At 68.8% G+C, this 57,245-nt stretch carries 52 protein-coding genes, 1 tRNA gene, 1 other RNA gene and 2 pseudogenes (2 of these 56 cut by a window edge); 30 read left to right on the forward strand and 26 right to left on the reverse strand.

The annotated features are described in order from the left end of the window. Positions 1–1,206, forward strand: the 3' portion of a protein-coding gene (locus tag BTZ20_RS24435) for a GDSL-type esterase/lipase family protein (RefSeq protein WP_083742833.1). 123 nt of this gene lie to the left of the window's left edge; the window shows 1,206 of its 1,329 coding nt (coding positions 124–1,329); its start codon lies off the left edge, out of view; the stop codon is at positions 1,204–1,206. 23 nt (positions 1,207–1,229) lie between these two features. Continuing rightward, positions 1,230–2,111, forward strand: a complete 882-nt coding sequence (locus BTZ20_RS24440; protein ID WP_189636543.1) for an alpha/beta hydrolase — start codon at positions 1,230–1,232, stop codon at positions 2,109–2,111. Between the two features lie 25 nt (positions 2,112–2,136). Here BTZ20_RS24440 and BTZ20_RS24445 read toward each other — a convergent pair whose 3' ends face one another. From BTZ20_RS24445 to BTZ20_RS24480, 8 genes are all read right to left on the reverse strand, one after another. Continuing rightward, positions 2,137–2,919: an IclR family transcriptional regulator gene (locus tag BTZ20_RS24445; RefSeq protein WP_223263501.1), complete on the reverse strand. Its 783-nt coding sequence runs from the start codon at positions 2,917–2,919 to the stop codon at positions 2,137–2,139. Positions 2,920–2,943: 24 nt separating this feature from the next. After that, on the reverse strand, positions 2,944–3,708 hold the full coding sequence (locus BTZ20_RS24450) for an SDR family NAD(P)-dependent oxidoreductase (protein WP_223263502.1): 765 nt from the start codon (positions 3,706–3,708) through the stop codon (positions 2,944–2,946). A 295-nt stretch (positions 3,709–4,003) separates the two neighbouring features. Next, the gene (locus BTZ20_RS24455; RefSeq protein WP_077043137.1) at positions 4,004–6,145 is read right to left on the reverse strand and encodes a 3-hydroxyacyl-CoA dehydrogenase NAD-binding domain-containing protein; all 2,142 of its coding nucleotides are present in this window, start codon (positions 6,143–6,145) and stop codon (positions 4,004–4,006) included. Between the two features lie 31 nt (positions 6,146–6,176). Next, complete coding sequence (locus tag BTZ20_RS24460; protein WP_077043968.1) at positions 6,177–7,391, reverse strand: acetyl-CoA C-acetyltransferase; 1,215 nt, start codon at positions 7,389–7,391, stop codon at positions 6,177–6,179. Between the two features lie 256 nt (positions 7,392–7,647). Continuing rightward, on the reverse strand, positions 7,648–8,286 hold the full coding sequence (locus tag BTZ20_RS24465; protein WP_077043138.1) for a response regulator transcription factor: 639 nt from the start codon (positions 8,284–8,286) through the stop codon (positions 7,648–7,650). Further along, positions 8,283–10,256, reverse strand: coding sequence for a histidine kinase (locus BTZ20_RS24470; protein WP_077043139.1), 1,974 nt, complete (start codon positions 10,254–10,256; stop codon positions 8,283–8,285). The genes BTZ20_RS24465 and BTZ20_RS24470 overlap by 4 nt, the downstream gene beginning before the upstream one ends. Positions 10,257–10,347: 91 nt before the next feature. Further along, entirely contained in the window at positions 10,348–11,043 is a 696-nt protein-coding gene (locus BTZ20_RS24475) for a hypothetical protein (RefSeq protein WP_077043969.1), read from the reverse strand. A gap of 124 nt (positions 11,044–11,167) precedes the next feature. Continuing rightward, a complete protein-coding gene (locus BTZ20_RS24480) occupies positions 11,168–11,737 on the reverse strand; it encodes a CGNR zinc finger domain-containing protein (protein ID WP_223263503.1) in 570 nt (189 codons plus the stop codon). 99 nt (positions 11,738–11,836) lie between these two features. Between BTZ20_RS24480 and BTZ20_RS24485 the strand changes: the two genes are divergently transcribed. The 3 genes from BTZ20_RS24485 (at position 11,837) to BTZ20_RS24495 (ending at position 14,887) form a co-directional block, all read left to right on the forward strand. After that, positions 11,837–12,682: an SDR family NAD(P)-dependent oxidoreductase gene (locus BTZ20_RS24485; RefSeq protein ID WP_077043140.1), complete on the forward strand. Its 846-nt coding sequence runs from the start codon at positions 11,837–11,839 to the stop codon at positions 12,680–12,682. A 200-nt stretch (positions 12,683–12,882) separates the two neighbouring features. After that, positions 12,883–13,821 carry an acyl-ACP desaturase gene (locus BTZ20_RS24490; RefSeq protein WP_077043141.1) on the forward strand — a complete coding sequence of 313 codons (939 nt, stop codon included), beginning with the start codon at positions 12,883–12,885 and terminating at the stop codon, positions 13,819–13,821. 100 nt (positions 13,822–13,921) lie between these two features. Then, positions 13,922–14,887, forward strand: a complete 966-nt coding sequence (locus BTZ20_RS24495) for an alpha/beta hydrolase (RefSeq protein WP_077043142.1) — start codon at positions 13,922–13,924, stop codon at positions 14,885–14,887. Positions 14,888–15,054: 167 nt separating this feature from the next. Here the strand turns inward: BTZ20_RS24495 and mihF are convergent, their stop codons facing one another. The 4 genes from mihF to BTZ20_RS24515 all read right to left on the reverse strand — a co-directional run bounded on the left by mihF (position 15,055) and on the right by BTZ20_RS24515 (position 18,858). Then, the gene (gene mihF, locus BTZ20_RS24500; RefSeq protein WP_077043971.1) at positions 15,055–15,366 is read right to left on the reverse strand and encodes an integration host factor, actinobacterial type; all 312 of its coding nucleotides are present in this window, start codon (positions 15,364–15,366) and stop codon (positions 15,055–15,057) included. 98 nt (positions 15,367–15,464) lie between these two features. Further along, the gene (locus tag BTZ20_RS24505) at positions 15,465–15,950 is read right to left on the reverse strand and encodes an SRPBCC domain-containing protein (protein WP_077043143.1); all 486 of its coding nucleotides are present in this window, start codon (positions 15,948–15,950) and stop codon (positions 15,465–15,467) included. Between the two features lie 3 nt (positions 15,951–15,953). After that, positions 15,954–16,295 carry an ArsR/SmtB family transcription factor gene (locus tag BTZ20_RS24510; protein ID WP_077043144.1) on the reverse strand — a complete coding sequence of 114 codons (342 nt, stop codon included), beginning with the start codon at positions 16,293–16,295 and terminating at the stop codon, positions 15,954–15,956. Between the two features lie 202 nt (positions 16,296–16,497). Continuing rightward, positions 16,498–18,858: a DNA polymerase III subunits gamma/tau gene (locus BTZ20_RS24515; RefSeq protein WP_077043145.1), complete on the reverse strand. Its 2,361-nt coding sequence runs from the start codon at positions 18,856–18,858 to the stop codon at positions 16,498–16,500. A 207-nt stretch (positions 18,859–19,065) separates the two neighbouring features. Here BTZ20_RS24515 and BTZ20_RS24520 point away from each other — a divergent pair, with 207 nt between their 5' ends. Together BTZ20_RS24520 and BTZ20_RS24525 are read left to right on the forward strand one after the other, a co-directional pair. Then, positions 19,066–20,403 (forward strand): ammonium transporter, encoded by a 1,338-nt coding sequence (locus BTZ20_RS24520; protein WP_077043146.1) that lies wholly within the window; start codon positions 19,066–19,068, stop codon positions 20,401–20,403. A 117-nt stretch (positions 20,404–20,520) separates the two neighbouring features. Next, positions 20,521–22,248: an alpha/beta hydrolase gene (locus BTZ20_RS24525; RefSeq protein ID WP_189636699.1), complete on the forward strand. Its 1,728-nt coding sequence runs from the start codon at positions 20,521–20,523 to the stop codon at positions 22,246–22,248. A gap of 72 nt (positions 22,249–22,320) precedes the next feature. On the opposite strand, the gene BTZ20_RS24530 is transcribed toward BTZ20_RS24525, so the two are convergent. Then, positions 22,321–22,806, reverse strand: a complete 486-nt coding sequence (locus BTZ20_RS24530) for a hypothetical protein (protein WP_083742834.1) — start codon at positions 22,804–22,806, stop codon at positions 22,321–22,323. 177 nt (positions 22,807–22,983) lie between these two features. Then, complete coding sequence (locus tag BTZ20_RS24535; protein WP_223263505.1) at positions 22,984–23,628, reverse strand: TetR/AcrR family transcriptional regulator; 645 nt, start codon at positions 23,626–23,628, stop codon at positions 22,984–22,986. 219 nt (positions 23,629–23,847) lie between these two features. On the opposite strand from BTZ20_RS24535, the pseudogene BTZ20_RS24540 reads away from it, so the two are divergent. The 6 genes and pseudogenes from BTZ20_RS24540 to BTZ20_RS24565 all read left to right on the forward strand — a co-directional run bounded on the left by BTZ20_RS24540 (position 23,848) and on the right by BTZ20_RS24565 (position 31,733). Then, positions 23,848–25,214 (forward strand): annotated as a pseudogene (locus BTZ20_RS24540) (flavin-containing monooxygenase). A 14-nt stretch (positions 25,215–25,228) separates the two neighbouring features. Continuing rightward, complete coding sequence (locus BTZ20_RS24545; RefSeq protein WP_077043974.1) at positions 25,229–26,392, forward strand: serine hydrolase domain-containing protein; 1,164 nt, start codon at positions 25,229–25,231, stop codon at positions 26,390–26,392. Further along, a complete protein-coding gene (locus BTZ20_RS24550) occupies positions 26,389–27,429 on the forward strand; it encodes an NAD(P)-dependent alcohol dehydrogenase (protein WP_077043148.1) in 1,041 nt (346 codons plus the stop codon). Before BTZ20_RS24545 ends, BTZ20_RS24550 begins: the two co-directional genes overlap by 4 nt. 31 nt (positions 27,430–27,460) lie before the next feature. Then, complete coding sequence (locus BTZ20_RS24555; RefSeq protein WP_077043149.1) at positions 27,461–29,122, forward strand: class I adenylate-forming enzyme family protein; 1,662 nt, start codon at positions 27,461–27,463, stop codon at positions 29,120–29,122. A 49-nt stretch (positions 29,123–29,171) separates the two neighbouring features. Next, a complete protein-coding gene (locus tag BTZ20_RS24560) occupies positions 29,172–30,920 on the forward strand; it encodes an N-acyl-D-amino-acid deacylase family protein (RefSeq protein ID WP_077043150.1) in 1,749 nt (582 codons plus the stop codon). Positions 30,921–30,950: 30 nt separating this feature from the next. Then, on the forward strand, positions 30,951–31,733 hold the full coding sequence (locus BTZ20_RS24565; RefSeq protein ID WP_077043151.1) for an SDR family NAD(P)-dependent oxidoreductase: 783 nt from the start codon (positions 30,951–30,953) through the stop codon (positions 31,731–31,733). A 43-nt stretch (positions 31,734–31,776) separates the two neighbouring features. Here the strand turns inward: BTZ20_RS24565 and BTZ20_RS24570 are convergent, their stop codons facing one another. Next, complete coding sequence (locus BTZ20_RS24570; RefSeq protein ID WP_077043975.1) at positions 31,777–32,349, reverse strand: DUF732 domain-containing protein; 573 nt, start codon at positions 32,347–32,349, stop codon at positions 31,777–31,779. 205 nt (positions 32,350–32,554) lie between these two features. Between BTZ20_RS24570 and BTZ20_RS24575 the strand changes: the two genes are divergently transcribed. After that, on the forward strand, positions 32,555–33,400 hold the full coding sequence (locus tag BTZ20_RS24575) for a hypothetical protein (protein ID WP_077043152.1): 846 nt from the start codon (positions 32,555–32,557) through the stop codon (positions 33,398–33,400). A 50-nt stretch (positions 33,401–33,450) separates the two neighbouring features. Here the strand turns inward: BTZ20_RS24575 and BTZ20_RS24580 are convergent, their stop codons facing one another. Beyond that, a complete protein-coding gene (locus tag BTZ20_RS24580; protein WP_027501682.1) occupies positions 33,451–34,035 on the reverse strand; it encodes an HhH-GPD-type base excision DNA repair protein in 585 nt (194 codons plus the stop codon). Between the two features lie 110 nt (positions 34,036–34,145). On the opposite strand from BTZ20_RS24580, the gene BTZ20_RS24585 reads away from it, so the two are divergent. Continuing rightward, positions 34,146–34,793: a DUF5701 family protein gene (locus tag BTZ20_RS24585; RefSeq protein WP_083742835.1), complete on the forward strand. Its 648-nt coding sequence runs from the start codon at positions 34,146–34,148 to the stop codon at positions 34,791–34,793. 18 nt (positions 34,794–34,811) lie between these two features. Here the strand turns inward: BTZ20_RS24585 and fes are convergent, their stop codons facing one another. Continuing rightward, a complete protein-coding gene (fes, locus tag BTZ20_RS24590) occupies positions 34,812–35,945 on the reverse strand; it encodes an enterochelin esterase (RefSeq protein WP_223263506.1) in 1,134 nt (377 codons plus the stop codon). Between the two features lie 107 nt (positions 35,946–36,052). Between fes and fepB the strand changes: the two genes are divergently transcribed. Next, on the forward strand, positions 36,053–37,081 hold the full coding sequence (gene fepB, locus BTZ20_RS24595) for a Fe2+-enterobactin ABC transporter substrate-binding protein (RefSeq protein WP_077043153.1): 1,029 nt from the start codon (positions 36,053–36,055) through the stop codon (positions 37,079–37,081). Between the two features lie 42 nt (positions 37,082–37,123). On the opposite strand, the gene BTZ20_RS24600 is transcribed toward fepB, so the two are convergent. Further along, positions 37,124–38,413 carry an aminotransferase class I/II-fold pyridoxal phosphate-dependent enzyme gene (locus BTZ20_RS24600; protein ID WP_077043154.1) on the reverse strand — a complete coding sequence of 430 codons (1,290 nt, stop codon included), beginning with the start codon at positions 38,411–38,413 and terminating at the stop codon, positions 37,124–37,126. Between the two features lie 45 nt (positions 38,414–38,458). After that, an RNA gene (gene ffs, locus BTZ20_RS24605) (signal recognition particle sRNA small type) lies at positions 38,459–38,553 on the reverse strand. 106 nt (positions 38,554–38,659) lie between these two features. On the opposite strand from ffs, the gene BTZ20_RS24610 reads away from it, so the two are divergent. From BTZ20_RS24610 to BTZ20_RS24635, 8 genes and pseudogenes are all read left to right on the forward strand, one after another. Beyond that, positions 38,660–38,747: transfer RNA gene (locus tag BTZ20_RS24610), tRNA-Ser, on the forward strand. 105 nt (positions 38,748–38,852) lie between these two features. Continuing rightward, complete coding sequence (locus tag BTZ20_RS24615) at positions 38,853–39,410, forward strand: TIGR03086 family metal-binding protein (protein WP_077043155.1); 558 nt, start codon at positions 38,853–38,855, stop codon at positions 39,408–39,410. A gap of 199 nt (positions 39,411–39,609) precedes the next feature. Next, positions 39,610–39,732 (forward strand): hypothetical protein, encoded by a 123-nt coding sequence (locus BTZ20_RS29320; RefSeq protein WP_262982516.1) that lies wholly within the window; start codon positions 39,610–39,612, stop codon positions 39,730–39,732. Between the two features lie 367 nt (positions 39,733–40,099). Continuing rightward, positions 40,100–40,234: a hypothetical protein gene (locus BTZ20_RS29325; protein ID WP_262982517.1), complete on the forward strand. Its 135-nt coding sequence runs from the start codon at positions 40,100–40,102 to the stop codon at positions 40,232–40,234. Positions 40,235–40,338: 104 nt separating this feature from the next. Continuing rightward, positions 40,339–41,265, forward strand: coding sequence for a tRNA glutamyl-Q(34) synthetase GluQRS (gene gluQRS, locus BTZ20_RS24620; protein WP_077043156.1), 927 nt, complete (start codon positions 40,339–40,341; stop codon positions 41,263–41,265). A 298-nt stretch (positions 41,266–41,563) separates the two neighbouring features. Then, a complete protein-coding gene (locus tag BTZ20_RS24625; RefSeq protein WP_262982619.1) occupies positions 41,564–41,923 on the forward strand; it encodes an RDD family protein in 360 nt (119 codons plus the stop codon). 88 nt (positions 41,924–42,011) lie between these two features. Next, positions 42,012–43,067 carry a hypothetical protein gene (locus tag BTZ20_RS24630; RefSeq protein WP_077043157.1) on the forward strand — a complete coding sequence of 352 codons (1,056 nt, stop codon included), beginning with the start codon at positions 42,012–42,014 and terminating at the stop codon, positions 43,065–43,067. Between the two features lie 100 nt (positions 43,068–43,167). Then, positions 43,168–43,901 (forward strand): annotated as a pseudogene (locus BTZ20_RS24635) (queuosine precursor transporter). A 130-nt stretch (positions 43,902–44,031) separates the two neighbouring features. Here BTZ20_RS24635 and tgt read toward each other — a convergent pair. The 4 genes from tgt to BTZ20_RS24655 form a co-directional block, all read right to left on the reverse strand. Beyond that, a complete protein-coding gene (tgt, locus tag BTZ20_RS24640; RefSeq protein ID WP_077043158.1) occupies positions 44,032–45,276 on the reverse strand; it encodes a tRNA guanosine(34) transglycosylase Tgt in 1,245 nt (414 codons plus the stop codon). 9 nt (positions 45,277–45,285) lie between these two features. Continuing rightward, the gene (locus BTZ20_RS24645) at positions 45,286–47,202 is read right to left on the reverse strand and encodes an ABC transporter ATP-binding protein (protein WP_077043978.1); all 1,917 of its coding nucleotides are present in this window, start codon (positions 47,200–47,202) and stop codon (positions 45,286–45,288) included. 5 nt (positions 47,203–47,207) lie between these two features. Continuing rightward, entirely contained in the window at positions 47,208–48,941 is a 1,734-nt protein-coding gene (locus BTZ20_RS24650) for an ABC transporter ATP-binding protein (protein ID WP_077043159.1), read from the reverse strand. 61 nt (positions 48,942–49,002) lie between these two features. After that, the gene (locus tag BTZ20_RS24655) at positions 49,003–49,458 is read right to left on the reverse strand and encodes an RrF2 family transcriptional regulator (RefSeq protein ID WP_077043160.1); all 456 of its coding nucleotides are present in this window, start codon (positions 49,456–49,458) and stop codon (positions 49,003–49,005) included. 110 nt (positions 49,459–49,568) lie between these two features. Between BTZ20_RS24655 and BTZ20_RS30015 the strand changes: the two genes are divergently transcribed. Together BTZ20_RS30015 and BTZ20_RS24660 are read left to right on the forward strand one after the other, a co-directional pair. Then, the gene (locus BTZ20_RS30015; protein ID WP_354578830.1) at positions 49,569–49,643 is read left to right on the forward strand and encodes a putative leader peptide; all 75 of its coding nucleotides are present in this window, start codon (positions 49,569–49,571) and stop codon (positions 49,641–49,643) included. Positions 49,644–49,737: 94 nt separating this feature from the next. Beyond that, on the forward strand, positions 49,738–50,856 hold the full coding sequence (locus BTZ20_RS24660; RefSeq protein ID WP_077043161.1) for an LLM class flavin-dependent oxidoreductase: 1,119 nt from the start codon (positions 49,738–49,740) through the stop codon (positions 50,854–50,856). A 30-nt stretch (positions 50,857–50,886) separates the two neighbouring features. Here the strand turns inward: BTZ20_RS24660 and BTZ20_RS29330 are convergent, their stop codons facing one another. Next, the gene (locus BTZ20_RS29330) at positions 50,887–51,438 is read right to left on the reverse strand and encodes a TetR/AcrR family transcriptional regulator (protein WP_077043162.1); all 552 of its coding nucleotides are present in this window, start codon (positions 51,436–51,438) and stop codon (positions 50,887–50,889) included. A gap of 162 nt (positions 51,439–51,600) precedes the next feature. Here BTZ20_RS29330 and BTZ20_RS24670 point away from each other — a divergent pair, with 162 nt between their 5' ends. Next, the gene (locus BTZ20_RS24670; protein WP_077043979.1) at positions 51,601–53,763 is read left to right on the forward strand and encodes an MMPL family transporter; all 2,163 of its coding nucleotides are present in this window, start codon (positions 51,601–51,603) and stop codon (positions 53,761–53,763) included. Positions 53,764–53,843: 80 nt separating this feature from the next. On the opposite strand, the gene BTZ20_RS24675 is transcribed toward BTZ20_RS24670, so the two are convergent. Next, the gene (locus tag BTZ20_RS24675; RefSeq protein ID WP_145982406.1) at positions 53,844–54,308 is read right to left on the reverse strand and encodes a hypothetical protein; all 465 of its coding nucleotides are present in this window, start codon (positions 54,306–54,308) and stop codon (positions 53,844–53,846) included. 91 nt (positions 54,309–54,399) lie between these two features. Here BTZ20_RS24675 and BTZ20_RS24680 point away from each other — a divergent pair, with 91 nt between their 5' ends. Both BTZ20_RS24680 and BTZ20_RS24685 read left to right on the forward strand, forming a co-directional pair. After that, on the forward strand, positions 54,400–55,299 hold the full coding sequence (locus BTZ20_RS24680; protein WP_077043164.1) for a sterol desaturase family protein: 900 nt from the start codon (positions 54,400–54,402) through the stop codon (positions 55,297–55,299). A gap of 82 nt (positions 55,300–55,381) precedes the next feature. Next, positions 55,382–56,344, forward strand: a complete 963-nt coding sequence (locus BTZ20_RS24685; protein WP_223263508.1) for an esterase/lipase family protein — start codon at positions 55,382–55,384, stop codon at positions 56,342–56,344. A gap of 5 nt (positions 56,345–56,349) precedes the next feature. Here the strand turns inward: BTZ20_RS24685 and BTZ20_RS24690 are convergent, their stop codons facing one another. Further along, on the reverse strand, positions 56,350–57,135 hold the full coding sequence (locus BTZ20_RS24690; RefSeq protein ID WP_077043165.1) for an AraC family transcriptional regulator: 786 nt from the start codon (positions 57,133–57,135) through the stop codon (positions 56,350–56,352). 33 nt (positions 57,136–57,168) lie between these two features. On the opposite strand from BTZ20_RS24690, the gene BTZ20_RS24695 reads away from it, so the two are divergent. Next, positions 57,169–57,245, forward strand: partial view of a hypothetical protein gene (locus BTZ20_RS24695; protein WP_077043166.1) — the start only. It continues 316 nt past the right edge of the window; the window shows 77 of its 393 coding nt (coding positions 1–77); the start codon lies at positions 57,169–57,171; its stop codon lies beyond the right edge, outside the window.

Genomic DNA, 57,245 nt, shown 5'->3' on the forward strand with positions numbered 1-57,245 from the left:
GTGAGCACCTGGTCCGCGAGCCCGACCGATGCTGACGAGGCCACCGGTTCCGCGATTCCGGGCGGCGGGCAGACATACCGTGTCGTGGTGACGCCACACCGCGGCGGGGACAGCGCGCGGATCCGGCTCAGCAACCGGTTCGGAAGCGAACCCGTCACCTTCACTCGGGTGACCGTCGGACGCCAGACCCGGGGTGCGGCAATCGATCCGGATTCCGTCCACCCTGTCACCTTCGACGGCGGCAACGCATCGACGACGGCCGCGCCGGGGACGGACATCCTGACCGACCCCGTGCCGATCACCGTCGAGGGTTTCGAGCCGCTGTCGATCAGCATCCACACCGACGGCCGGGTAGGTCGGGTCACCGGGCACGCCAGCGGGAACGCGACGAGCTACTACACGCCGTCGGGGGTCGGGGACCACACCTCGGATGCCGCGGGCGACGCGTTCAGCCACACCACCACGCGCGTGCCGTTCGTGTCCCAGGTGGACATGCTGGCCCCGGCCGGCGTCGCGACGGTCGTCGCCTTCGGGGACTCCGCCACCGACGGGCACGTGGGCGCCGACTTCCTGGGCAACCCGCGGGTTGACAGGGTCGTCGACCAGAACGTGCGCTACCCGGACTTCCTTCAGCGCAGGCTCGACGACGCCGGTGGCGAGGTCGTCGTCACGAATGCCGGGATCGGCGGCAATCGTCTGCTCTCCGACGGGATGGTCCCCGCGCTCGGGCGGGCAGGCGAGTCGCGGATCGAGGCCGACGTCCTCGCCCAGTCCGGTGTCACCGATGTGATCGTCTGGATCGGGATGAACGACCTCGGAATGCCGATCGGCGCATCGTACGAACAACTCGTCGCGGGGTACACCAGGGTCGTCGACCGACTCCATGACGCGGGCCTGCGGGCGCACCTCGGCACCATGATGCCCGCGTCGAACTCGCTCGCAGCCGGACTGGCCAGCTTCCCGCCGGCCGATCCCGTCCGGATCCGGGTCAACTCCTGGATCCGGACTCAGCGACTATCCGACAGCGTGATCGACTTCGACGCCGCCGTTCGAGACCCGAACAATCCCAGCATCATCGACCCCGAGTATGTCAGCGCGGACAACCTCCACCCGACTCCCGAGGGATATCGGCTGATCGCCGACACCGTAGACATCGCCGAGTTCGTCGGGAACGAATGCACCGCCGGGAACGGATCCGGGCGATGACCGCGGGATGTGAAAGGAACTGCATGAACAGGGGTTTCGAGTACGGACGTGTCACGGCGGCCTGTGCGGTCCTGACGACCGCGATCAGCCTGTTCACCGCCGCCGTTGTGAATGCCGGGATACCGGCACCCGCGGCCACGGGCGAATCGACTCCCTCATCAGTGACCACCGCGGACCTCGAGTACCCGACAGGCCATGGCCCCGGCGCGATGACCGTCTACTCCCCAGCCGGCAGGGCATCGTCGTCCGCGGCGCAGGCGATCGTCATGGTTCACGGCGGCGCCTGGGCACAGGGTTCACGTGCACTGCTCGACGAGGAGGCCCGCAAGGCCGCCGCCGAGGGTTTCGTCGTGTTCAACATCGACTACGAACTGGCAGCGCCTCGAAACCCACGCCAGCACCAGGACGTGACTGCCGCGATCGACTACATCCACGCACATGCGGACGACTTCGGCATCGCCGCCGATCGGATCGGTGGGCTCGGGACATCGGCGGGCGCACACCTGCTCATGCAGGCCGTGACCGCGGGGCACGCCCCGCTGAAGGCGGTGGTCGGGTGGTCCGGTCCCTACGACCTGACCGTCCAGAGCACCCCGAAGGACTCCGCACTCTCGATCGCCGCGGCCGCGGTCCATCTCGGCTGCGTGCCGACCATCGGTCCGTGCGCCGAGCTGGCCGCTGACGCATCCCCGATCCGGCACGTCTCGGCGGGGAATCCACCGGTGCTCCTGTTCAATTCGGCCGACGAGTTCATGCCCGTCGAGCAGATGACCGCATTCGCCGATCGCCTGCGTTCCGTCGGCACCCCCGCAGAAACCCGTGTGATTCCCGGATCGAAGCACGCGGTGGCGTATTCCGACGCCGCTCTCGCCCCGACTCTTGCCTTCCTCCAGCAGCGCCTCTGACGTGACCCCCGAGACGGAGCCCTGCCTATCCGACGGGCTCTCCGGAGGGAGCGGCCTGCCGGACACTCCTGGCGATCTCGGCGGCGGCGCTCTGCACAGCCGCACTCATCCTGCGGTCCGTGGTGATGCGGCTGAGCGGTCCGCAGATCGAGAGGGCCGCTGGTGTCGGGTGCCCGTGCGCGATCGGCGAGGCGACACACCCGAGGCCGGGCAACGCCTCACCCCGGTCGTAGGCGACCCCATCGACGGCCACCCGATCGAGCTCGTCCTCCAGCTCGCGCCTGCCGCCGGACCGCTGCACATCCCGGTGGTTCAGCCGACCGAACACCGGCTGGTCGAGCGCCTCCCGCGGGAGCGAACTCAGCAGCGCCTTGCCCACCGCCGACCGGTGCGCCGGGTACCGGCCACCGATCCGCGACGGGATCTTGGCGCCGAACGCGCCGGAGATCTTCTCCCAATAGACGCCGTCGGCCCCGTCGAGGAAGGCCAGGTGCACCACGGCCCCCGTGGATCGGTGCAGTTCCTGCATGATCGGCAGGGCGGTCCGGTGGAACCAGTGGTTGCGCACCGCCCTCGATCCCAGCTCGAACAAGCGGACGCCGATCTCGTACCGGGTCCCGACCCGGGTGAGCCACCGCCGCTGCACCATCTTCTCGAGCAGCCGGTGTGCTGACGACGTCGGGATCCCCGTCAGTCGAGACGTCTCGCTGAGCGTGAGGTGCCCACAGTCGTCGAGCGCCTGCAGCACCAGCTCGATCCTGTCGAACATCGCCATGGACTGCGTCTGCTCACGGTCGTTCACCGCCACGACGTCCCTTCTCGTCCGGGTCGGCTAGACGCCGAAACCACCGGACACCGAGATCTGTTGCCCGGTGATGTAATTGGCCTCGTTCGACGCCAGGAACACGCACGCCGCCCCGATGTCGGCCGGCTTGCCCCAGCGCTTGAGCGGCACCAGTTTGTGGACCTCACGTTCCCACTCCTCGTCGAAGACGCCCTGCGCCTTGAGCTCGAGGAACATACCGGCCTCGATGACACCGACCAGCACCGAGTTGGCCCGGATGTTGTGCGCGCCTTCCTCCTTCGCGATGCCGCGGATCAACGATTCGTTCGCCGCCTTCGGGATCACCGACAGACCGTCGAGCGCCGGGAACCAGTGGTCGCCCGCGGAGCCGAGGTGGACGAACGAACCGCCGCCGTGCTCGCGAAAGTGCGGCAGCACGGCGTGCGCGGCGGTGAACAGTCCGAGGGTCTCGATCTCGATCGACCGCCGGTATTGCGCGGGGGTCGTCTCGGCGACGGTGATCTGGTCGACGACGGGGCCCGCTCCCCACACCACGGTGTGGATCCGCGAGTGTTCGCCGACCACCTCCCCGAGCACCCTGGAGACGTCCTCGTCCGCGCGGACGTCGACCTGGTGCGCGCTCGCCTTCACCCCGAGCGCCCGCAGCTCGGTCACCGTGTCCTCGGCCACCTCGCGCTTGGAGTTGTAGCAGACCGCGACGGCGCTGCCTGCGCGGGCGAACTCCCGGGCGACGCCGCGCCCGATGCCGCCGCTACCGCCGAAGACCAGGGCGGCGCCCTCCGGAAAGCTCAAAGTCAGCATGTTCGTGCCCCGTTCGTATCCGATCCGAATCCCGCGCCACCCTCGGATGCCGCGCGCTGTGTGTGACCGGTTGCCATCGGTGTGCTCCAGGCCACACCGGCTGAACGTAATCTCCGCATCCGCCGCCGAACATACGGTTTCCCTCGTCGCGGGAAACCACAGGTCACGCGGCCTATCCGGCACTGCCGAATCCCCCGCTACCGGGCGGCGTCCCTACCCCGGAAACGACTGAAGGTGCCCCCCACCCTGTCTGACCGGGTGAGGGGCACCTTCAGATGTTCGGTGCCTAGGCCTTCAGCGAGGCGGGCGGGGTGAAGCGCTCGCCGTACTTGGCGGCGAGCTCCTCCGCACGCTTGACGAAGCCGGCCTTGCCGCCCTCGTAGCCGAGGACGTACTGGTGCACGCCACCGGTCCACGCCGGGAAGCCGATGCCCATGATCGAGCCGATGTTGGCGTCGGCGCTGGTCATCAGGACGCCCTCGTCGAAGCACTTCTGCGTCTCGATGGCCTCGATGAACAGCATCCGCTCGATGAGGTCCTGGATCGGGGCCTGGTTCGAGCCCGAGTTGAACTGCTCACGCAGGCCCGACCACAGGCCGGTGCGCTTGCCATCGGCGTAGTCGTAGAAGCCCGCACCGCCGAGGCGGCCCTTGCGGTCGTTGCCCTCGACGAGGAAGTTGATGACGTCGCCTGCCGGGTCGGCGGGCAGTTCCTTGCCCTCGGCCAGCGCCGCGGCCTTGGACTCCGCGCGGATCTTCTGCATCAGCGTCAGGTTCAGCTCGTCCGAGAGCTGCAGCGGCGCCGCCGGGTAACCGGCCTGCATGCCCGCCTGCTCGATGGTGGCCGGCTCGATGCCCTCGGCAACCATGCCGATGGCCTCGTTGATGAAGGTGCCGATGACGCGCGAGGTGAAGAAGCCACGCGAGTCGTTGACCACGATCGGGGTCTTGCGGATGGCCTGGACGAAGTCGAACACCCGGGCAAGCGCCTCGTCGGAGGTCTTCTCACCGCGGATGATCTCCACCAGCGGCATCTTGTCGACGGGCGAGAAGAAGTGGATGCCGATGAAGTCTTCCTGGCGCTTGACGCCGGTCGCGAGACCGGTGATGGGCAGCGTCGAGGTGTTCGACCCGAGCAGCGCGTTCGGCTCGACGATGTCCTCGATCTCCTGGAACACCTTGTGCTTGAGGTCCTGCGACTCGAACACGGCCTCGACGACGAAGTCGACGCCCGCGAAGTCCGCCGCGTCCGCGGACGGGGTGATACGCGCCAGCAGGGCGTCCGACTTCTCCTGCGTGGTCTTGCCGCGCGAGAGGGCCTTGGCCTCGATCTTCTCGGAGTACGCCTTGCCCTTGGTCGCCGCCTCGATGGTGACGTCCTTGAGCACAACCTCGAAGCCGGCCTTCGCCGAGACGTAGGCGATGCCCGCGCCCATCATGCCGGCGCCGAGCACACCGATCTTCTTGATCTCGGTCTTCGCGACGCCCTCGGGACGCGAGCCGCCACCGTTGATCGACTGCAGGTCGAAGAAGAACGCCTGGATCATGTTCTTCGCGACCTGGCCGGTGACCAGCGAGGTGAAGTAGCGCGACTCGATGGTCAGCGCGTTGTCGATGTCGACCTGCGAGCCCTCGACGGCCGCGGCCATGATCGCGCGCGGGGCCGGCATGGGCGCACCCTTGAGGGTCTTGCGCAGGTTCGCCGGGAACGCGGGCAGGTTCGCCGCGAACGCCGGGGTGGCGGGGGTGCCGCCGGGGATCTTGTAGCCCTTGACATCCCACGGCTGCACGCCGGACTCGGGGTTGGCCTTGATCCATGCCTTGGCGGCGGGGACGAGCTCCTCGACCGAGGAGACGACCTCGTCGACCAGGCCGACCTCCTTGGCCTGCACCGGTCCACGCTGCTGGCCCTGCAGCAGCATCTGGGTCAGCGCGGTCATCAGGCCGAACATGCGGACGGTGCGGACGACGCCGCCGCCGCCGGGGAGCAGGCCGAGGGTGACCTCGGGCAGGCCGATCTTGACGCCCTTGACGTCCGCGGCGATGCGGTGGTGGGTGGCCAGCGCGATCTCGAGACCGCCACCGAGCGCGGCACCGTTGATGCAGGTGACGACCGGCTTGCCGAGGGTCTCGAGGCGACGCAGGTCAGCCTTCAGCGTGACGCTGTGGTTGAAGATCTCCTCAGCGTTCTCGGGGCCGACCTTGATCATGTTCTTCAGGTCGCCGCCTGCGAAGAAGGTCTTCTTGCCGGAGGTCAGCACGACGCCGGTGATGGCGTCCTTCTCGGCGTACAGCCGGTCGACGGTGGCCTTCATCGAGGCGATGTAGGCCGCGTTCATGGTGTTCGCGCCCTGGTTGGGGTCGTCGATGGTGAGCACGACGATTCCGTCGGCGTCCTGCTCCCAGTTGATGATGTTCTGCTCGCTCACTGCTTCAGTTCTCCTGGTAGTCCGGGCCGCGTCAGACGCGCTCGATGATGGTGGCCACGCCCATGCCGCCGCCGATGCACAGCGTGATGAGCGCGTAGCGGGCGTTGCGCCGCTCGAGCTCGTCGACCATGGTTCCGGTGATCATGGCGCCGGTGGCGCCGAGCGGGTGGCCCATCGCGATGGCGCCGCCGTTGACGTTGAGCTTCTCGTCCGGGACGTTCATGTCCTTCTGGAACTTGAGCACCACGGACGCGAACGCCTCGTTGATCTCGACGAGGTCCATGTCCTCGATCGTCAGACCCGCGGCGGCCAGCGCCTTCTTGGCGGCGGGCGTCGGACCGGTCAGCATGATGGTCGAGTCGGCGCCGGAGGTGGCGGTGGCCACGACGCGGGCGCGCGGGGTCAGGCCCATGTCCTTGCCGGCCTGCTCGGAGCCGACGAGCACCAGCGCGGCGCCGTCGACGATGCCGGAGCTGTTGCCGCCGTGGTGGACGTGGTTGATCTTCTCGACGAAGTGGTACTTCTGCAGCGAGACGGCGTCGAAGCCGCCCATCTCGCCGACCGTCGCGAACGCGGGGGCGAGGGTGCCGAGCGACTCCGCGGTGGTGCCGGGGCGCATGTGCTCGTCGTTGTCGAGGATGGTGATGCCGTTGAGGTCCTTGACCGGCACGACGGACTTGGCGAAGTAGCCGCCCGCCCACGCCTTGGCGGCCAGGTCCTGCGAGCGCACCGCGTAGGCGTCGACGATGTCGCGGGTGAAGCCCTCGATGGTGGCGATCAGGTCGGCACCCACGCCCTGCGGCACGAAGTAGTTGTCGTAGTTGGTGGCCGGGTCCAGCGCCCACGGGCCGCCGTCGGAGCCCATCGGAACGCGGGACATCGACTCGACACCGCCGGCGATGACCAGCTCGTCCCAGCCGGAGCGGACCTTCTGCGCGGCGATGTTGACGGCCTCGAGGCCGGAGGCACAGAAACGGTTGAGCTGCACGCCGCCGACGGTGTCGGGCAGGCCGGCGTCGTTGACCGCGATGCGCGCGATGTCCATGCCCTGGTCGCCGACCGGGGTGACGACACCGAGGACCAGGTCCGAGATGCGGTTCTCGTCGAGGTCGGGGAAGCGCACGCGCAGCTCGTCGATCAGGCCGGTGACCAGCGAGATCGGCTTGACCGAGTGAAGCGAACCGGTCTTCTTTCCTCGGCCACGTGGGGTTCGGATGGCTTCATAAATGAATGCCTCTGTGGTCACTGTGAGGTGTTCCTTCCTGTGCACGGCTCCGCCGCGTGCGTGGTGTTCGCAATGGCAGTACAAACGTCATCGCCGGGCGCCGACTCGAGCAGCGCCTGACCCGAGGCATAGACCTCGACGCAAGCCATACTAGAACTCGTTTCAAAATTGGGTCTAGGACCGAACCGAGCGGGCTCTGTGACCGTTGCGATCGTCGCGGCGGGCCGGGGCGGGCTCGGTTCTAGCGGCGTGGCTCGGTCCAGCCCGTCGGCCAGGCTCAACCCAGCCCGGCCTGCCGCGCCCGCACGATGGCCGCGGACCGGTCCGGCACCCCGAGCTTGGCCAGGATGTTCGAGATGTGGTTGCGGACCGTCTTCGGGCTCAGCACCAGGCGACGGGAGATCGCCGCGGTGTCGAGCCCTCCCGCCACCAGGTCGAGCACCTCACGCTCCCGGTCGGTCAGCTCGGGGAACACCGCCGGGGCCAGGCTCCGGGACGCCGCCATGAAGCCGAGCGCGCGCTCGGCCACCGCCGCACCCAGCAGCAGCTCGCCGTTGGCGACCGCCCGAATCGCCCGTTCCACCTCGTCCGGGACCGCACCCTTGACCAGGTAGCCCCTGGCCCCAGCGCGCATCGAGGCCACGATCGACTCGTCGTCCTCGTGCATCGTCACCATCAGCACACGCAACGCCGGGAACCGCGCGAGCAGGTCCCGCGTCGTCTCGACACCGGACCGGTCGCCGAGCTCGAGGTCCATCAGCACCACATCGACGTCGGCCGTCACCAGCGCGATGGCCTCCGCAGACGAACTGGCCTCGACGACCACCTCGATCCCGTCGAGCGTGGAGAGCAGTGCCACCATCCCCAGCCGGAAGACGGGGTGGTCGTCGACGACGGCGACGCGGATGGCGGTCATGATGCGGTCAACGGTAGCCGCGCGGTGACCCTGGTGCCGTGTGGTTGCAGCGAGTCGATGACAAGCGTGCCGCCCAGCTCGCCCGCCCGCTCCCGCATCGAGCGGGTCCCGACGCCCGCGTCCCGGCTCGGGTCGAAGCCGGTGCCGCCGTCCCGGATCGTGACGGTGAGCTGACGGCTACCGGACTCCGTTGCGGCACAGACCGCCTCGACGTGGCATCCGTCGGCCCCGCTGTGCCTGCGCGCGTTCGAGACGGCCTCCACCACGATCCCGTACGCGGCCGCGCCCGCGTACGGGTCCACCCGCGCGGGCAGCTGCGCGCGCACCTCCAGCGCGAACCCGCCGCGGGCGTGCTGGGCGGCCAGCTCCTCCAGCGCGGCGGCCAGGCCCAGCTCGTCCAGGATCGGGGGGAAGAGGTTGCGGGACAACGATCGGACGCCGTCGACCTGGTGGTCGAGCTGGACCTGCAGCGACTCGAGCAGTCGCACCGCCGCGTCCGAATCGGTGCGCAGCAGGTTCCGCACCCCCTGCAGCCCGAGCCGGATACCGGCGAGTGAGGGGCCGAGACCGTCGTGCAGCTCCCGCCGGATCACCCGCCGCTCCTCCAGGCGCACCGTGGACAACCGCTCGCGCGCAGCGTCCAGATCCTGCGTCGCCTGCACCAGCGCAAGGCCGGTGGCAACCACGGAGGCCAACTCCCCCAAGGACTTCCGGCTCCGCGCACCGAGGATCTCCCCCGGCCGCGCGGTCACCGTCAACCGGCCGACCGGGGCACCGCGGTGGATGAGCGGGACCGTCGTCGGGTCGCCCGTCGGGTCGCCGCGGCGCGCGGCGGGGTCGGCGTCCCCCGCACGCCAGACCGTCACCGATTCCAGGCGCAGGGCCACCGCCACGCCGCCCGCGAGTTCGGAGACCAGGTCCTCGGGCGTCTCCGCCTCCGCGAACCGGGCACCGAGCCGGCGCACCGCCCTGGCGGGATCACCGCCCTCCCCGTACACGAGGTCGTGCACGCGGCGCTGCAGCCACAGTCGGGACGGCTGCACCGCGACGGCCACGGCGCCTGCCGCGACGGCCTGTGCGAGCACCGAATCCGCGGCGGGCAGCATCCGCGCCAGCGCCGTGGCCACCACCACGTACAGCGCGATAAGGCCGACGGTGAGGGTGCCCGCGAGCACCGCGCGGCTGACCGCCAGGTCCAGCCCCCACATCCGTTGTCGCAGAATCGATACCAGGATCGCCGCCGGATAGAACGCCTGCACCGCGAGGTGGATCAGCGGGGTGAGCATCCACAGGCTCGGCCAGGTCGGCGGCAGCGCGAGCGGCACGAACGACAGCGCCATCAGCGTGGTGCCAAGGCACAGCCAACCCAGGCCGACCCGCTCGTCGACCGGCCCCCGCAGCCACCGCCACGCGGCGTCGGCCGCGGCGAGCAGCCCCACCCCCACCACCGGCGCGATCAGCCAGATCTGCGCGATCTCGGTGTAGGTGCGGGCCACGAAGAACCAGACGATGGTCGCGGTACCCAGGACCAGGCCGACGCGGGCCACGGGCTCCAGCCTGTTGTCACGGATCAGCCAGGGGACCACCAGGAACAGCGCCAGCGTGCCCGGAATCCATGCGGTGTTCTGCAGCGGCTCGATCGCCCCGACGGCCGGCAGCCCCGGCCGGACCAGCGCCAGCTGGGTATAGGCGTAGCTGAACGCGGCCAGTCCCACCCCGATCCCGGTGAGCCCGAGGATGATCGGCACCGGGTGCACCCGCCGGGCGAGCACCACCCCGGCGACCGTGCCGTAGACGCCCGCACCGAGCAGGTCGACGAGGAAGAACAGCTGGTCGGCGTCGAGGGTCGGCTCGGCGGCGACGAACGCCACCAGCGCCAGCACCCCCAGCAGCCACGAGGTGAACGCGAGCGCGGCGGCGGGCACCGGCCATCCGCCGGTGCCCGCCGACCCCCCACTTCGCTCGCTCAACCGTTCCTCCTCGAGGCGACTCCGTCGCCTGTGAGTCCTTCTGGGCCGCCAGCGGGCCAGAAGGACTCACAGGCCGAAGGCTCATTCTGGGTCACCCTCGCGCGGAACGCCCCGAGAGCCACAGCCCGACCGCGCACACCAACACCCAGACCGGCCCGGTGAACCCCGCCATGTACTGCAGCGGGGAGATCCCGAACAGTGCCGTGACCGCGCCCAGCACCGCGCTCGCCCAGCCGATCCATCGCGGCAGGGCGCCGTGTCGCAGCGAGGCCGCCGCGACCGCGAGCGCACTGACGCCTGCACCCGCCCAGAGCCACGGGATGGTGCCCATCCAGTGCGCCCCGAAGGCCGCGAACTCCGGCAGCAACTGGTCACCCGCGCTCAGCCCGAACACGAGCTCGGTGGTCAGGCCGGTGCCGATCAGCAGGGCGGCCGAGGTGAGGATCAACCCGCCCGCCGCGACCTGCGGCAGCAGGCTGTTCGACTCGAGGCCGGCCGCGAGCCGGCGACACAGCCCGGCGGCGAAGACGAGCAGCAGCAGCGCCGCCACATTCATGGCCACGTGCTCGGTCAGGATCAGTGTCCGCTGCTCGGCCATCCTGTTCATCATGGCGACGGCATTGCCCACGACGCCCTCGTCGATGGTGGCGGAGAGGGCGGCGCTGGCCTGGATGCCGACGATCCCGGCGAGTCCGGCGATCACACCGGTCACGGCCCACCACGACGACGGCCCGCGCCGATCGGCCGCGTCGACCTGCCGCCCCTCCGCGGGAATGGTGGTACTCATCTGCACGCTCCTCCGGTTCTGTCCCGACCGTTTCGACTGCAGACGAGGATGGCGCGCCCGGTGTCCCGACCACCAGGGACAACCGACCCGACCCACCGGGAATTGCGTCCGGACGTCGGTTCGTTCAGGAACCGGACTGCTTCTGGCGCTGACGATAGGCGCGCATGGACACCTGGGAACCGCACCCGGGACTGCAGAAGCGGGCCGCCCGGTTGCGGGTGCGATCGACGAAGCCGAAATGGCACGGCGGGTTGCAGCACGCCTTGATCCGCGTCCAGTCGCCACTCTGTGCCACCTCGGTCACCGCTGCGAGGATGGCGCCAAGAGCGCCGGGGACACCGGCGGATCCGGCTATGAGCTGTGCCGACGCGGCGGTGACGACCGTCGTCAGGGGATAGCGGGCACCGGCCTGCCGGAGATACCTCTCCGCGTCGGCGATCCGCGCGTCGTCGACCGCGGGGTCGCCGGCGTGTGCCAGGAAGACCGTGACCAACGCATCGCGGAGCTCTCGCGCGGCTGCCGCATCCGAGTCGGTCACGACCGTGTCGGTGGTGAGCAGGTCCTGCTCGACGGCCCAGTCGGCGAAGCCCGTGGCCGTGCCGAAGACCTCGGTGTTCCCCGCGCCGTCGGCTCTGGTGTTCACGAACCGCAACACCATGTCGGGCCGGCCCGGCGACTCATGCAGTGCGTCCACCCCCACACGATACACAGCGATGCGTCCGTAACGAGAAGGACCGCAACATCTGAGCACTTCTAGTTAGTACGTTGCGAGCTATCGTGTTACGGTCGCAACATGATCACTTCAGAAGATTCCGCGAACACCTCGTCCGTCTGGTTTGTCACCGGCGCTTCGTCAGGCATAGGGCGCGAGCTCGTGCGTCAGGCCCTGGAGGCCGGTGAAGCGGTGGCAGCCGTGTCGCGACACACCGCAGGCCTCGACGAGTTGGGCGAGCCCGACCTGTTGCTCACGATCGACGCGGACGTGCGCGACGAGGCCGCCGTGCAGAAGGCGGTCGAGCAGACGGTGGCACGGTTCGGGCGTATCGACGTCGTCGCGAACAACGCGGGCTACGGACTCTTCGGCGCGGTCGAGGAGGCGGACGACGCCCAGGCGCGGGCGATCTTCGACACCAACGTCTTCGGCGTGCTGAACGTGCTCCGCGCGACGTTGCCCGTGCTGCGGGGCCAGCGGTCCGGCCACATCCTGCAGGGCTCGTCGTACTACGGCCAGACCGCGGACCCCGGGGTCGGCCTGCTCGCGGCGACGAAATACGCCGTCGAGGGGCTCACCGACGCGCTGGTCGCCGAGGTGGCTCCGTTGGGCATCAAGGTAACTCTCATCCAGCCCGGACTCACCGCGACCCCGTTCCTGGGCAATCTCGACGCGGCCAGCGCGACGCATTCCGACTACGACCAGACGGTCCGCGCGGTCCAGCAGGCAATCGGGGCACTGCCGGTGTCGGCGTTCTCCGACGTTGACCGCGTTGCGGCCGGGATCCGCACCGCCGTGGCCTGCGACAACCCGCCGCTGCGCCTGGCGTTGGGTGTCGCGGGCGCCGACGCCATGCGCTCTGCGCTCACCGGGCGCATCGCCGAACTCGACGAATGGGCCGCCGTCACGCAGACCGTGGATGCCTGAGCACCCGATCGGACATCTGCGGCACGGTCGGGCAAGGGGCGGGCCACGGGTTGACGTGCGAGGGCGCGTGGCCCGCCGCCGAATCTGCGGCTTTCCTGGAAGTGTCGCGACTCGCGGTGTTCAATAGGGCCTGGACAACCGCGGCCATCGCCGCGGGCCAGGTACTGGTTCTCGAGGTTCTTCCTTCCCAAGGAGTTCTCATGACCATGACGTTCACCCAGCTCGACCTGCTCAGGGAACTCGAGCCGACGGTCGAAGCCAATCTCAACCGGCACCTGTCGATGACCAAGAACTGGAATCCGCACGACTACGTGCCCTGGGACGAGGGCAGGAACTTCGCGGAAATGGGTGGGGTGGACTGGGACCCGGATCAGTCGCGACTCTCCGAGCTGGCCAAGGTCGCCATGATCACGAACCTCCTGACCGAGGACAACCTGCCCTCGTATCACCGCGAGATCGCCGCCAGCTTCTCCCTCGACGGGGCGTGGGGCACCTGGGTCAACCGGTGGACGGCGGAGGAGAACCGGCATGGCATCGTCATGCGCGACTACCTGGTGGTCACCCGCGCCGTCGACCCCGTCCAGCTCGAGCAGTACCGGATGGAACACCTGACCAACGGCCTCGACTCTCCACTGAACGCCGCGTTCCTGCCCTCGGTGGCCTACGTGACGTTCCAGGAGCTCGCCACCCGGCTCTCACACCGCAACACCGGGCACGCCTGCGCGGACGACGTAGCGGAGCGGATGCTCGACCGGATCGCGGCGGACGAGAACCTGCACATGGTCTTCTACCGAACCCTCGCAGGCGCCGCCATGGACCTCGTCCCCGACGCGGCACTCGAGGCGATCACCGACGTGTTGATCAATTTCCAGATGCCCGGCCAATCCATGCCCGGCTTCCGGCGGAACGCGGTTCTCCTCGCCAAACACGGCATCTACGATCTCCGACAGCACCTCGACGACGTCGTCATGCCGGTGCTCCGCATCTGGAACGTGTTCGAACGCAACGACTTCACCGATGCGGGCGAGCGGGCACGGGACCGGCTCGCGGCACATCTCGACGATCTCCGCCGCTCGGCCGAGCGGTTCGAGGAATCGCGGGATCGGATGCTCGCCCGCGAGGCCGCGCGCGCGGAATAGTCGTCACGCGCCGGGCAGGCGATGGCAACGCTGGTCGGCGGCACCTCGCCGCCCTATCGTGGTGGAACCGAAACCGGCACAAACGAGGGGCAGCAGGCCGATGCAGGGATCAATTGTGTGGCACTGGAACGTCAGTCTTCGGGCACGGCTGGTGTTCTGGTTCGCGAGAATCTTCATCAAACCGCTGTTCACGGTGTGGCCGATGTCCGATCGCGGCATCCTCGCGCTCGGGAAGCTCGATGAGTGGTCCGACCGGACGCCCGCTCCCAAGGGGGTGATCGTCGAGCCGGTGGCCCTGGGCGGGGTGCGGTGCGAGAAGGTCACCCATCCGAGGCGCGCCACCGACGCGCTGCAGGGCGCGACCATCCTCTACTTCCACGGCGGCGGATTCGTCTTCTGCGGGCTGGCCACCCATCGCGGCGCCTGCGGGGCCCTCGCGGCCCGCTCGGGTGTCCCGGTGATCTCGGTGGAGTACCGGCAGCTGCCGTACGGCGGCATCGGCACGTCCCTGTTCGACGCGATGGCGGCCTACACCGCGCTGCTGGAGACCTGTGACGACCCGACCCGGATCATCGTCGCCGGCGATTCCGCGGGCGGCTATCTCGCGATGAAGGTCGCCGAGATCTGCGCGTTGCAGGGCATCACGCCGCCGGCAGCGGTCATCGGGTACTCGCCGCTGCTCAATGTCGATCTCGAGTCGCACGATCCGGAATTCATGAAGCGCGACGCCTACCTGCCGATGCGTCAGGTGCGCAATCTCAAGGACCGCTGGCTCGCGGGTCCGGACCTGATCGTCGGGGCGCAGTCGCCGGTGACGGCAGACCCGGCGCTGTTCCCGCCGGTGTTCCTCTCCGCCGCCGAGTACGAGCTGATGCGGCCCGACGTCGAGGTCATGACCGAGCGTCTCGAACGGGCGGGCCGGCCGGTGGAGACCCACCTGTGGAGCGGTCAGATCCACGCCTTCCCTGTGCTCGGCGTCATGCTCGAGGAGAGCAAGACCCTGATCGCGCTCAGCATCGACTTCGCCAGGCGGAACGTGGCGTCGCGCGAGCGTCGTTCGGCCTAGTCCTGTCCAACGACCCTGAACGATCTCCCTTGCGTTCCAACGCTTGCGATGGGCCAGTCCCACGCGGACCACTCAGCGATAAGGCCGGCAGCACCTCGAGATGCTTGGCACCGATCCGCTCGGCGACCGCAGAACCATGTCGCGGTCGCCGAGCGGATGGGGTGAGTTCAGCCGAGTTTCGCGAGTAGGTCAGCGCGCTGGCGCGAACCCAGGCCTGACACTCGCCGTGTCTCCGCGATCCCGACCGACTCGGCGATGTCACGAGCCTTGATCTTCCCGAAATGGGGCAGAGACTCGAGCAGGTAGAGCACCTTCGTCTTTCCGACGATCTCGTCCGACTCTGCTCGGTCCAGGATCTCGGTGAAGGTGAGTTTCCCCGACTTGAGGCCCTCACGAAGTTCCGACCGGGCCTTGCGGGACGCCGCCGCCTTCTCCAGGGCCGCGGCACGTTGTTCGGGAGTCAAGGTGGGCAGTGCCATGATGGGCATCCTCTCGCTTGGTTACCGACGAACCCAGGCTAGAACGGTGCCGTCGTTTGGCCGTTCATTGCTGAACTCGCGTGTCGGCGGCGCGTCGGTCAGGAGGCGATCAGCTCGTCGATCTGGTTGATCGCCGACGAGGCCCCCTCGACCACTCCCATGTCCAGCACCTGCTGCAGCGCCTCGGCAGACTCGTAGGTGCTCACATATGTTGCGCGGGTGCCACCATCGTGCTCCGCGAAGGTGAAGATGTTCTTCGATACCGGCAGTTCGGGATTCGAGTTGAAGTCCAGGTCGGCGAAGCCGTCGTCGAACGAGAAACTCGTGGGCTCGTCGACGGCCGTGATCTGCCAGTACCCGGCGAACTTCTCGCCTTCCGGGCCGGTCATGAAATAGGTCGTGCGGCCGCCGGGCGTGAGGTCGTGGTCGACCACCGTCGCCGGGTACGTCGGCGGTCCCCACACCTTCTCCAGCTGGCGCGGGTCTTCGTAGACCTGCCAGATCCGCGTCACCGGCGCCGCGAAGTCGGCGGTGATGGTCAGGGTCAGGTTGTCGAGGTCCTGCTGGACATTGGTCACAGGCATGATTCACTCCTCCTTGGTCGAGTCGGATGCAATGAGTTCGTCGATTCGCGCGATGCGGCCGCGCCACACCTGCTCCAGTTCGGTGAGCATGGACGCCACCGATCGCACCGCCGCCACGTCGCCGCTGGCCAGCTGCTCCCGACCGCTGCGTCGCTTGGTCAGCAGGCCGGCCTTCTCCAGTACCGCGACGTGCTTCTGTACCGCCGCGAAGCTCATCTGGTATTTCGCCGCGAGCCCGGAGACCGAGTGCTCCCCTGCCAGCACGCGGCGCATGATGTCGCGCCGGGTCCGGTCGGCGAGCGCAAAGAACAGGGCATCCGCCCGATCCTCATCGTCTCCGTTCACCTCCCCAACATACAACCAATCGGTTGCATGTTGTAGCCCCGCGGCGATGCGAGCGCCCACCAGGACGTCCTGCTCACCATGAGCTGGCGGCCGCTTCCGCCGAGTGTGCACCTGCCGGGGCAAAGGCCCGGGACAGGCGACGACAACTGCACACTCGGTGGGGCGGGCGGGCGGGCGCAGGTGAACGAACGAAACCGGCCGGCTAGCTGTCGATGCGCTTGGCCCCGAGGTGGGTCTCCAGCAACTGGAGCGCGATCTCCTCGGGATCGCGGCGGACGGACGGGTCGGCCGGCTCGGCGGCCTGCGCCATCATCTCTTCCTCGTCCTCCGGGGTGACCGACTCCGGCGTGGCGGGCGGCGGGCCCGGATCGTCCGGATAGTCGGGTTCCTCGGGCGGCGGGATGTCGTCCGCGCCGGGCCCCGACGTCGCCTCGGTCCGCGGGGCGGGGGCGGATGCCGCCTGCTCCTGGCTCGGACGCGAGAATCGCGGCGCGCCCGCCGGTTTCGCCTGCTGTTGGCGGGCGGGCTGAACGCGCGGAGGAACGTCGGCGGGCGCGGCGGTACCGACCTCGCAGTCGATCGCCCAGTCCACGCCGAACACTTCCCGCAGCGCGTCGCGGATCACGTCGGCGTTGCGCGGTTCCACCAGACGCTTGGCCAGCGGCGCGGAGGCATGGATGAGGATGAGGCGGCCGTTCTCCACCGCCCGGACGGTGGCGCCCGAGAGCATCACCTCGACGGTGCGGCTCCGGTCTCGCACCTTCGCCCTGACCTCCGACCACACGGCGCGGACCGCGGTGGCGTCGGGCTGACCGGCCGCTGCGGGCGCGGACACCGGCGGCGCGACCGGCTCGGACGGCGCCGGCTCGGGTTCCGCGACGGCCGCCGGTTCCGGTTCGCGCGCAGGCGCCGGCTCGACGGGAGGCGCAACGGGTTCGGGCGTGATCGCTTCCGGGACAACAGGCTCCGGGGCGATGGGCTCGGGAACGACAGGCTCGGGAACGACGGGCTCGGGGACGATGGACTCCGAGACCGAAGGTTCCTGGGCAAACGGTTCCTGGGCCGCGAGAGCGGGCTCCGGCGACGGGGCCGGCACCGGCTCGGCAGCTGGGGCGGGCGCCTCGGCCGGAACAACGGCCGGCGCGGTGGCGGGCGGCGCGCTCTGTTCCGGTGCACCACGTTCGGCCACCGCGGGGGCGACGACCTCCGGCGCGACCGGCTCGGACCGAACCGGCGGGGCCGGTTCCGGCGACACCGGTTGAACCGGTTCCTGGTGCCGCTGCTGCGCCGCCGCGCGCTGCGACGGACGCTGGTAGATCGGCTCGGGCTCCGGGGCACTCGGCCGCGCCGCGGGCTCCGCGGGCGCGCTCGATCGCGTTCCGGCGACCGGCTCCGCCACCGGCAGGCCACCCTCGGCCCGCCGTTCGAGCCGCTCCAGCCGTTGCAGCACAGCCGATTCCGCGTCCGTTGCGGACGGCAGGAGCATCCGGGCGCACATCACCTCGAGCAGCAGCCTGGGTGCCGTGGCCCCCCGCATCTCCCCCAGTCCGGCGTGCAGGACCTCGGCGTAGCGGGCCAGCGTCGCGGGGCCGATCCGTTCCGCCTCCTCGCGGATCCGCTCGAGCACGTCCCCTGGGGCGTCGACCAGGCCGCGCTCACCCGCGTCGGGGACCGCACGCATCAGGATCAGGTCGCGGATCCGCTCGAGCAGATCCACCGCGAACCGTCGCGGATCGTGGCCGGCGTCCATCACCTTGTCCACGGTGCCGAAGAGCGCGGCGCCGTCACCGGCTGCGAGCGCATCGACCGCGTCGTCGATGAGCGCGACGTCGGTGACGCCGAGCAGCGACAGCGCGCGCTGATAGGTGACGCCCTCGTCGCCCGCTCCGGCCAGCAGCTGGTCGAGCACGCTGAGCGAATCGCGCGGCGATCCGCCGCCTACGCGGATCACCAGCGGATAGACAGGGGCCTCGACGGCGACGTCCTCCTGCGCGCAGATCTTCTCCAGCAGGCCGCGCATGGTCGACGGCGCCAGCAGCCGGAACGGGTAGTGGTGGGTGCGCGACCGGATCGTCGGCAGCACCTTCTCCGGCTCGGTGGTCGCGAAGACGAAGATCAGGTGCTCCGGCGGCTCCTCGACGATCTTGAGCAGCGCATTGAAGCCCGCGGTGGTGACCATGTGGGCCTCGTCCACGATGAAGATGCGGTACCGGGACTCCGCGGGCGCGTAGAACGCCCGGTCACGCAGCTCTCGGGTGTCGTCGACGCCGCCGTGGCTGGCCGCGTCCAGCTCGATCACGTCGAGGTTGCCGGGGCCGCCGGGGGCGAGCGCCACGCACGACGAACACACCCCGCACGGGGTGGAGGTCGGACCCTCCACACAGTTCAGCGACCGGGCCAGGATCCGGGCGGACGACGTCTTGCCGCAGCCGCGCGGGCCCGAGAACAGGTACGCGTGGTTGATGCGTCCGGCGTCGAGGGCGGTGCTCAGGGGGTCGGTGACGTGCTCCTGCCCCACCACCTCGGCGAAGGTTGCCGGTCGATATTTCCGGTAGAGGGCCACGCGGAGAGGGTACCGGCGAAGGGCGACACCGCGTCGGCGGACCGCCGTCCCCCGGCCTCCGGCGCCGGAACCCGCACCTGCGCGGCGTCCAGGGTGAGCGGAATCCGAAACACAGCCGCAACACATTGGCAGCGCAGGCGAAACCACGACAGACCATCGTCACCACTCGCGTGCGGCCGAGGCCCGCACGCGTGAGGAGAAACCGACGTGCCCGAGACCATCGACGCCGGAGCCACCGCATGGCTGCTGGTGAGCACCGCCCTGGTCCTTTTGATGACACCGGGGCTGGCCCTGTTCTACGGCGGCATGGTCCGCTCCAAGGGCGTGCTCAACATGATCATGATGAGTTTCGTCTCGATCGCCCTGGTCACCGTGGTCTGGCTGGTCGTCGGCTACAGCCTGGCCTTCGGTGAGGACATCGGCGGCGGCCTGCTCGGCGGACTTGAGCACCTGGGGATGGCGGACATCACCCCGGCCACCGTGCACAGCGGCGTCCCCGAGTTCCTGTTCGCCACCTTCCAGCTGACCTTCGCGATCCTCACAGCCGCCTTGATCAGCGGTGCGATCGCGGACCGCACCAAGTTTTCCGCGTGGATGGTCTTCGTCCCGATCTGGGCGCTGGCCGTCTACGCGCCGGTCGCGCACTGGGTATGGGGTCCGGATGGCTGGATCGCGCAGCTGGGCGCGCTCGACTACGCGGGCGGCCTGGTGGTCGAGATCGTCTCCGGCGCGTCCGGGCTGGCGCTGGCGCTGGTCCTCGGCCCGCGCATCGGCTTCCGTTCCGAGCCGATGCGCCCGCACAACCTGCCGCTGGTGCTGCTCGGCGTCGGACTGCTGTGGTTCGGCTGGTTCGGGTTCAACGCCGGTTCCGCGCTCGCGGCGAACGGCACCGCCGCGGCCGTCTTCCTCAACACCCTGGTCGCGGGCTGCGCGGGCATGCTCGGCTGGCTGCTGGTCGAGCAGAAGCGCGACGGGCACCCCACCACCTTCGGTGCGGCCTCCGGCGTGGTGGCGGGCCTGGTCGCGATCACCCCGTCCTGCGGCTGGGTCACGGTCCTCGGCGCAGCCGTGGTCGGCACCCTCGCCGGCGTCGTCTGCTCCTTCGCGGTGGGCCTGAAGTTCCGTTTCGGCTACGACGACTCGCTCGACGTGGTCGGCGTGCACCTGATCGGCGGCATCGTCGGCACGGTCCTGATCGGCCTGCTCGCCGCCGAGGTGATGACCGGTGGGGCCGAGGGGCTGCTGTACGGCGGTGGGCTCGCCCAGCTCGGCAAGCAGATCCTGGCCGTCGTCGTGGTCGGCCTCTACGCCTTCGGGGTCACCTACGCGCTCGGCAAGGCGATCGACCGGTGGATGGGCTTCCGGGTCAGCCGCGAGGACGAGATCGCGGGTGTCGACCTGGCGTTGCACGCCGAGTCCGCCTACGAGCACGCGGTCCTCGCCCACGGCGGGCCGACCGGGCCGCCGCCGGGGATCTTCTCCCGCGAGCACGACGAGCAGCGTCATCGCCCAGTCGAGCCCGACCCGGACGACGTCACCGACTGAACCGGGACGCACTGCTTCCTGGTTCGGATACGATCCGCCCGGTCCGGATAGGTAGGACCTCAGCAGCCGACCCTCCACCCGGAGGCGCCCGCGACCGGATCAGGAACGACGATGACGATGACGACGACGCTCCCCCCGGCCGGGTCGCACCCGGCCGGGTCGCACCCGGCCGGGTCGCACCCGGCCGACGCCCCGGGTACAGACGGGTTCGCCGAACGCGCGCGCCGCTACGGCCGGTCGCTCCATCCCGTCGGGCTCGCCGTCGCGCTGCTCTTCTTCTGCTGGTCGCTGACGCCCTCGCTACTGCCGCGCGTGTGGTACCTGCAGGGCGTCGCCACCGGCATCAGCATCGCGACGGGCTACGGGCTCGGCTGCCTCGCGGCCTGGGCGGTGCGCAAATGCGGTGTCTCGCCTCGATATTCCGAGCGGACCAAACGGATCGGCCGATGGACCCTGCTCGGGTTCACGGTGGTTCTCGTGCCGACCTTCGCGATCCTCGGCGCGGTGTCCCAGCAGGTGGTGCGCGATCTCGTCGGCGTCGAGGAGGAGCACGAGGCGAACTACCTTCTGGTGCTGGTGATCTCGCTCGTCATCGCGGCGTTGCTGCTCTGGATCGCCCGCGCCTCCCGGAGCGCCACCAACCGGATGGCGGCATTCGGCCGCCGCTACGTGCCCGCACCGGTGGCCAGGGTCGCGAGCCTGGTCGTCGTGGTCGCCGTCGGCCTGATGATCGTCAACGGCATCGTGTACCAGGGACTCATCGGCCTCGCGAACCGATCGGCCGCCGCGGCCGATCACAGCACCGCGGACAACGTGGTCCGACCCGAGATGCCCGAACGCTCAGGATCTCCTGCGTCCGCCGAGCCGTGGGAAAGCCTCGGGCGAGAGGGCCGCACCTTCGTCGCGGGCGGACCGAGCGCTGAGCAGATCACCGCGGCCACCGGCAGACCCGCGCTGACGCCGATCCGGGTGTACGTGGGACGCGAGTCCGCGGAATCGATCACGGACGCGGCCGATCAGGTGGTCGCGGAACTGGTGCGGACCGGGGCCTTCGACCGGGCGGTGCTGGCCGTCGCCACCGGCACCGGTCGCGGCTGGGTCAACGCCTCGGTGGCGGGCGCCCTCGAGTACACGGCCGACGGCGACTCCGCAATCGCGTCCATGCAGTACTCCTTCCTGCCCAGCGCGTTGTCGTTCATCGCCGACCGGGAGTCACCGAAGGAGGCGGGCCGGGCGCTGTTCGAGGCGGTCTACGCGGAATGGGAGTCGCGGCCCGCCGAGAGCCGCCCGAAGCTGCTGGCGTTCGGCGAGAGCCTCGGCTCCTTCGGCGGCCAGTCCGCGTTCGCGGGCGCCCAGGACATGCTGGCCCGAACCGACGGCGCGCTGTGGGTGGGTACCCCGAACTTCTCCCCGCAATGGTCGGGCATCACCGAGAGTCGCGATTCCGGTTCGCCCGAACGACTTCCAGTGATCGACGGCGGGGCCAACGTCCGGTTCGCCTCGGCCGCACAGGATCTCGAACTCGACGGCCCCTGGGGCATGCCCCAGATCGTCTACTGGCAGCACGCGAGCGATCCGATCACCTGGTGGTCGTTCGACCTGTTGCTGAACCGGCCGGACTGGCTGCGCGAGCCGCTGGGCCCCGACGTCAATCCGGACATGCGCTGGATCCCGTTCGTCACCTTCTGGCAGGTGACCATGGACATGGTCTTCTCGGCGGACGTGCCGGACGGCCACGGGCACACCTTCCAGGCGGACGCCGCGAACATCTGGGCGGACATCCTCGCGCCCGACGGCTGGACGGCAGCGGACACCGAGAAGGTGCGCGCCGCAATGGCCGAGTAGGCGTGCTGCGCCGCTCGTGAGTGCTTGTGGCCCCCCTCGTCGCCACAAGTACTCACAGGCGGCGGAGCCGCCTCAGGGGTGCATGGTGATGGTGTAGCCGGCGTTCAGGTTCGGGAAGCCGGTGTCCATGGTGCTCGCGATGCCGTAGTAGACCCCGTCGTTGCCGGTCATCCGGGTCCCGTCGAGGCTCGCGTCGCCCTGGTAGTTGTTGGCCATGAACACGGCCTTGGCGTCGCCGGGCAGCCGGTAGGTGACATCGACGCCGATCCCCCGCGGATCGTTGTTCGTCGCGGTGACGATCTCCGAGCTCCACGGCGCGAGAACCGCACGCGGCCCCTGGATCCACTCGCCGTACGGATTGTCCGAGCCCTGCAGCACCATGGGCTGACCGGTGTTGTTGGTGATCGTCATCGCGATCGTCGGGCCGGTGATGGGGAGCGTCCCGGCGGACGCCGTCGCGCCGGTGAAGCCGAGGGTCGTGGCGGCAAAGGCCAGGGCAAGCGGGGGCAGGGTGGCGATGCGGGCGAGGCGACGGCGGCGAACGGTGGCAATGCTCATGCTGAATGATCCTGTCCGGGTGGATGTTTGATATCTCGAGCCGGACCGTTCCGGCGCTGAGACAACTATCACCCGTTTCCGCCTCGGGCTCCGTCCACCGGACAGGCCCCACAGGGGATGAATCCGTTGTCCCCGATCGGGGGACAACGCGTTCCACCGGGACCGCGCCGAGAGGTGTTACGACGCGACGGGAGCCGTCAGCGCCGGGAACCAGATGTCCGTCAGGACATCCGCGGCCTCCTCGACCGAAACGTCAATCGTCCCCAGCATCGCCCACCGGGTGAAGAACCGTTCGAGCTGCGTCACGAGGAGTTCGACGCGCAGCCGGGCCTCGTCGCGCCTGTCCTCCGGCCAGCGCATGAGGAAGCTCGTCATCGAGTTCGGCAGGGCGAGGATCCCGTCCCTGGCGACGGCCCGGAAGTCGGGCTCGAGTGCCGTCGCCTCGTCCCAGGCCGGGAGCATCTCCTTGTACAGGTGGAACCACTCGATGGCCCGGGTGATCCAATCCGTGAACTCGGCGCGCGATCCGGTGTCGAGTACACGATCCAGGTCCTGATAGAAGGCAAGGGCGCTCGGCGCCATGCCATCCCCGGCCACTGCAAGCAGGATGTCCACCTTGCCGGGGAAATGCAGGTAAAAGGTCGCCCGGCTGCAGCCGACCTCGGCGGCGATGTCATCGACCGTCACAGCCGCGTAGCCCCTGCCGGCGAAGAGCCCCCGCGCCGCCTCCAACAGCCGGGCGCGGGTCGCCCGCTTCTGCTCCGCTCGGAGCGTGCCACGCCTGTTGCCCGTGCTCGTCGCATTGCTCACTGCATCCACCACCAATCGAAGTTTACTCGCGGCCATTCAGTCGCCGCGTCGCCAGCAAGGCAACTTTACGTCATTCACTTGACAGACCGTCAGCCAAAGCTAGTCTATGCCGTAGGTCACATCGAGTCGCACTTGCCGCAGCCATCACAATCGCGTTTCCACGGGGCCGCAACCGCGCCGGAGGGAAAGGGACGAGGCCGCGGACCGCGACTCCGGCAGAAAGAGAACTCCATGCACTCCCCGAACTTGCCCCGCGTCTGCGTCATCGGCGCCGGTCCGTCAGGAATCACCACCGCCAAGCGTCTGCAGGACTTCGGCATCCCGTTCGACTGCTTCGAGGCCTCGGACGAGGTCGGCGGGAACTGGTACTTCAAGAACCCGAACGGCATGTCTGCCTGCTACCAGAGCCTGCACATCGACACCTCGAAGTGGCGCCTGGCCTTCGAGGACTTCCCGGTGCCCGCCGAGTGGCCCGACTTCCCGCACCACTCGCAGCTGTTCCAGTACTTCAAGGACTACGTCGACCACTTCGGCCTGCGGGAGAAGATCACGTTCAACACCTCCGTCGAGCGGGCCGAGCGGGCCGACGACGGACTGTGGACGGTCACGCTGTCCAACGGCGAGGCGCGCACCTACGACGCGCTGATCGTGTGCAACGGCCACCACTGGGATCCGCGGACCCCGGACTACCCCGGCGAGTTCGACGGCACGCTCATCCACAGCCACGCATACAACGACCCGTTCGACCCGATCGACATGCGCGGCAAGAACGTCGTGGTGGTCGGGATGGGCAACTCCGGCCTCGACATCGCCTCCGAGCTCTCGCAGCGCTTCCTGGCCAAGACGCTGACCGTCTCCGCCCGCCGCGGGGTCTGGGTGCTGCCGAAGTACCTCAAGGGCACGGCAGGCGACAAGATGTCGATGCCCGCCTGGATACCGCGCCCGCTCTCCCTGGCGCTCAAACGACGCTTCCTGAACAAGAACCTCGGCTCCATGGAGGGCTACGGTCTGCCCAAGCCCGACCATCTGCCCTTCGAGGCGCACCCGTCCGCGAGCGGCGAGTTTCTCGGCAAGGCGGGCTCGGGCGACATCGCGTTCAAGCCGGCCATCACCGCGCTGGAAGGCAAGCAGGTGCGCTTCGCCGACGGCAGCACCCTGGACGTCGACGTGATCGTATGCGCCACCGGCTACCACATCAGCTTCCCGTTCTTCACCGATCCGAACCTGTTGCCCGACAGCGAGAATCGCTTCCCGCTGTTCAAGCGGATGATGAAGCCCGACATCGACAACCTGTTCTTCATGGGCCTCGCGCAGCCGATGCCGACCCTGGTGAACTTTGCCGAGCAGCAGAGCAAGCTCGTCGCCGCCTACCTCGCGGGCAAGTACCTCCCGCCTGCCCCAGCGAGATGGGCGCCGTCCTCGCCGCCGACGAGGAGTACCACCTCAAGCCGTACTACAAGTCGCCGAGGCACACCATCCAGTGCGAGTTCGACCCGTACGTGCGCAACCTGAAGAAGGAAATCGTCAGCGGCGGCAAGCGCGCCCAGGCCGCCGGCAACGCCCTGCCCGTGCCTGCCCGCGCCATGCAGAACGCGTGAGGGAGGACAACGACATGACACTGACACAGGGATTCTGCCGGGCGGGCTTCGAGCCGGTCCGCGATGCGCTCGAACAGCAGCTCGCCTCGGGCGAGGAGCTCGGCGCGTCGATCTGCGTGACCGTCGACGGGCAGCCGGTCGTCGACGTCTGGGGCGGCTACGCCGACCAGGAGCGGACCACCCCCTGGGCAGAGGACACGATCGTCAACGTCTTCTCGCTCACCAAGACGATGACGGCGCTGTCCGCGCTGCTCCTTGTCGACCGCGGCGAGCTCGACGTCTACCAGAAGGTCGCGCACTACTGGCCCGAGTTCGCGGCGAACGGCAAGGCGGACATCGAGGTTCGACACCTGCTCTCACACACCTCCGGCGTGTCCGGCTGGGAGCGGCCGATCGAACTCGAGGACATCTACGACACCGAGGCCGCCAGCGCCCGGCTGGCCACGCAGGCGCCCTGGTGGGAGCCGGGCACCGCGTCGGGCTACCAGGCGCTGAACTACGGGCACCTCGTCGGCGAGGTGATCCGGCGAGTGGACGGCCGCAGCCTTGGCCGCTTCTTCGCCGAGGAGCTGGCCGGGCCGCTTGGCGCCGACTTCCACATCGGCACCGGCCCCGAGCACTTCGGCCGGATCGCCCCGATGATCCCGGCGCCGGCCATCAACTTCGACATGTCCACGCTCGACCAGGACAGCATCCTGGTCAAGTCGGTGACCTGCCCGTGGCTCGACCTGGAGAAGGTCAACACCGCCGAGTGGCGGCAGACGGAGCTCGGCGCCATGAACGGTCACGGCAACGCGCGCTCGGTCGCCCGCCTGCAGTCGCTGATCTCCTGCGGCGGCGAACTGGACGGCACCCGCCTGCTCTCCCAGGCCACCATCGACCTGATCTTCGAGCAGCAGGCCGACGGCATCGACCTGGCCATCCTCACCCCGCTGCGGTTCGGCATCGGCTACGGCCTCCCCCACCAGGATACCGCCCCGCTGGTGCGCGACGGCCGGGTGTGCTGGTGGGCAGGGTTCGGCGGCTCCATGCTCGTCAACGACCTCGACAACCGGGTCACCTTTGCCTACACGATGAACAAGATGGCGCCGGGACTGATCGGCTCCGACCGCAGCGATGCCTACCTGCACGCCACCAACGAGGCCGTTCGATCGGCGCGAAACGAGGTTTCCCTGTGAGGGCACTACAGCTCACCGATCCGGGTGTCATCGAGATCCGGGACGTCCCGGTGCCGGAGATCGGCCCGTCCGACCTGTTGATCCGCGTCGGCGCGGCCGGCATCTGCCAATCCGACCTGCACCTGCTGCACTTCCCGGTGAAGATGCGGGAGGAACCGCTCACCATCGGGCACGAGATCGCGGGCACCATCGAGGCCGTCGGCAGCGAGGTCGACGTGCGGCAGGTCGGCGAGCGCGGGCTCGTCTACCTGTGCTGGTCGTGTGGCGTCTGCCGGGAGTGCATCAGCGGCAACGAGAACGTCTGCCTGGCCGCGGGCCGGACCGCGATGCCCCCGTGCCCCGGGCTCGGCCCCGACGGCGGCATGGCGGAGTACGTCCGGATCCCGGCCCGGTCGTTCGTCCCCATCGGAGACCTGGACTTCCTCCAGGCGGCACCGATGGCGGATGCCGCGCTGACCAGCTACCACGCCATCCGGGGCGCCAAGGAGCACCTGCGTCCCGGCTCGACGGCCGTGGTGATCGGCATCGGTGGGCTCGGGCACGTCGCGGTGCAGATCCTGCGCGCGCTCAGCCCGACCAGGATCGTCGCGGTGGACCTCGGCCAGGATCAGCTGGACCTGGCAAAGCGCTGCGGTGCCGACATCACCCTCGAATCCGGTCCCGACACCGCACGCCAGATCCTCGAGCTGACCGACGGCCGCGGCGCGGAAGCGGTGTTCGACTTCGTCGGCGTCGACCCCACCGCCAAGATGGCGGTCGAGTCAGTGGCACCCAACGGCGCGTACCGGATGGTCGGGCTCGGCGGCGGTGTCCCAGGAGTGACGGCCGATCCGGCGGGTGGCCCCGGCTGGCCATGGGGCGCGTCGGTTCGGAAGTCCTACGGCGGCACCAGGAGTGACCTCGTCGACTCCGTCGCCCTCGCCCAGGCCGGGCTGCTCACCGTCGAGGTGGACCGGTTCGACCTCGCCGACGCCCGAGAGGCGTTCGACCGCCTCGAGGCGGGCAAGATCCGCGGACGAGCGGTGCTGGTTCCGTGACCGGGTACAACACGATCCGAAAGGAAATGCAGTGACGAAGTCTGTTGACCCCCAGGCGTACATCGCCTCCGTGATGGCCGGGCTGACGGGCCCCGGCGGGCGCTTCGAACTCGGCGTCGAGTCCGTGCTCGGGGCCGAGATCCGGGTCATACTGGGCCGCGACCGGGCGCTCGGTGACGTCCTGAGGGCCTCGCTCTCCTACGGTGACCGGGACTACCTGGTCACCGAGGACACCCGGATGAGCTACACCCAGCACGGGGCCGCCGTGGCCGCACTCGCCACCGCACTCCGGGACCGGTACGGCGTCGGCAAGGGCGACCGGATCGGCATCCTCGCCGCGAACACCCCCGAGTGGCTGGTCACCTTCTGGGCGGCCCAGGCCCTCGGCGCGATCGCGGTCGGCTTCAACGCCTGGTGGGCTCCGCGGGAGGTCGAGTACGGCATCGGCCACACCACGCCCACCGTCGTGATCGCCGACGCCAAGCGTGCCGCGGTGCTCGCCGGGCTCGGCGCCGACGTCCCGGTGCTCACCATGGAAGAGGACCTGCCCCGACTGTTCACCGAGTTCGCAGGCGCCGAACTGCCGAACACCGCAGTGGCCGAGGACGATCCGGCGGTGATCCTGTACACCAGCGGGACCAGCGGCCGACCCAAGGGCGCCGTGCATTCGCACCGGAACGTGCTCGCGACCATCGACTATCACCGGTTCAGCGACGCGCTCGCCGCCGCGTTCACCGGTGGCGACCCGAACTCGGACGCACCGAGCGACCGGCGGTACCTGCTGACCTCGCCGCTGTTCCACATCGCCAGCCTGCACAACCTGGCCGTCCCCCGGCTGGCCACGGGCGGCGCGGTGGTGATCTACCAGGGCTCGTTCGACGTGGACCGGATGCTCCGACTGGTCGAACGCGAGCGCGTGACCAACTGGGCCGCCGTCCCCACCATGGCGAATCGTCTGCTCGAGCACGAGGACCTCTCGCGCTACGACCTGTCCTCGGTCACCGCGTTCGCGCTGTCGGCGGCGCCGTCGTCCGCGGCGTTCCAGGACCGACTGCGCGAGAAGGTGCCGTTCGCGCGCAACTCCCTCGTCGACAGCTACGGCCAGACCGAGAGCGCCACCGCGATCTCCGTGGCCACTCCCCTCGACCTCGCGCATTTCCCCGGCACCCTCGGCCGGCCCATCATCGGGGTCGCCGTCGAGGTCCGGGATCCGTTCGGGGAGAAGGTCCCCGACGGCGTGGAGGGCGAGATCTGCGCGCGCAGCCCCTACGTGATGCTCGGCTACTGGGACAACCCCGAGGCCACCGCCGCGGCGATCACCGAGGACCGCTGGCTGCGGACCGGCGACTTCGGTGTGATCGAGAACGGCATGGTCCGGCTCACCGGGCGACGGTCGGATCTGATCCTGCGCGGCGGCGAGAACGTGTACCCGATGGAGATCGAGCAGTGCCTGGACGAGCACCCCGAGGTCCTCGAATGCGTGGTGATCGGCGTCGACCACCCCGACCTCGGCCAGGAGGTGGGCGTGGTGGTGGTCGCGCGATCGGAGGACGCCGTCACGGAAAGCGAGCTTAGGGACTTCGCCGGCGAACGCCTCGCGTACTTCAAGGTCCCCGCTCGGTGGCGGATCACCACGACCCCGCTGCCGCGCAACGCGACCGGCAAGACGATGCGCACCCAGGTGGTCGTCTGATGGGCGGCTGCTCGCCAACCAACATCGTTCGAGAATGGAGTGGTCTGCAATGAGCTACGACGTGATCATCAAGAACGGCCGGTGGTTCGACGGCACCGGCGCACGGTCCGAGACCAGGAACCTCGGCATCCGCGACGGACGGGTGGCCGCCGTATCGGTCGAGGCACTCGACGAGGCGGACTGCCCGCAGGTCGTCGACGCCGCCGGGAAGTGGGTCATCCCTGGCATGGTCGACATCCACACCCACTACGACATCGAGGTCATCCTGAGTCCGGGACTCAAGGAGTCGGTGCGGCACGGCGTCACCTCGATCTTCCTTGGGTCGTGCTCGCTGTCGGCGGTCCATGCCGGCCCCTCCGATGCGGGCGACCTGTTCGGCCGGGTCGAGGCAATTCCGCGCAAACACGTGGTCGACACGCTCACCGAGTCCAAGACCTGGACCTCGGCGCACGAGTACGTCGAGGCGATCGAGGCGTTGCCCCTTGGCCCGAACGTGGCCTCCTTCATCGGCCATTCGGACATCCGTGCCGCGCAGATGGGTCTGGATCGGGCGACCCGCAAGGACGTCAAGCCCACCCCGGCCGAACTCGACGCGATGGCAGCCAAACTCGAGGAGGCGCTCGACGCGGGCTTCATCGGCATGTCCTCGCAGGAACTGCTGTTCGACAAGCTCGACGGCGAGGTCTGCCGGTCCAGGACCCTGCCCTCGACGTACTCGACGCGGCAGGAACGTCGCAGGCTCAGTGCGATCCTCCGGCGCCGGGGCCGGGCATTGCAGGCGGGCCCGGACGTCGGCCGCCCGCAGTCCATGGTCGCGTTGGCGCTGAGTAGCGTGGGGCTCTTCCGCCGCCCCTTGAAGGTGAGCCTGCTCTCGGCCGCCGACGTCAAGGCGATACCGGCTGTGGCGCACGTCTTCCCGGCGATGGCACGGGCCGTCAACGGTATGCGCGGCGACTTCCGGTGGCAGCACCTGCCCGTCCCGTTCGAGGTGTACTCCGACGGCATCGACCTGCCGGTCTTCGAGGAGTTCGGGTCCGGGGCTGCGGCGTTGGACCTGTCCAACCAGCTCGAGGCGCGGAGCGCGCTGCTGGCCGACGAGTCCTACCGCCGCCGGTTCCGTAAGGACTACGACAAGAAGTACGGACCGCGGGTCTGGCACCGCGACTTCTTCGACGCCGAGATCGTCGAATGCCCGGACGAATCCGTGATCGGCAAGACCTTCGGACAGGTCGGGGTCGACCGGGGTGGAATACACCCGGTGGACGCCTTCCTCGATCTCGTGGTCGAATACGGAACCAAGGTGCGGTGGCGCACCACGATCTCGAACCACCGGCCCGAGGTGCTCAACAAGTTCGCCTCCGATCCCGGTGTGCAGCTCGGGTTCTCGGATGCCGGCGCTCACCTGCGCAACATGGCCTTCTACAACTTCGGCCTCCGCCTGCTTCGTCGCGTGCGCGACGCCGAGCAAGCGGGGAATCCGTTCATGTCCGTGGAGCAGGCTGTACACCGGCTCACCGGCGAGCTCGCCGACTGGTACCAACTCGACGCCGGGCACCTGCGCAAGGGTGACCGGGCCGATGTGGTGGTGATCGACCCGGCACATCTCGACGCCTCGCTCGAGGCCTATGCCGAATGCCCGGTCCCGGAGTACGACGGACTCTCCAGGATGGTCAACCGGAACGACGACGCGGTGTCCGCGGTGTTCGTCGGCGGCGAATGCGTAGTCCGAGAAGGGGAACCGACGGCCGTGCTCGGGACCCGTCGCACGGGGCGGTTCCTGCGAGCGGGCGAAAAGTGACCCAAAACCCGATGAACGGAAGTAGCACGGATGAGTGAGACCAGGTTTGCCGGCAAGACGGCAGCGGTGACCGGCGCGGCGTCCGGCATCGGCGAGGCCATCGCGATCCGCCTGATGGCCGAGGGCGCCAACGTCGTCGGGATCGACCTGGCCGGTGATGCGCTCGGCGCCATGGCCACCGAGTTCGGGAAGGCGTTTCTGCCCGTCACCGCCGACGTGACCAAGGAGGACGAGGTCGCGGCGGCCCTGGACGCCGCTGTGACCCGGTTCGGGGCGCTGGATCTGGCCTTCAATGTGGCGGGCGCGTCCCGCGTCGGCGCGATCGTCGATCTCGACGAAGCCGACTGGGACTTCACCATCGACCTGGTGCAGAAGGGCGTCTTCCTCTGCACCAAGCACGAGGCGCGGCGCATGAGTGCCGGTGGGCGCGGCGGGGCCATCGTCAACGTCTCCTCGCTGAACGCCCATGTGCCGATGCCGGGGGGCAGCCCGTACGCGACCGGCAAGGCGGGCGTCGAGATGTTCAGCAAGAATGCCGCTCTCGAGCTGGCATCGTCGGGCATCCGGGTCAACTCCGTGCTGCCGGGACTCGTCGACACCCCGCTGGTCGCCCCGGTGCTGGCCTACGAGCCCGCGCAGGCGATGTTCCTCGAACGCATCCCGATGGCGCGGGCGGCGACGCCCGACGAGGTCGCCGGGCCTTGCCTGTACCTGGCCAGCGACGACGCGGGCTACATCACCGGTGCGAGCCTGGTCGTCGACGGCGGCTGGGAACTGTCCAACTTCCCGAACTTCAGCAAGCTCGCGGGCTGATGCTCGGCCGCCGAGCGAGGTCGAGCCGTCCGCCTGAGGGCGCTCAGCAGTAGACCTGCTCGGCGGCCGAGACGTACGTCTCGGCAACCTGATCCGAGGACATCGGAATGAACCTCGAGTACGCCTGGCCCACTCCGGCGAACTCCCGCAACACTTCCGGGCGTGGCGTGCCGTCCGCCAGCGCCTCACAGGCGCCCTGCGCGTAGAGGATCTCCGCCGCATCCATTCCGGACGGCGGCAGGCCAGCGGCGCGGAGGGCGCCGAGGTAGCGCTGCCCCCTCTCCCCCGATTCCGCGACGACCTGGTCCGGGGAGCGCGCATCGATCGCTTCCGCCACACGGGGTTCGGGGGGCGGCGGGGGTACCGGCTGCCCGGGATCGGGCACAGGCTCGGGCGCGGCAATCGACGGAACCACGGCGGGCGGCGCTTGGGGCTCGATCACCGCTGCCCGTGCATCGGCCGACTGCTCCGCCGACGCCATCGCGGCCACCACGGTCGGGCTCGCGACCGAGCTCCGCTCCGCACCGACGGCCTCGTCCTGTTGCCCGCCGCAGGCGGCGACGACACCGCAACCCACTATGAGCGCGGCGATTTCGGCGATTCGCACAGATCTCATGGCCGCAGAGTCTGGCATAGATGGTTTGCGAGGTTTGCCGCTTTTCACCAGGCCGAATGTCTTTCCTTAGAAAAGGACACGAAGGACTTGGCGCGTGCTATAACTCTGTCTTGTCTTTCGAATGTGATTGCAAACACAGCTCATCCGGGATGACACACGCATGCACACATCCCGCCACAGCCCGTCCGACTGGTGAAGGAAACGCATGAAGAGATCTGAGCATCGACATCGATACGCCCGGCGCGCGGTCGCCGGGCTCGCCGCGGGTGGCGCGCTGATCCTCGCCGCACCGACGGCCTCGGCCGCCCCCGGCACCACCCCGGTCCCCGGCGGCGCGGTCTGCGACCCCGCGGTCAGCGAGGGCTGCCTCAGCGTCGTCGTGAACAGCGGCACCTTCGACAACAACGGCTTCACGCTGCCGATGGAGGACGGCGACATGATCATCGCCGCGACGCTCCCGCCAGAGGGCGACATGATCCCAAGGGACGACGGGCATTTCGGCGTCTACAGCAAGCCGATGACCGTGCCCGGCGGCGTTCTCGGGGTCGACCTGCCGCTGGACAACCTCTTCGGCCTCGCGGCCGTCACCTCCGAGGTGCAGGCGGTCTCGGTGCCCAAGCTCAACGGCATCATCACCGACTTCGACCTCACGCTGCCGGTCCGCCTGAAGATCAACAACGCCTTCCTCGGCGACAACTGCTACATCGGCTCCCCGGAAAACCCGGTTGTCTTCGAGCTCGACAACGTCAACACCCCCGAGGACGCCGTCCAGTCCCACGTCGAGGACCCCTACCCTGCCGGCACCGTGTGGATGTCGAACGTCAAGAACGCGGCCACTGGCTTCGCACTGCCCGGCGCGACCGGATGCGGACCGTTCGGCGCCCTCGACCCGATCGTCAACTGGCGCGCCAAGGTCCCCAGCAGCGAGAACACCTCACTCAAAAGCACTTCCACCGGATACCTGTTCCCGTCCGCCAACGGCGGCACCGACCCGCTCGAGGGCGCCGACGGCAGCGGCAGCTCGGGATCGAGCGGCAGTTCCGGCAGCTGACCACGGGTAGCCGTTCCCGGCCGACCATCAGGGCCGGGAACGGCTACCACTCACTTCGCCTTTGCGGCCTTCGCCGCCGCCTTCGCGGACTTCTTGAACTCGCGGACCTCGCCAAGGGTTCGGTCGTCGACGACGTCGGCTATGGACCGGCGCGAGCCGTCGTCCCCATACGCCCCGGCCGCCTCCCGCCAGCCCTCCGGCGCTACGCCGATCTGCTTGCCCAGCAACGCGAGAAAGATCCTGGCCTTCTGATCCCCGTAGCCGGGCAGCGCCTTGAGCCGCTTGAGCACCTCACGGCCGTCGGGATCGCCCTCGGTCCAGATCGCCTCGGTCCGGCCGTCGTAGTGCTCGACGAGGTAGATACACAGGTCCTGGATTCGCTTGCCCATCGACCCGGGGAACCGGTGCACGGCGGGCGGCGTCGCGCAGAGCGCGAGGAACGCGTCCGGATCCATCTCCGCGATCTTGTGCACGTCCAATCCGGACAGCCGGTCGTCGAGCTTCTTCGGACCGGCGAAGGCCACTTCCATCGGGATCTGCTGATCGAGCAGCATCCCGATCAGCAGGGCGAGTGGATCCGCGGCGAGCAGCGCGTCCGCATCAGCGTCTCCGGCGAGGTGCAGCGTGAGTGCCATGGCCCGATCCTGCCATTTCCGGCGGCGAACTTTCGACCCTCCCGGCGTCCGGGAACAATCTCGCGGCATCGCCCGTTGAGTTCGGTACACCGTACGGAAACGAGGGATCCTTGACTGCGACTACGACCGACATCGAGTTCGACCGCCAGATCGGCGCACTCACCGAGGCGGGCCACCCCGGCCTGACTGGACTGTCCGATGCCGACTTCGCGGCCGCGCTGGAACCGCTCCGCGCGGCGGTGCTCGCGCACCCGGAGAGCGCCGCCGACCACGGGGAGGATCACGTCCCGTTCGTCCTGGTCGTCGCGCGTACCGCACAGGGCGCCTCCATCGACGCGCACGAGGCGATGTCGCGCACCGCCCTCGGCACCCAACAGGGGTTCGCCGACTTCGAGCCTGCCGAGCTCGCCCGGTTCCGACCGATCGAGTCCGTCGAGATACCGGACGGGATCGGCTACGCGCTGATGAACATCGACACCGGGAGCGCGTACCTGAACGTCACACCCGAGACCGCCATGGCGTCGCTTACCGCGATGGGACGCACCGGGCTCACTGTCGAGGAGGGCATCGCGCTGATCACCGTGCGGCCCGACATGCTCCGCAAGAACAAGTGCTTCTCGCTGCTGTCGTCACGGTGCGGCGACAAACGGGTGCCCGCGCTGTGGATCAGCCAACGCAGACCGAAACTGGGCTGGTGCTGGAACGGAAACCCGCACACCTGGCTCGGCTCAGCCTCCGCCGGAAAGCGGATCGGCTGACAATCAATCCGGGCGGGATCACCGAACCGTTCCGAGCAGCGTCGCAATACCTTCGACCAGCCCGTCCCGCCAGTGGATGTAGTCGTGCCCACCGCAGAACTCGCGGTAGTCGACATCGAAGCCCTTGGCCCTCAGTAGGTCTCGGACCTGCCGGTTCTGCTCGATCAATCGCGGTTCGAGCGTCCCCGCCGCCATCCAGAATCGAGCCTCGCCGTCATCGGCGAGGCCGATCTGCTCCTGCACCGGGTGGCCCGACATCTGCGGCCCCGGCAACCAGAACGAACCGGACAGGCTGACGGCCCCGCCGATGTGCCCGGGGGCGTGCAGGGCAGCGTACGTGGCGGCCAGTCCTCCGTAGCTCGTCCCTGCGACCAGGACCGACCGCGGATCGGCGGTCACGGCCAGATCTGCGCGCAGCGACGGCAACAGGTCGTCGGTCAGGGCGGCCAGAAAGTCCGCGTTGCAGGTCAACTCGATCGACCGCCGCTCGGGGCCGATGCTGTCGACCATGACGACGAGGGGCACCCGATGGCCCCGGTCGGCGAGCAGGTCGAGCGCGGGGGCCAGGGGCGTCTCGAGGGCGGTCACCTGACCGTCGAACAGCAGCGCCACCGGACGGTCATCGGCCGGCAGTCCTGGCGGCTCGTAGGTCCACATCCGTCGCGACACGCCCGCCAGCGTGCGGGCCTCGCACCGCATGGTGCCGCGGGGTTCGGCGCGTGCCGGACCCCACCAGCGCTGCGGGTTCGCGCCCGGCATCACCGCCTCCGAGCGCGCGGGCTGACCCATGGTCGCCGTCGTCGGGAGCGGATTGCCGTCGTCGACGACGAGTCCGGCCAGGACGCCCCGCCACCACTGCCACTCCGTCTGTCCCGGCTCGGGTCGGGTGATGGGGTCGACGCGGGGCAGGAACCCGTAGCCGCCACGCCATTGCTCCGGGACCTGGATCGACAGGGCCCACAGGTCGGTGCCCGGGACAGGCGTCAGCGCGTTGCGATCCGGGCAATTGCGGTCGGTGATGCCATTGGCGTCCAGATAAACGTGCCGCACCGGCGATCCGGGCGGCCGACGCCAGATGAACGTCGCGGTCACGTGCCCCGGCGGCCCCGGACCGACGAGCGGACCCCCCGAAGCGTCGAACCTGCGGCGCACGGTTTCGACCTCCGAGGCCGGGATGGTCCCTGAAACCAACCTCCCAAAATTAGGCAATGCTCTCCTAAGCTTTTCGTTTGATCGTACAGATTGCCATAGGAGGAAAGTTGTTCCGAACCACAGCAGACCGGGCGCGCCGTGCCCCGTACGCGCTACTACTGGGAGCGCTCGTGATCGGCGCCACCGCGGTGGGTTGCTCGTCCGAGGAGGCCCCCGCCCAGGCTCCGGCCGTGAGCGAGTCGGGCGCATGGCCGCGCACGGTCGACACCGCAAGGGGACCGGTGACCGTCGAGACGCAGCCGCAGCGCATCGTGTCCACCAGCGTCACCCTGACCGGGGCGCTGCTCTCGCTGGACGCACCGCTGATCGGCACCGGCGCGCAGCCGAAGAGCACGGTCACCGATGAGAACGGCCTGTTCAGTCAGTGGGCAGGCATCGCGCTGCAACGCGGGGTCGACGTCCTGTACCAGGGCGTTACCAACATCGAGAAGATCACTGCCGCGACTCCGGATCTGATCGTGGTCGCCGCGCGCGGAGGCGACTCCGCCGCCGAACAGTACGACCTGCTTTCCAAGATCGCGCCGACGCTCGTCTTCGACTACACCGACAAGTCCTGGCAGGAGTTGACCACCCAGATCGCCGACGCCATCGGCGCCGAGGACCGGGCCGGCCAGCTGATCAACGAGTTCGACACCAAGGTCGCGGCGGCGCGGTCCACCATCGCCCCCGCATTGCAGGCGGGCTTCACCCCGGTGAATCTGCTGACCTACAACTCGCCGCAGGATTCGCGGATGTTCACCGCCGAGTCAGCGCAGGGCCAGCTGGTCGACCGCCTGGGCATGGCCCTCGCACCGCTGCCTGCGGACATCGCGAACGCCGACAAGGGTGTGATGGCTGGTCGCGCGGACGTCGTCCCGGTCGGGCTGGAGAACCTCTCCCGCGCGCTTCCTGGGGCGGCCACCTTCATCATCAACGCCGAACAGCCCGCCGCCGACGCGCTCGCCGCCGACCCGACGCTGCAGGGCATCCCCTCGGTGCAGCGGCACGCCGTGTTCGCACTTGGCTACGACAGCTTCCGCCTCGACTACTACAGCGCGGGGAACTTCGTCGACCGCGTCGTCAACGAATTGACGTAGGCGGTGCCCCCGTGAGTTCCGTCGCCGCAGCGGCGGCGGGGCTCACAGGCGCTCGAGCGACTTCTCGGTGGCGGCCAGCAACACGCAGGTCGCCACGCCGTCCATCGCCTTCGCGAGGTCGTCGGTGGACGGGAAGCTCGGCGCGAGCCGGATGTTCTTGTCCTCCGGGTCGGTGCCGTACGGGAAGGCCGAGCCGGCGGCGGTCAATGCGATGCCGGCCTCCTTCGCCAGGCCGATGACCCGCTTCGCGGTGCCCTCGACGACGTCGAGGCTGATGAAGTAGCCGCCCTTGGGTTCGGTCCAGGACGCCACCTTCGACGACCCGAGCCGATCCTCGAGGATCTGCAGGACCAGCGCGAACTTCGGCGCCAGGATCTCCCGGTGCTTGTCCATGTGCGCGCGGACCCCGTCGGCGTCCTTGAAGAACATCAGGTGTCGCAGCTGGTTGATCTTGTCCGGGCCGATGCTCTTCTTGCCCAGGTGCTGCTGGTACCAGGCCAGGTTCTGCGTGGACCCGCCGACGAAGCTGACGCCTGCGCCCGCGAAGGTGATCTTCGAGGTCGACGCGAACACGAACGGCCGGTTCGGGTGCCCGGCGGCCGCCGCGATGCCCAGCACGTCAAGCGGGGCCTCGAACTCCTCGACCAGCGGGTGCACCGCGTACGCGTTGTCCCAGAAGAGCCGGAAGTCGGGGGCCGCGGTCGGCATCGAGGCCAGCGTCCGCACGACCTCCTCCGAGAAGACGGCACCGGTCGGGTTCGAGTAAGTGGGCACCGCCCACATTCCCTTGATCTGCGGGTCCTCGGCGACCAGCCGGGCGATCAGCGCGACGTCCGGGCCGTCATGCCGCATCGGGACCGGGATCATCTCGATCCCGTACGACTCGGTGATCGCGAAGTGCCGGTCGTAGCCGGGGCTCGGGCACAGGAACTTGATCTTCGGCTCCTGCGACCACGGCCGCTCCGAGTCGGGGGTGCCGTGCAGCAGCGCGAACACGATGATGTCGTGCATGATCTCGAGGCTCGCGTTGTTGCCGGCCAACAGGTTCTCGGTCGGGATGCCGAGCAGTTCCCCGAAGATGGCGCGCAGCTCCGGCAGCCCGGTGAGGCCGCCGTAGTTGCGGCAGTCCACTCCGTTGCCGTCGCGGTACTCGGCTCCCGGCAACGCGAGCAGCGCCTGCGAGAGGTCCAGCTGCTCGGGCGACGGCTTCCCACGGGTCAGGTCGAGGGTGAGCTTCTCCGTCTTGAGCTGCGCGTAATTCGCGGACTGACGCTCGTGCTCCGAACGGAGTTCCTCATGGCTCATCAACCCAACTTGGGTTTGGGTAGGCATGCCGAAAGACCTTTCACCGGCGCGACTGTCGGAGGTGCGCAAAAATAAAGGGGACCCCGCGCACCCGGCAGAGCCCATTGACCCTTGCTGCCTTCCGGCCCTGGGGGAGTTCACAGGATGCGCGCCGCGCGGGATCCGTCCACGAGTGTAGCCATGCCCGTCCGGGGGCCGACAGGCGGCCGAGCTTTCGCCCCGTTCGGGGGGCCGTTTTCATTTCGGGGCGGGTTAGCCGGTATGCTCGCCCACGGAGGATTCGCCTAGTGGCCTATGGCGCTCGCCTGGAACGCGGGTTGGGTTAACGCCCTCAGGGGTTCAAATCCCCTATCCTCCGCCACACGATGGCTCCCGATCTCCGGATCGGGGGCCATCGTCGTATCCGGGGTGGACGGATGTCGTGAATCTTCAAGACCGGCTCGTCGCCGGGTCGCACCATGGAGCCATGACCACCACGACCAGCAACGCCGATCTCTACCGTCGACTCGCCGCCGAACTGACCCGCCGTGTCGAAGCCGTGCCCGCCGACCGCTGGGACAACAGCTCACCCTGCGAGGGCTGGACCGCCAGGGACGTGCTCCGGCACGTCATCGAGACCCAATCCTTCCCGGTCAACGCGGCGGGCATGACGCTCCCGGCGGTCCCCGACGTCGCTGTCGACCCTGTCGGGGCCTGGACGCAGACCCGCGACGCCGTGCAGGAGATCCTCGACGATCCCGAGCGCGCCGATCGCGAGTACGAGGGGCAGATGGGTACGGCGAAGGTCTCCGACACGTTCGGCTCCTTCTACACCTTCGACCTGGTGGTGCACGGCTGGGACATCGCGAAGGCGACCGGTGCCGACACGGCCATCGATCCCGGGGACCTGGCGATGCTCGCCCGCTTCGCCGAGCGGATGGGCGAGGCCCTGCACGGACCCGGGGTCTGCGGTCCCGCGGTCGCGGTTCCCGCCGACGCGGACGAGCAGACGCGGGTCCTCGGCCTGCTCGGCAGGCGGGCCTGAGCCGCCCCGGGGCGCTGTGACGGTCGACACTCTGTGAAGGACGCCGCCCGAAGCGGAACCCGCGTGACCACGGCGATCGATCAGGCCGCGGGCGCCGGCCAACGGTGACCGCTTCGCTCGCACTGCGCGGCTCCGGACCCTTCACTACTGTCCGCGATGCGTCGGCCGTCGACGCACAATCCACTCGGGAGGAACCACCATGGCAGACACCGGCAGCTCCGTACTCGACACCACCGCCACGACCGCCGGCGGCATCAACGACATCCTCGGCACCACCATCAAGGCCGTGCTCGACACGCTGAACAACGTGACCATCAGCTGACACTCGTCCAGCCAAGATCGGCCCCGCCCAACCGTTTTCGGGCGGGGCTCTTTCGTATTCAAATCAGAACTGGCGAAGCACAGTGCCCATCAAGGTATTTCAGTAACCACCGATATTCCGCAGATGTTCACACAGACGACCATGCCCGGCCAGCTCACCCCGCCGGAGACGATCCGGACCCGCCAAGACGTCGGCTTCTACACGATCTGTTCATACTCCGGAAGGGTTGCAACACAGCTTGTTTCCCGCCGCGTTGGCTGGCGTTAACCGAACAGAAACCCTGCGATTTCAACGGATGCACACGCGCAGAACCTCCGATACAGTCCGCGATGCAGATCGAACGACACAGACTTCCTGGAGGAATCCCATGGCAAACATCACCCCCATCGCAGCCGCACCCGCAGGCGCCGACACCGGCAGCAGCGGAATCGACGTCATCTCCGAGGTCCTCACCGGCGCGGGCGGCATCTTCGGCAGCCTGGTCGGTGCCTTCAGCAGCTGAGCCCCCTCAGTTGCCGAGCGTCGGCCCCCGCCCCTCCCGGGCGGGGGCCGATGTCACACCCGGACCGTTCCTGGCGGGTCGCCCCCACTCGTTAGGCTGACGTCATGCCACAGTCGGCCCCGAACGGTGCAGGTTCAAGCGGGGCTGGACGGTTCGCCCCGAGCCCGTCCGGCGACCTGCACCTCGGCAACCTCCGGACCGCGATGCTGGCGTGGCTGTTCGCCCGCTCCACCGACCGGAGATTCCTGATGCGAATCGAGGATCTCGACCGGGTGCGGGCGGGTGCCGAATCGCGACAGCTCGACGACCTGGCCGCCCTGGGGCTGGACTGGGACGGTCCGATCGTCCGGCAGTCGGAACGCCTGGTGCGCTACGACGCCGCCATCGACGAACTCACCGCCGCCGGCCGTACCTACGAATGTTTCTGCACCAGAAGAGAAATCCAGCAGGCCGCCTCGGCTCCGCACGGACCGGACGGCCACTACCCCGGTACCTGCCGCGACCTGAGCGTCGCTGAGATCGCGGCGAAGCACGACTCGGGCAGGCCCCCGGCCATCCGGCTGCGTGCGGAGATCACCGAGTTCGCGATCGACGACGAGTTGCACGGCCGCTACACCGGCGCCATCGACGACGTGGTGCTCCGGCGCGGCGACGGCATCCCGGCCTACAACCTGGCAGTGGTGGTCGACGACGCGGAGCAGGGCGTCGACCAGGTGGTACGCGGGGACGACCTGCTCTCCTCCGCGCCGCGGCAGGCCTACCTGGCCTCGCTGCTCTCGCTGACGGTGCCGCGCTACGCGCATGTCCCGCTGGCACTCAATTCGGACGGTAAGCGGCTGGCCAAACGCGACGGCGCCGTCACGCTGGCCGACCAGCGGGCCCTGGGTCGCACCCCCGACGAGGTGCGAGGAATCCTGGCCGCCTCGCTCGGAATGGCCGAGGCAGGCGACAAGCCCGGACTGGACGAGTTACTTCGAGGTTTCGATCCCGTCGCGCTCCCGCGAACCGCCTGGGTATTCGCGGATCTTTAATGGATGTTTGCGCAATCGCAACGTATTCGGCGAACGGCAGGGTACCGGGCAATGGGGATCGCACGTAGGGTCACTAAGCACTGTGTATGACGAACACCGTTGAATGGCAGCAATCAGACCGTATCCGAGGGGAAAACATGACCACCGGTGGATTTGATCAGAACCAGAACCAACCAGGCGAACCGTCCTACCCGACTCCGCCACAATTCAATGACCAGGTGGCGGGGGCGCATTCCCTGGCGGCGCCGAACCCGGCAGCCTCGGGATTCGGTTCGGCGCGCGGCTCGTCGACTACATCCTGGTCGGAGTCGTCACCTGGATCCTGCTGATCGCCTTCGGCGTCACCGACAACATCGCCATCAGCGGATTGGTCTCGGGCATCCTGACGTTCGCGTATTTCGTGGTCTTCGACATCAGGGGCTGGACCCCGGGCAAGAAGATGCTCGGACTGAGCGTGCGCGGTCCCGGCGGCGGCAACCCGACCCCGCAGCAGGCCTCCATCCGCGAGGCGTTCAACCTGCTCAACATCATCCCGTTCATCGGCGGGCTCCTGAGCCTGATCGCGGTCATCGTGATCGCGGTGACCATCAATTCGAGCCCCACCAAGCAGGGCAAGCACGACGAACTGGCAGGCGGAACCCAGGTCGTCAGGGGCTGATCGATCACCGCACGACCGTTTCACCCGAATCCGCCGTTGTTCGAGTTCGGGATGCACCACAACTCAACCGCACAAAAGAAGGAAGACTGTGAGCGAAAACCCACCGCCCGGCCAGCCTGGCAACGAGGGCACCCCGGACAATCCGATTCCGCCGCAGAATCCGCCTGCCGGCGGGTACCCGCCGCCGCCCGGCCACCCGCAGCCAGGCGCGACCCCGCCTCCCGGCGGCTACCCGCCCCCGCCCGGTGGCTACCCGCCCCCGCCCGGTGGCTACCCGCCGCCGCCCGGATACCCGCAGCAGGGCGCACCGCAGCCCGGATACCCGCAGCAGGGCGCGCCGCAGCCCGGCGGTTACCCGCCCCCGCCCGGATACCAGCAGGGCGCCCCCAACATGCCCGGCGGCTACCCGCCGCCCCCCGGATACGGCGCGGGCGAAGGTGGCTACCCGCCGCCGCCCGGATACGGTGCGGACGCGTTCTCGGCCCCCGGCTTCGGTGGCCCCGGCGGCACCCCGCAGCTCACGGTCGGTGACGCGCTCGGCTACTCCTGGAACAAGTTCAAGGCCAACGCCGGGATCTGGATCGGCATCGTCCTGATCGCGGCCGTCATCCAGGTGGCGCTCAGCCTGATCTTCGGGACCGGCAACTCGACCGACTTCTCCGATGCCTTCTCGCCATGGAGCATCCTCGGCACCATCGTCACCACCGTCGTCGCATACCTCATCCAGGCGGCCATGATCCGGGGCGCCCTGCACGAGGTGGACGGCAACAAGCCGGCGATCGGCTCGTTCTTCCAGTTCAACAACGTCGGGGCGATCATCCTCGCCAGCTTCATCGTCGGTGTGCTGTCGGCGATCGGCTTCGTGCTGTTCATCATCCCGGGCCTGATCATCGTGTTCCTGACCTGGTGGACGCTGCAGTTCGTGATCGACCAGAACCAGGACGCGATCACCGCGATCAAGTCCAGCTTCAGCGCCATCTCGCAGAACGTCGGACCTCTGCTGCTCCTCGCGCTGGCGCTGGTCGGCATCAACATCGTGGGCGCGCTGCTGTGCGGTCTCGGCCTGCTGGTGACCATCCCGCTGACCGTCATCGCCTCCACGTACGCCTACCGCGTGGTGGTCAGGGGCCCGATCGCCCCCTGATCCGGACAACCGGACAAACCGCGCACCCGCCGCAGGGCGCGAGCTCTTCCCATCAGGGTCGAGGTCGCGCCCTGCGGCGTTGTGATGCTTGGATGGCGTCGTGACAGTGTCAGAGCACGCCGAGAAGAACCCCGAGCACGCGACCTTCGCGCACGTCAGTCGCGGCTACTACCCCACGATCGTGGCGCTCTTCACCGCCGTGTTGCTGATCTCGAATATCTGCGCCACCAAGGGGGTGGCCTTCTTCGCGGGTGCCGAACTCAGCGTCGGCCCGCTGCAGATCCTGCCGATCATCACCGACGGCGGGTTCTTCCTCTTCCCGATGGCCTACATCCTCGGCGACGTGCTCAGCGAGGTGTACGGCTTCAAGGCCACCCGGCGGGCCATCTACCTGGGCTTCGGGGCAATGATCCTGGCATCGGCCTGCTTCTGGCTGCTGCTGGAGCTGCCGTCCGCGGACTTCTATGTCAACCAGGCGTCACTCGAGGCCGTGGTGGGGTGTACCCCCGGCTGCTGCTGGCAGGCCTGGCCGGGTACCTCGTCGGCCAGTTGCTGAACTCGCTGGTGATGGTGAGCATCAAGGAGCGCACCAAGGAGAAGCACCTGTGGGCCCGGCTGATCGGGTCGACCGTGGTCGGCGAATTCGCCGACACCCTGATCTTCTGCGCCATCGCGGCGGGTGCGATCGGGATCAGCACGTGGGGCGACTTCTTCAACTACCTGATCGTCGGCTTCCTGTGGAAGACGCTGGTCGAGGTTCTGGTCATGCCGATCACCTACCGCGCGATCGCTTATGTCAAGAAGCACGAACCGACCTACGTGATCGCGAGCTGACCGCTCGCCGGAAGGCGTCGACGTTGCGCGCCGCCCACTCCGCGAAGGTCCGGGGCGGGCGGCCGAGGAGCCCCTCGAGGTCCGGGCTGACCTGCTGCTCGACCGGCGTCGGAGCGCCGAGCACGCCGGGCTAGACGCGGCTGGTGGCGTAGAACCGTCCCAGCGTCTCCGACTTCAGTTCGTCGAAGTAGCCACCCTCGATGCTCTCCCGGATCCGGTCCACCAACCGGATGGTGAATCGTTCGTTGTGAATGGTCGCGAGCGTCGACGACAGCATTTCTTTCGATTTGAACAGGTGGTGCAGATACGCCCGCGAATAGTTCTTGCAGGTGTAGCAGTCGCACTCGTCGTCGATCGGGTTGTAATCGCGCCGGAAACGGCTCGTGTTGATGTTGAACCGGCCGGTGGTCGTGTAAATCGCGGCATTTCGCGCCACCCGTGACGGATTCACGCAGTCGAACGTGTCGGCGCCGTTCTCGATGGCCACGAACAGGTCATCCGGCTCGCTGATGCCCAGCAGGTGCCGCGGCTTGTGCTCGGGCAGCTCCTCGTTGCACCACCGCACGATGGTCCCGAGGTTCTGCTTTTCCAGCGCCCCGCCGATCCCGTAACCGTCGAAGCCGTTGCCGCTCTCGCCGACGATCGACTCCAGCCCCCGACAGGCCTGCCTGCGCAGGTCCTCGTACTGCGCGCCCTGCACGACGCCGAACAGCGCCTGGTACGGGCGGTGGCTGCGCTCGGCGGTCAGACGTTCGTGCTCGGCGATGCACCGCACCGCCCACGCCTGAGTGCGTTCGACCGACTCCTCCTGGTAGCCACGGGTGTTGAACAGGGTGGTCAACTCGTCGAACGCGAAGATGATGTCCGCGCCGAGCCGGTGCTGGATGCTCATCGAGATCTCCGGCGTGAACCGGTGCCTGGAGCCGTCCCGGTGCGACTTGAAGGTCACCCCGTCGTCGTCGACGTGCGCGAGCCGCTCCTTGCCGACGGCGATCACGTCGTCGGACTGGACCCCGACGGAGTCCATCGAGAGCACCTTCTTGAAGCCGACGCCCAGCGACATCACCTGGAATCCGCCGCTGTCGGTGAACGTCGGGCCCGGCCAGTTCATGAACCGGCCAAGACCGCCCGCCTCGTCCACGATGTCCGGCCCCGGCTGCAGGTACAGGTGATACGCATTCGCCAGAACAGCCTGCGTGCCAAGTTCTTTCATCGTCTCCGGCAGCACCGCCTTGACGGTGGCGTTGGTACCGACCGCGATGAACGCCGGGGTCTGGATCTCACCGTGCGGGGTGTGGATGGTGCCGGTCCGGCCCAGGCGGTCCGGCAGCCGAGTGCCGAGGGTGAAGAAGGGTTGGCTCACCGTGTCATCCAATCAGCCTGTTCACACGGCCGCCTCGGCCGGTCCGACGAACTGGCTGTTGTAGAGCTCGAAGTACGCCCCGCGCCGGGCGAGCAGTTCCTCGTGGGTGCCCTGCTCGACGATGTGACCCTCCTCCATCACCACGATCAGGTGCGCGTCGCGGATGGTCGAGAGTCGGTGCGCGATGACGAAACTCGTCCGGTCGCTGCGCAGCGCCGCGGTGGCGTGCTGGACCAGAAGCTCGGTGCGGGTGTCCACCGAACTGGTGGCCTCGTCGAGGATCAGGATCGACGGTTGTGAGAGGAATGCCCGCGCGATCGTGATGAGCTGCTTCTCGCCTGCGCTGACATTGCCGCCCTCCTCGTCGATGACGGTGTCGTATCCCGCGGGCAGCGAGTGCACGAAACGGTCCACGTAGCTCATCCGGGCCGCCTCGCGAATCTGTGCCTCGGTGGCGTCGGGGTGCCCGTAGGCGATGTTCTCCCGGATGGTGCCGCCGAACAACCAGGTGTCCTGCAGCACCATCCCGATGCGGGACCGCAGGTCGTCGCGCGACATGGTGGTGATGTCGGTGCCGTCCAACCTGATTCGGCCCGAGTCCACCTCGTAGAACCGCATGATCAGGTTCACCAGGGTGGTCTTGCCTGCCCCGGTCGGACCCACGATCGCCACCATGTGTCCCGGCTCCGCGGTCAGCGACAGGTTCTCGATGAGCGGCTGCTCCTCCTTGTAGCGGAACGACACGTTCTCGAACTCGACGTGACCGCGGCGGACCACCGGCGTGGCGGGTGACGCGGGATCCGGCGACTGCTCGTCCTCGTCGAGGAGCGCGAAGACCCGCTCGGCGGACGCGACGCCGGACTGCATCAGGTTGGTCATGGCGCCGATCTGGGTGAGCGGCTGGGTGAACTGACGCGAGTACTGGATGAAGGCCTGCACGTCGCCCAGGCTCATCGACCCGGACGCCACCCGCATGCCGCCCACCACCGCGACGGCCACGTAGTTGAGGTTGCCGAGGAAGTTGATCGCGGGCATCACCATGCCCGAGATGAACTGCGCCTGGAAACCGGACTGGTAGAGCTGCTCGTTCCGCTCGTCGAAGGCGGCCCCGACCTCGCGCTGGCGGCCGAACGCGGTCACCAGCTCGTGCCCCGTGAAGGACTCCTCGATCTGCGCGTTCAGCGCGCCAGTGGTGGTCCACTGCGCCACGAAGTGCTTCTGCGACCGCTTCGCGATCAGCGTGGTCGCCAGCACCGACAGCGGCACGGTCGCCACCGCGACCATCGCCAGCAGCGGCGAGATCCACAGCATCATGGCCAGGATGCCGATCACCGAGAGCACCGACGTCAGCAGCTGGCTGATCGTCTGCTGCACGGTCTGGGCGATGTTGTCGATGTCATTGGTGACGCGGCTGAGCAGGTCGCCGCGGGGGTTGGTGTCGAAATATCGCAACGGCAGCCGGTGGATCTTCTCCTCGACATCCGCGCGCAACCGCATGATGGTGCGCTGCACCACGATGTTGAGCACGTAGCCCTGCACCCAGCTGAACAGCGAGGCCGCCAGGTAGATCACGAGCACGACGGCGAGCACCCGGCCAAGCGCGCCGAAGTCGATCCCGGTGCCGGGCACCACGTCCATCGAGGACACCATGTCCGCGAAGGTGTTCTGCCCCTGTGCCCGCAACTCGTCGACCGCTTGGTCCTTGGTGAGGCCCGCGGGCAGCTGCCTTCCGACGACACCGTCGAAGATGATGTTGGTGGCGTGCCCGAGGATCTTCGGGGCCACCACGCTGAGCACCACGCTCATCGCCGCCAGTACGAGGACCAGTCCGACCGCGAACTTGTCTGGGGACAGTCGTTTGAGCAGACGCCTCGCGGACGGACCGAAGTCCATCGGCTTCTTCGACGGCGGGCCCGCGGCGGCCATCGGGCCGCGCATGGCGCTCACGACGCCGCCTGAGCGGCGAGCTGGGACGCGACGATCTCCGCGTAGGTCTGACAACGGTCGACGAGCTCGGCGTGGGTACCGATCCCCACGATGGCACCGTCCTCGAGCACGATGATCTGGTCGGCCTCGATGATCGTCGAGACCCGCTGCGCGACGATGATCACGCAGGCGTCCCTGGTGACCGGCGCCAACGCGGCCCGCAGCCGGGCGTCGGTGCTCAGGTCCAGCGCGGAGAACGAGTCGTCGAACAGGTAGATCTCCGGTTCCCGGACCAGGGCCCTTGCGATCGCCAACCGCTGCCGCTGACCGCCGGAGACGGTGGCGCCGCCCTGCGCGATCGGGGACTCGAGGCCCCCCGGCATGGCCCGGACGAAGTCGGCGGCCTGCGCGATCTCCAGACATCGCCACAGCTGGGCGTCCGTCGCGTCCGGCCTGCCGTACCGCAGGTTGCTTGCCACCGTCCCGGAGAACAGATACGGCTTCTGCGGGACCAGGCCGATCGAGGAACGCAGCTGGTCGGGGTCGATGACCCGGACGTCGGCGGCCCCGACGCGGACCTCGCCGCCGGTGACGTCGATCAGCCGCGGGATCAGGTTCAGCAGGGTGGACTTGCCGGATCCGGTGCCGCCGATGATGGCGGTGGTCATGCCGGGTTCGGCCAGGAAGCTCACGTTCCGCAGCACCGGCGCCTCGGCACCGGGGAAGGCGAAGGTCGCGCCGCGCATCTCGACGATGCCGCGCTCGCGCCAGCTGGTGAGCGGCTTCGGCGAGGCCTGCACCGACGGCTCGGTGTCGAGGACCTCGGTGAGCCGCTCGGCACACACCGAGGCGCGCGGCAGGATCACGGCGATGACGGTCACCATCATCACCGCCATCAGGATCTGCATGATGTAGGAGAGCACCGCGGTGAGCGAGCCGATCTGCATGGAGCCCTTGTCGATGAGGTGGCCGCCGAGCCAGAGCACCGCGACGCTGGTGATGTTCGCGATGAGCATCACCATCGGGAGCATCAGCGCCATCAGCTTGCCGACCCGCAACGCGGTGCCTGCCAGGTCCTCGTTGGCCGCGCCGAAACGCCGCATCTCGTGCGATTCACGGACGAACGCCCGGACCACCCGGATGCCGGTGATCTGTTCGCGCAGGACCCGGTTGATGGCGTCGATCCGCGACTGCATCAGCCGGAACTGCGGCACCATCTTCGAGATCACCAGGTACATCGCCAGGCCCAGCAGCGGGACCGCGACGGCGAGCACCCAGGCCAGGCCCTGCGACTGACGGATCGACATGACGATGCCGCCGATGCCCATGATCGGCGCAGCCACCAGGATGGTGCAGCTGATCACCACCACCATCTGAATCTGCTGGACGTCGTTCGTGCTGCGGGTGATCAGCGACGGCGCCCCGAAGTAGCCGACCTCGCGCGCGGAGAACCGGCCGACCTGGTGCACGACCGCGCCGCGCAGGTCACGGCCCATGCCCATCGCGGCGCGGGCGCCGAAGTACACGGCGCCGATGCTGCACGCGACCTGCAGGCAGGTGATGAGCAGCATCGTGCCGCCTGTGGAGAGCACCACACTGGTATCGCCCTTGGCGACGCCGTTGTCGATGATCTCGGCGTTGAGGCTCGGCAGATACAGCGTGGTCAGGGTCGAGATCAACTGAAGCGCAACGACACCCGCCAGGTCACCACCGTATGGGCGCAGGTAGGTGCGCAGCAGTGAGTACAACATAGGCTTCGAGGCTACCAATCGGCCGCTGCGATCGGCGGGATACACCGGTCGAACCCGCAGCTCAGCGCCTCCGCCATGCCTCCGGGTCGGCGGTGAGCCGCTCGACGAATCCGGGCAGCCTGCCGCAGGCGATGTCCGCGACGGTGACGCCCTCCAGGACGACCCGCAGGTTCACCCGTACCGCGATCCACACGTCGAGCAGCGGGGCGGCGGGCCCGTCGTAGTGCACCTCCTCGGGGCGCTGGCCCCGCACCGAGGCCAGCGGGCCCTCCACGGCCCGGATCACGTCGGCGACGGTGATCTCGGCTGCGGGCCGGGCCAGCCAGTACCCGCCGTCCGGACCCCGCCTGCTGTGCACCATTCCTGCCCGGCGCAGGTCACCGAGGACGGCCTCGAGGAACTTGTGCGGGATCGTCTGCGCGTTCGCGAGGTACTCCGCCTTCGCGGGCGCCTCCCCCGCCGCGGCCAGTTCGACCAGGGTGCGCACGGCGTAGTCCACCTTCGCGGTGATGTGCACGGCTGCCCCCTCGCCTGACCGGTCCGTCCGGCGGTTGATTCCTACCATCGCGGTATGAAATCGGGCAAGCGCAGTTGACAGGCCACACACGCCACTGCCAGCCTGGACGCATGTCCGGCAACCCTGCGCTCACGGTGCGACGCCACGTCGACCTCCTGCGCGTTGCCGCCGCGCTCTGTCAGTAGCGATCCGCCCCGCTCCCCCTCCCGCGACCGGGCCATAACGGCTCGTCGACCGGCGCGCGCACGCCCGCCGCACTGACATCTCGGAGCACCCTTCATGAGCATCGACCTGCACTGGTTCCTGCCCACCGCCGGCGACGGCCGCGGCATCGTGGACAACTCGAACTCCTCCACCGCCGATCCCAGGACCGCCGGGAACCGGGCCCCGACCCTCGAGTACCTGACCCAGGTCGCCCGCGCGGCCGAGCAGGCCGGGTTCACCGGCGTGCTCACCCCCACCGGGACGCACTGCGAGGACGCCTGGCTGACCACGGCCGCCCTGATCCCGCTGACCGAGCGGCTCAAGTTCCTTGTCGCGTTCCGGCCCGGGGTCATCTCGCCGACGCTTGCCGCGCAGATGGCCGCCAGCTACCAGCGCCTGTCCGGTGGGCGACTGCTGCTCAACGTGGTGACCGGGGGCGACTCGCAGGAGCAGCGGAGTTACGGCGACTGGCTGACCAAGGACCAGCGCTACGCCCGCACCGCCGAGTTCCTGCAGGCCCTGCGCGGGACGTGGGGCGAGGCCCCCTTCGACTTCAACGGCGAGCACTACAAGCTGGTCGGCGCGACCACCTCGGCGCCGCCGAACCCGGTGCCGCCCATCTACTTCGGCGGCTCCTCCGCGGCGGCACTGCCGGTGGCGGCTGCGCACGCCGACGTGTACCTCACCTGGGGCGAGCGGCCGGCACAGGTGGCCGCGAAGATCGCCGCGGTCCGCGAGCACGCCGAACGGGCGGGGCGCACCGTCCGATTCGGCATCCGGCTGCACGTGATCACCCGCGACACCTCGAGTCAGGCGTGGGCGGTCGCCGACACGATGCTCGCAGGCCTCGACCCCACCGCGGTCGCCGAGGCCAGCGCCCGGTTCGCGCGGTCCGAGTCGGAGGGACAGCGGCGGATGGCGGCCCTGCACGCCGGCAGCACCGCGTCGCTTGAGATCTCCCCGAACCTGTGGGCGGGCGTCGGGCTGGTCCGCGGCGGGGCGGGCACCGCGCTGGTCGGCAGCCACGAGGAGGTCGCGGACCGGATCGAGGAGTACCACTCGCTGGGGCTGGACGAGTTCGTGCTCTCCGGGTACCCGCACCTGGAGGAGGCGTACTGGTTCGGCGAGGGGGTGCGGCCGATCCTGGCGCGCCGCGGCCTGCTGGCGAGTGAGCGGGCGCTGATCCCTGCGTGAGCCGGGCGGGGCGTCTGCGGCCGACCGGGCCTACAGCCGCAGTACGCCCATCGCCGCGTCGAGCAGCACCCGCAAGAGCTCCTCGTCGTCGGCCTGCGGCACCGCCGCGTTCGCCGACAGCGCCGTGTTGAGCACCTCCAACGCCGCGACCGCGCGGATCGTGGACTCCGCGGGGGCGTCGGGACCCGCCAACCAGATGTTGATCCGCCGGTTGATCTCGATCAGCTCGGGCAGGATCGGGCCGAGCGTGGCGGTCATCGCCGAGGCGTCCCGGACGAACAGCGACCCCTCTGCGCGGTGGTTGAGCAGCCCGATCAGGTAGCGGCGCAACACCTCCCGGATTCCGTCGGCGGTGTGCGGCGCCTGATCGAGCACGTCGGCGACGTCACGCATGACGAACAGGATCGGCGTCACGATGGCCAGCAGCAAGTCGGCCTTGGAGGCGTAGTGGTAGTAGAGCGAGGCCTTGGTGATGCCGACCTCGTCGGCGATCTCCCTCAGGCTGGTCTGCTCGACGCCCTTGGCGATGAACTGCCGAAGCGCGGCCTCCCTGATGGCCGACCTGGTATCTCGCGCGCCCATCGTCGACCACCTTTCTTCCTCCGGTCCTGTCCGAACACAACGGCACCATAAGGCCCCGTGCAGCGCGGCGACGAATCATTCCAGTTGTCGGTCACCCGAATGGGTGCGTAGTCTACCTACCGCACGGTAGGCAAACTTGCAGAACGCGGTGTGGAGGGGCACATGTTCGGGAAACTTGCTCGATTCGTTGTACACAATCCATGGAAAATCATTGCGGCGTGGATCATCGCCGCCGTCGCGGTCGTGGCGCTCGCGCCCACGCTGACCGACGTGCTCAACAAGGAGCAGTCCGGCTTCCTGCCGGACACCTACGAGTCCATTCAGGCACAGCACCTCGCCGAGGAGCAGTTCGGGAAGTCCGAGGACGCCACGGCGACCATCGTGATCAAGCGCGAGGACGGTCAACCGCTCACGGTGGAGGACCAGGCCAAGGTGGAGGGCCTGGCCGGTTCGATCAACGCGACCGACATCGATCGGGTCGTCGTCGCCGAGACCGGACCGCAGGCACTCGCCGAGAACAAGGAAGTCCAGCTGGTCAGCGTCGGACTCCAGGGCATGCCCGACGAGAAGCCGGTCGGTGAGGCGGTCAAGGAGATCCGCAAGATCGGCGGCGAGACCCTCGCGGACAGCGGTCTGCGGATGTCCGTCACCGGTGACGCCGCCCTCATGGTCGACAACGAGGAGGCGTTCAAGAACGCCGAGGCGATCATCGGCATCGTCACGGTCCTGCTGATCATCGGGCTGCTGCTGGTCATCTACCGCAGCCCCGTCGCGGCCCTGCTGCCGATCGTCTCGGTCGGCATCGTCTCGTCCATCGCGCCCGGCATCATCGCCCTGGTCGCGAAGGGCACCGGCCTGCAGGTCGACCAGTCGCTGCAGATCATCCTGACGGTCGTGCTGTTCGGCGTCGGCACCGACTACATCCTGTTCCTGCTGTTCCGCTTCCGGGAGCGGCTGCGGGCGGGCGAGGAGAAGACCACCGCGCTGATCCATGCGGTCGAGCGGGTCGGCGAGGTCATCGCCTCCGCGGCGGGCGCGATCATCGTCGCGTTCTGCGCGCTGCTGCTCGCGATCTTCGGCGCGTTCCGCAGCCTCGGCCCCGGTCTGGCCATCGGCGTCGGCATCATGGCGCTCGCGTCGCTGACGCTGATCCCCGCGATCGTGTCGCTGATCGGCACCAAGGTGTTCTGGCCGTCGAAGTCGTGGCAGAAGGAGCCCAAGGGCACCGTCTTCGCCAAGCTCGGCGCGTTCACCGGCCGCCGCCCCGGCGTGGTCGCACTTGTCTCCGGCGGACTGCTGGTCGTGATGGCACTGGGCATGTTCGGCTTCAAGACGGACTACGACCAGCTCGGTCAGCTGCCGTCGACCACGGAGTCGGCGCGCGGCATCAAGGACCTGCAGTCCGGGTTCCCCGCGGGCGCACTCAACCCGACGCTGGTGTACCTGCACTCCACCAACGGCACCCCGCTCGACCCGGCCGAGGTGGAGCGGGTGGCACAGGAACTGACCACCTCCACCGGCATCGGCGGCGCCATGCCCGCGAACGAACAGGGCGCCCTCGGACTGATCTCCAAGGACGGCAGCACCGCGCAGATCAACCTGCTGCTGGAGTACAGCCCGCAGTCCAACGAGGCACTCGACGCGGTCGACCCGCTGCGCGAGGCCGCGCACGCCGCCGCACCGGAGGGCACCGAGGTGCTCGTCGGCGGGCCGACCGCGGCGTTCACGGACATCCGCGACGCGAACAACCGCGACCTGTCGGTGATCTTCCCTGTCGCGGGCGTGCTGATCGCGCTGATCCTGGCGCTGCTGCTGCGTTCGCTGGTGGCGCCGCTCTACCTGATGGCGTCGGTGGTGCTGGTGTTCTTCTCCACCATGGGCGCGACGGCGTTCCTGTTCACCGTGGTCGGCGATCGGCCCGGCATCTCGTTCTCGCTGCCGATCATGCTGTATCTGTTCGTGGTGGCGATCGGGACGGACTACAACATCCTGATGATCGCCCGACTCCGCGAGGAGGCACGCGAGGGCAAGAGCCCTAGGGAGGCAGCCCGATTGGCCATCGCACACGGCGGGCCCTCGGTCGGCGCGGCAGGCATCATCCTGGCCGGCACCTTCGGGTCGATGCTGCTGTCCGGGATCGCCTTCATGACCGAGATGGGATTCGCTGTCGCCCTGGGCATCCTGCTCTCGTCGTTCGTGATGTCGATGTTCCTGGTGCCCTCGATCACCGCGCTGCTCGGCCACAAGGCCTGGTGGCCGGGCCACGGTGACGCCGTCACCGAACACGGCCGTCCCGAGGAGGACCTGGAGCCCGCGCGGGTCTGACCCCGCCGAGCCGGAAACAACCCAGGGCCCGCCCATTCCGTCATCGCGGAAAGGGCGGGCCCTGCTCGTTGTCGAAGGGACTAGCTTGCCCAGGCGGCCCTGTGGCTGTCGGCCGGCTGCGCCGGATCCCAGTTCTCGGCCTGGAAGTTGGTCGTGTGGACGGAGTCTCCGCCGACCTCCGTCACGGTCAGCACCCCGATCATCGACCCGAGCAGCGACGGCTTGGCCGTCACGGCGATCGCGGAGGCGGTGTCCTTGAGCGCGTCACCGTCGAGGTCGCTCGCGCAGACCCGGACCGTGAGATCCACGGTCGACGGGGTCTGTCCGCTGTTCAGCTTGGTGACGGCACCGTCGACGGTGACGCCGGAGGGCAACGCCGCGGACTTCGCGATCACGGTCGCGGTGGGATCGTCGGCGCTGGCGTCGCCGGGGCAGGTTGCGGTGGGAGCGGCGGAAGCCTCGGCCGCGGACGAGGTGTCCTCGGAGCTGCAGCCGGCAAGGAGGAGAGTGGCCCCGAGTGCGAGGGCGGTCACAGTGCGTTTCACCCGGTCATTGTGGATGCAAATGTCGGCGCCCGCATCACGGGGGGTGAACATCCGGTGACAGCGTCCCGTATCGCAGGTCACACTGCTCTACATGTGGGAATCCCTACCGGAATGGTGGAACTCGCTGCCGGCGCCGCTGCGCGACCCGGTCGCCTTCGCCATTCCCTTTTTCGTCCTGTTCCTCGCCTTGGAATGGTCGGCGGCACGGTACCTCGCCGCGCCCGAACTCGGCGCGGACGGGCGGGCTCATCCCCCGCGCGGCGGTTACGACGCAACGGACGCGCGGACCAGCATCTCGATGGGTGCGGTGTCGGTGCTGACCAGCGCGGCATGGAAGGCGCTCGCCCTGGTCGGGTACGCGGCGATCTACGCGTACCTGGCGCCGTGGCACCTGCCTGCGGACGCCTGGTACACCTGGGTGATCCTGATCGTCGGCGTCGACCTGCTGTTCTACTGGTACCACCGGATCGCCCACCGCACCCGGATCGTGTGGGCCACCCACCAGGCGCACCATTCCAGTGAGTACTTCAACTTCGCCACCGCGCTGCGCCAGAAATGGAACAACAGCGGCGAGATACTGATGTGGATCCCGTTGCCGCTCATCGGGATCCCGCCGTGGATGGTGTTCGTCGGGTTCTCGATCAACCTGGTCTACCAGTTTTTCGTACACACCGAACGGGTGGACCGGCTGCCCCTGCCGTTCGAGTTGGTGTTCAACACACCGTCGCACCACCGGGTGCATCACGGCTGCGACCCCGAGTACCTCGACAAGAACTACGCGGGCATCCTGATCATCTGGGACCGCATGTTCGGCACCTTCACCCCCGAAACGCATCGCCCCACCTACGGGCTGACCACGCCGGTCCGCACCCACAACATCCTCACGCTGCAGGGACACGAGTACGCCGCCATCGGCCGCGACGTGCGGGCCGCCGGGTCGTGGCGAGAGCGGTTCGGGTACGTGTTCGGCCCGCCGGGATGGACGCCCTGACCACACCGCCAGTGGATGGCCTGCATCACACTTCACGTGTTAACTTACTCAAAAGTAAGAACGTGCGACGACAGGGGAACCGATGGCGATCCGAGATCGAGGTCTGCGAGCGGGAATGGCGCTGATCGGCCTACTGGCCGCCGTCACAGCCGGAACCGGCGCCGCCGCGGCCGAACCGGCGAGCGGTCCGCTTCCCGTCCCCTTCGACCTCGGCGCAGGACTCCGGGCCCTGCCGTTCCCCGAGGTGGTGCCGCCGGGCGCGAACGACCCGGCCTGCCGTCCGTCCGCCGCCCACCCGAACCCGGTTGTCCTGGTGAACCCGACCTTCGCGACGCAGGCGACCGCGTGGCAGGCAGGCGCGCCCTACCTACGCAACAACGGCTACTGCGTCTACACGTTCAACTTCGGCAACCCCGTCTGGGTGTCGGAGATCCCCGTCCAGGCGCTCGGCGACATCCGCGAATCGGCGCGGGCGCTGTCCGGCACCGTCGATCGGGTGCTCGCGGCCACCGGCGCAACGAAGGTGGACCTCGTCGGCCACTCACAGGGCGGCGGCGTGCTCTCGCACTACTACCTCAACGTGCTGGGCGGGAATGAGAAGGTGGACAAGCAGATCGGTATCTCGCCGAGCGCACACGGCACCACGCTCAGCGGCGGCGTCTACGTCCGCAGCCTCGTCCCTCCGGTGGGCCGCGCCCTCTACGACGTGACAACCGGACTCACCCCCGCCCTCACCCAGCAGGCGGTGGACTCCGACGTGATGGCGCAGACCTACGGTGCCGGCGACACCCGACCGGGTGTGCGATACACGACGATCGTGACCGAGTACGACGAGGTGGTCACCCCCTACACCCAGCAGTTCCTCGAGGGCGCGAACGTCACGAACATCCTGTTGCAGGACGGCTGCGCGGCGGACAGGTCCGAACACCTCTCCTCGCTCTACAGCGAAAGGGCCTGGCGGTTCGTCCTCAACGCCCTCGATCCGGATCACCAGACGCCGGTGCCCTGCTTCCCCGTCGACCCGTTCTTCCCGAACGTGAAGTAGGAGGTTCAGCTGCCGCCCTCGACCACGATCGCGGCCCCGCCACTCATCAGCGTGGTCGCGGTCAGACCGAACATCCGATGGAACGCGTCGCTGAAATGCGAGGGGCTCGCGAAGCCCGCGTCGACGGCCGCGCGGGTGAGGTCGGAGCCCTTCGACACCGCCGTCGCGACGTGCAGCATCCGGGCCCACAGCCGGTAGCGCCGGAAGCTGGTCCCGGTCTCCGCGGCGAACAGCCGGAGGAAGTACGGCGTCGACAGGTGCGTGTCTCGGGCGAACTCCGCCGCGGTGACCGGCGCCCCGGGCTGCGCGCGGATCGTCCGGATCACCCCGCCGATCCGCTCGTCGACCGGCCCGCGGACCGGGCCGGACGCCGCGTCCAGGATGCTGCCTGCGTCGAGGACCGGGCCCCCGCAGAGGCCGGCCAACTCCGCTTCGGCCCGGTGCCCGCTCCCGAACCCGCTCTCCGCTGCCGCCATCCGCTCGAGGCAGCCGTCCGCCCGCGCCGAGCCGGGGTCGAAGTAGCAGAACAACATTCGCTCCCCCGTCGCGACGATCTGGTGCGTCGTCCGCGGCGGGACGAGCACCGATCGGAGCATCACGTCGGCGCTCCCGTCCACCCGCAGGATCAGCGGCGCGTCCACGCCGACCGCCAGGCAGTACACCGCCGTCGAGTGCGGGTCCAGCCGCAGCGAGGGTCCGAGATAGACGGCATGCCCGTAACCGACCCACAGCGCGGGCGCCGGGGTGGCAGCGCACGTTTCTGGAAGCGGCGACCGGTCCACAACCGCCATGCTGACACAACAACCACCACGGAAGGGGCAACCATGTGGGCCGATCGGATCGCACGGGCATTGTTGGTCGGGGTCGGACTGGTCAACCTCGCGCCCGGCGCCGCGGCGCT

This window comes from Rhodococcus sp. MTM3W5.2 (assembly GCF_001984015.1).
Taxonomy (GTDB): domain Bacteria; phylum Actinomycetota; class Actinomycetes; order Mycobacteriales; family Mycobacteriaceae; genus Rhodococcus_G; species Rhodococcus_G oryzae.

Excerpts from the sequence above, each read along its gene's own strand:
- BTZ20_RS24440 (WP_189636543.1), top strand. The coding sequence starts at position 1,230 with ATGAACAGGGGTTTCGAGTACGGACGTGTCACGGCGGCCTGTGCGGTC.
- BTZ20_RS24465 (WP_077043138.1), bottom strand. The coding sequence starts at position 8,286 with ATGACCGCCATCCGCGTCGCCGTCGTCGACGACCACCCCGTCTTCCGG.
- BTZ20_RS24475 (WP_077043969.1), bottom strand. The coding sequence starts at position 11,043 with ATGAGTACCACCATTCCCGCGGAGGGGCGGCAGGTCGACGCGGCCGAT.
- BTZ20_RS24485 (WP_077043140.1), top strand. The coding sequence starts at position 11,837 with ATGATCACTTCAGAAGATTCCGCGAACACCTCGTCCGTCTGGTTTGTC.
- BTZ20_RS24490 (WP_077043141.1), top strand. The coding sequence starts at position 12,883 with ATGACCATGACGTTCACCCAGCTCGACCTGCTCAGGGAACTCGAGCCG.
- BTZ20_RS24495 (WP_077043142.1), top strand. The coding sequence starts at position 13,922 with ATGCAGGGATCAATTGTGTGGCACTGGAACGTCAGTCTTCGGGCACGG.
- mihF (WP_077043971.1), bottom strand. The coding sequence starts at position 15,366 with ATGGCACTGCCCACCTTGACTCCCGAACAACGTGCCGCGGCCCTGGAG.
- BTZ20_RS24505 (WP_077043143.1), bottom strand. The coding sequence starts at position 15,950 with ATGCCTGTGACCAATGTCCAGCAGGACCTCGACAACCTGACCCTGACC.
- BTZ20_RS24525 (WP_189636699.1), top strand. The coding sequence starts at position 20,521 with ATGACGACGACGCTCCCCCCGGCCGGGTCGCACCCGGCCGGGTCGCAC.
- BTZ20_RS24530 (WP_083742834.1), bottom strand. The coding sequence starts at position 22,806 with ATGAGCATTGCCACCGTTCGCCGCCGTCGCCTCGCCCGCATCGCCACC.
- BTZ20_RS24545 (WP_077043974.1), top strand. The coding sequence starts at position 25,229 with ATGACACTGACACAGGGATTCTGCCGGGCGGGCTTCGAGCCGGTCCGC.
- BTZ20_RS24560 (WP_077043150.1), top strand. The coding sequence starts at position 29,172 with ATGAGCTACGACGTGATCATCAAGAACGGCCGGTGGTTCGACGGCACC.
- BTZ20_RS24565 (WP_077043151.1), top strand. The coding sequence starts at position 30,951 with ATGAGTGAGACCAGGTTTGCCGGCAAGACGGCAGCGGTGACCGGCGCG.
- BTZ20_RS24570 (WP_077043975.1), bottom strand. The coding sequence starts at position 32,349 with ATGAGATCTGTGCGAATCGCCGAAATCGCCGCGCTCATAGTGGGTTGC.
- BTZ20_RS24575 (WP_077043152.1), top strand. The coding sequence starts at position 32,555 with ATGAAGAGATCTGAGCATCGACATCGATACGCCCGGCGCGCGGTCGCC.
- BTZ20_RS24580 (WP_027501682.1), bottom strand. The coding sequence starts at position 34,035 with ATGGCACTCACGCTGCACCTCGCCGGAGACGCTGATGCGGACGCGCTG.
- BTZ20_RS24600 (WP_077043154.1), bottom strand. The coding sequence starts at position 38,413 with ATGCCTACCCAAACCCAAGTTGGGTTGATGAGCCATGAGGAACTCCGT.
- BTZ20_RS24615 (WP_077043155.1), top strand. The coding sequence starts at position 38,853 with ATGACCACCACGACCAGCAACGCCGATCTCTACCGTCGACTCGCCGCC.
- BTZ20_RS29320 (WP_262982516.1), top strand. The coding sequence starts at position 39,610 with ATGGCAGACACCGGCAGCTCCGTACTCGACACCACCGCCACGACCGCC.
- BTZ20_RS29325 (WP_262982517.1), top strand. The coding sequence starts at position 40,100 with ATGGCAAACATCACCCCCATCGCAGCCGCACCCGCAGGCGCCGACACC.
- gluQRS (WP_077043156.1), top strand. The coding sequence starts at position 40,339 with ATGCCACAGTCGGCCCCGAACGGTGCAGGTTCAAGCGGGGCTGGACGG.
- BTZ20_RS24645 (WP_077043978.1), bottom strand. The coding sequence starts at position 47,202 with ATGCGCGGCCCGATGGCCGCCGCGGGCCCGCCGTCGAAGAAGCCGATG.
- BTZ20_RS24650 (WP_077043159.1), bottom strand. The coding sequence starts at position 48,941 with ATGTTGTACTCACTGCTGCGCACCTACCTGCGCCCATACGGTGGTGAC.
- BTZ20_RS24660 (WP_077043161.1), top strand. The coding sequence starts at position 49,738 with ATGAGCATCGACCTGCACTGGTTCCTGCCCACCGCCGGCGACGGCCGC.
- BTZ20_RS29330 (WP_077043162.1), bottom strand. The coding sequence starts at position 51,438 with ATGGGCGCGCGAGATACCAGGTCGGCCATCAGGGAGGCCGCGCTTCGG.
- BTZ20_RS24670 (WP_077043979.1), top strand. The coding sequence starts at position 51,601 with ATGTTCGGGAAACTTGCTCGATTCGTTGTACACAATCCATGGAAAATC.
- BTZ20_RS24680 (WP_077043164.1), top strand. The coding sequence starts at position 54,400 with ATGTGGGAATCCCTACCGGAATGGTGGAACTCGCTGCCGGCGCCGCTG.
- BTZ20_RS24685 (WP_223263508.1), top strand. The coding sequence starts at position 55,382 with ATGGCGATCCGAGATCGAGGTCTGCGAGCGGGAATGGCGCTGATCGGC.
- BTZ20_RS24690 (WP_077043165.1), bottom strand. The coding sequence starts at position 57,135 with ATGGCGGTTGTGGACCGGTCGCCGCTTCCAGAAACGTGCGCTGCCACC.